Annotated in this window: 51 protein-coding genes (2 of these 51 only partly in view); 14 read left to right on the forward strand and 37 right to left on the reverse strand. The window is 61.5% G+C overall.

Annotated elements, in window-relative coordinates:
• From BM348_RS18085 to BM348_RS18100, 3 genes are all read left to right on the forward strand, one after another.
• Positions 1-172, forward strand: partial view of a hypothetical protein gene (locus tag BM348_RS18085; protein ID WP_092907092.1) — the 3' portion only. It extends 23 nt beyond the left edge of the window; 172 of the gene's 195 nt are visible here — the last part of the coding sequence; its start codon lies beyond the left edge, outside the window; it ends in the stop codon at positions 170-172.
• Between the two features lie 432 nt (positions 173-604).
• Entirely contained in the window at positions 605-1,435 is an 831-nt protein-coding gene (locus tag BM348_RS18095) for a bile acid:sodium symporter family protein (RefSeq protein WP_092907094.1), read from the forward strand.
• Between the two features lie 107 nt (positions 1,436-1,542).
• A complete protein-coding gene (locus BM348_RS18100) occupies positions 1,543-3,468 on the forward strand; it encodes a DEAD/DEAH box helicase (RefSeq protein WP_394328111.1) in 1,926 nt (641 codons plus the stop codon).
• A gap of 55 nt (positions 3,469-3,523) precedes the next feature.
• Here the strand turns inward: BM348_RS18100 and BM348_RS18105 are convergent, their stop codons facing one another.
• The 3 genes from BM348_RS18105 to BM348_RS18110 all read right to left on the reverse strand — a co-directional run bounded on the left by BM348_RS18105 (position 3,524) and on the right by BM348_RS18110 (position 5,500).
• Positions 3,524-3,871: a hypothetical protein gene (locus BM348_RS18105; protein ID WP_092907096.1), complete on the reverse strand. Its 348-nt coding sequence runs from the start codon at positions 3,869-3,871 to the stop codon at positions 3,524-3,526.
• Positions 3,872-4,087: 216 nt separating this feature from the next.
• The gene (locus tag BM348_RS20800) at positions 4,088-4,327 is read right to left on the reverse strand and encodes a hypothetical protein (RefSeq protein WP_139231231.1); all 240 of its coding nucleotides are present in this window, start codon (positions 4,325-4,327) and stop codon (positions 4,088-4,090) included.
• Positions 4,328-4,573: 246 nt separating this feature from the next.
• The gene (locus BM348_RS18110; protein WP_092907098.1) at positions 4,574-5,500 is read right to left on the reverse strand and encodes a dihydrodipicolinate synthase family protein; all 927 of its coding nucleotides are present in this window, start codon (positions 5,498-5,500) and stop codon (positions 4,574-4,576) included.
• A 210-nt stretch (positions 5,501-5,710) separates the two neighbouring features.
• Between BM348_RS18110 and BM348_RS18115 the strand changes: the two genes are divergently transcribed.
• The gene (locus BM348_RS18115) at positions 5,711-6,136 is read left to right on the forward strand and encodes a CBS domain-containing protein (RefSeq protein ID WP_092907100.1); all 426 of its coding nucleotides are present in this window, start codon (positions 5,711-5,713) and stop codon (positions 6,134-6,136) included.
• A 55-nt stretch (positions 6,137-6,191) separates the two neighbouring features.
• On the opposite strand, the gene BM348_RS18120 is transcribed toward BM348_RS18115, so the two are convergent.
• The gene (locus tag BM348_RS18120) at positions 6,192-6,755 is read right to left on the reverse strand and encodes a type 1 glutamine amidotransferase domain-containing protein (protein WP_092907102.1); all 564 of its coding nucleotides are present in this window, start codon (positions 6,753-6,755) and stop codon (positions 6,192-6,194) included.
• 88 nt (positions 6,756-6,843) lie between these two features.
• Positions 6,844-7,368: a winged helix-turn-helix transcriptional regulator gene (locus BM348_RS18125; RefSeq protein ID WP_092907104.1), complete on the reverse strand. Its 525-nt coding sequence runs from the start codon at positions 7,366-7,368 to the stop codon at positions 6,844-6,846.
• A gap of 221 nt (positions 7,369-7,589) precedes the next feature.
• Between BM348_RS18125 and BM348_RS18130 the strand changes: the two genes are divergently transcribed.
• On the forward strand, positions 7,590-7,931 hold the full coding sequence (locus tag BM348_RS18130; RefSeq protein WP_092907106.1) for a DUF7471 family protein: 342 nt from the start codon (positions 7,590-7,592) through the stop codon (positions 7,929-7,931).
• A 62-nt stretch (positions 7,932-7,993) separates the two neighbouring features.
• On the opposite strand, the gene BM348_RS18135 is transcribed toward BM348_RS18130, so the two are convergent.
• Both BM348_RS18135 and BM348_RS21520 read right to left on the reverse strand, forming a co-directional pair.
• Positions 7,994-8,365: a low molecular weight phosphatase family protein gene (locus tag BM348_RS18135; RefSeq protein WP_245779530.1), complete on the reverse strand. Its 372-nt coding sequence runs from the start codon at positions 8,363-8,365 to the stop codon at positions 7,994-7,996.
• A gap of 595 nt (positions 8,366-8,960) precedes the next feature.
• Positions 8,961-9,125 carry a hypothetical protein gene (locus BM348_RS21520; RefSeq protein ID WP_175507245.1) on the reverse strand — a complete coding sequence of 55 codons (165 nt, stop codon included), beginning with the start codon at positions 9,123-9,125 and terminating at the stop codon, positions 8,961-8,963.
• 1,153 nt (positions 9,126-10,278) lie between these two features.
• On the opposite strand from BM348_RS21520, the gene BM348_RS18140 reads away from it, so the two are divergent.
• Positions 10,279-11,169: a ParA family protein gene (locus BM348_RS18140; protein ID WP_092907110.1), complete on the forward strand. Its 891-nt coding sequence runs from the start codon at positions 10,279-10,281 to the stop codon at positions 11,167-11,169.
• Complete coding sequence (locus tag BM348_RS18145; protein WP_092907112.1) at positions 11,166-11,633, forward strand: hypothetical protein; 468 nt, start codon at positions 11,166-11,168, stop codon at positions 11,631-11,633. Before BM348_RS18140 ends, BM348_RS18145 begins: the two co-directional genes overlap by 4 nt.
• A gap of 188 nt (positions 11,634-11,821) precedes the next feature.
• Here the strand turns inward: BM348_RS18145 and BM348_RS18150 are convergent, their stop codons facing one another.
• From BM348_RS18150 to BM348_RS18160, 3 genes are read right to left on the reverse strand one after another with little or no spacing between them, the layout of a single operon-like run.
• Complete coding sequence (locus tag BM348_RS18150; RefSeq protein ID WP_092907114.1) at positions 11,822-12,685, reverse strand: metallophosphoesterase; 864 nt, start codon at positions 12,683-12,685, stop codon at positions 11,822-11,824.
• A 30-nt stretch (positions 12,686-12,715) separates the two neighbouring features.
• On the reverse strand, positions 12,716-14,539 hold the full coding sequence (locus tag BM348_RS18155; protein WP_092907116.1) for a hypothetical protein: 1,824 nt from the start codon (positions 14,537-14,539) through the stop codon (positions 12,716-12,718).
• Positions 14,536-15,810 (reverse strand): Single-stranded DNA binding protein, encoded by a 1,275-nt coding sequence (locus BM348_RS18160; protein WP_092907118.1) that lies wholly within the window; start codon positions 15,808-15,810, stop codon positions 14,536-14,538. The genes BM348_RS18155 and BM348_RS18160 overlap by 4 nt, the downstream gene beginning before the upstream one ends.
• A gap of 211 nt (positions 15,811-16,021) precedes the next feature.
• Here BM348_RS18160 and BM348_RS18165 point away from each other — a divergent pair, with 211 nt between their 5' ends.
• On the forward strand, positions 16,022-18,679 hold the full coding sequence (locus BM348_RS18165; protein ID WP_092907120.1) for a heavy metal translocating P-type ATPase: 2,658 nt from the start codon (positions 16,022-16,024) through the stop codon (positions 18,677-18,679).
• Positions 18,680-19,094: 415 nt separating this feature from the next.
• On the opposite strand, the gene BM348_RS18170 is transcribed toward BM348_RS18165, so the two are convergent.
• The 9 genes from BM348_RS18170 to BM348_RS18210 all read right to left on the reverse strand — a co-directional run bounded on the left by BM348_RS18170 (position 19,095) and on the right by BM348_RS18210 (position 29,492).
• Positions 19,095-21,191, reverse strand: a complete 2,097-nt coding sequence (locus BM348_RS18170; RefSeq protein WP_092907122.1) for a dipeptide ABC transporter ATP-binding protein — start codon at positions 21,189-21,191, stop codon at positions 19,095-19,097.
• Entirely contained in the window at positions 21,188-22,108 is a 921-nt protein-coding gene (locus tag BM348_RS18175; RefSeq protein WP_092907124.1) for an ABC transporter permease, read from the reverse strand. Before BM348_RS18175 ends, BM348_RS18170 begins: the two co-directional genes overlap by 4 nt.
• Complete coding sequence (locus BM348_RS18180) at positions 22,105-23,100, reverse strand: ABC transporter permease (protein WP_092907126.1); 996 nt, start codon at positions 23,098-23,100, stop codon at positions 22,105-22,107. The genes BM348_RS18175 and BM348_RS18180 overlap by 4 nt, the downstream gene beginning before the upstream one ends.
• 178 nt (positions 23,101-23,278) lie before the next feature.
• Complete coding sequence (locus BM348_RS18185; protein ID WP_092907128.1) at positions 23,279-25,189, reverse strand: ABC transporter substrate-binding protein; 1,911 nt, start codon at positions 25,187-25,189, stop codon at positions 23,279-23,281.
• A gap of 103 nt (positions 25,190-25,292) precedes the next feature.
• A complete protein-coding gene (locus BM348_RS18190) occupies positions 25,293-25,943 on the reverse strand; it encodes a helix-turn-helix domain-containing protein (protein WP_092907250.1) in 651 nt (216 codons plus the stop codon).
• 105 nt (positions 25,944-26,048) lie between these two features.
• The gene (locus BM348_RS18195) at positions 26,049-26,471 is read right to left on the reverse strand and encodes a sterol desaturase (protein WP_092907130.1); all 423 of its coding nucleotides are present in this window, start codon (positions 26,469-26,471) and stop codon (positions 26,049-26,051) included.
• A gap of 174 nt (positions 26,472-26,645) precedes the next feature.
• Positions 26,646-27,917: an amidohydrolase gene (locus tag BM348_RS18200; RefSeq protein ID WP_092907132.1), complete on the reverse strand. Its 1,272-nt coding sequence runs from the start codon at positions 27,915-27,917 to the stop codon at positions 26,646-26,648.
• Positions 27,918-28,020: 103 nt separating this feature from the next.
• A complete protein-coding gene (locus tag BM348_RS18205; protein WP_092907134.1) occupies positions 28,021-28,740 on the reverse strand; it encodes a hypothetical protein in 720 nt (239 codons plus the stop codon).
• 2 nt (positions 28,741-28,742) lie between these two features.
• Positions 28,743-29,492 (reverse strand): DUF5058 family protein, encoded by a 750-nt coding sequence (locus BM348_RS18210; protein WP_245779531.1) that lies wholly within the window; start codon positions 29,490-29,492, stop codon positions 28,743-28,745.
• Between the two features lie 183 nt (positions 29,493-29,675).
• Between BM348_RS18210 and BM348_RS18215 the strand changes: the two genes are divergently transcribed.
• On the forward strand, positions 29,676-30,326 hold the full coding sequence (locus BM348_RS18215) for a trimeric intracellular cation channel family protein (RefSeq protein WP_092907136.1): 651 nt from the start codon (positions 29,676-29,678) through the stop codon (positions 30,324-30,326).
• A gap of 119 nt (positions 30,327-30,445) precedes the next feature.
• Here the strand turns inward: BM348_RS18215 and gcvPB are convergent, their stop codons facing one another.
• The 6 genes from gcvPB to BM348_RS18245 form a co-directional block, all read right to left on the reverse strand.
• Entirely contained in the window at positions 30,446-31,876 is a 1,431-nt protein-coding gene (gcvPB, locus tag BM348_RS18220; protein WP_092907138.1) for an aminomethyl-transferring glycine dehydrogenase subunit GcvPB, read from the reverse strand.
• Positions 31,876-33,237 carry an aminomethyl-transferring glycine dehydrogenase subunit GcvPA gene (gene gcvPA / locus BM348_RS18225; RefSeq protein WP_092907140.1) on the reverse strand — a complete coding sequence of 454 codons (1,362 nt, stop codon included), beginning with the start codon at positions 33,235-33,237 and terminating at the stop codon, positions 31,876-31,878. The genes gcvPB and gcvPA overlap by 1 nt, the downstream gene beginning before the upstream one ends.
• The gene (gene gcvH / locus BM348_RS18230; RefSeq protein ID WP_092907142.1) at positions 33,234-33,611 is read right to left on the reverse strand and encodes a glycine cleavage system protein GcvH; all 378 of its coding nucleotides are present in this window, start codon (positions 33,609-33,611) and stop codon (positions 33,234-33,236) included. The genes gcvPA and gcvH overlap by 4 nt, the downstream gene beginning before the upstream one ends.
• 3 nt (positions 33,612-33,614) lie before the next feature.
• Positions 33,615-34,715 carry a glycine cleavage system aminomethyltransferase GcvT gene (gene gcvT, locus BM348_RS18235; RefSeq protein ID WP_092907144.1) on the reverse strand — a complete coding sequence of 367 codons (1,101 nt, stop codon included), beginning with the start codon at positions 34,713-34,715 and terminating at the stop codon, positions 33,615-33,617.
• A 60-nt stretch (positions 34,716-34,775) separates the two neighbouring features.
• Positions 34,776-35,990, reverse strand: a complete 1,215-nt coding sequence (gene ilvA / locus BM348_RS18240; RefSeq protein WP_092907146.1) for a threonine ammonia-lyase — start codon at positions 35,988-35,990, stop codon at positions 34,776-34,778.
• Positions 35,991-36,628: 638 nt separating this feature from the next.
• Entirely contained in the window at positions 36,629-37,408 is a 780-nt protein-coding gene (locus BM348_RS18245; protein WP_092907148.1) for an IclR family transcriptional regulator, read from the reverse strand.
• A gap of 565 nt (positions 37,409-37,973) precedes the next feature.
• On the opposite strand from BM348_RS18245, the gene BM348_RS18250 reads away from it, so the two are divergent.
• Positions 37,974-38,786, forward strand: coding sequence for an aldo/keto reductase (locus BM348_RS18250; RefSeq protein ID WP_092907150.1), 813 nt, complete (start codon positions 37,974-37,976; stop codon positions 38,784-38,786).
• 148 nt (positions 38,787-38,934) lie between these two features.
• Here BM348_RS18250 and BM348_RS18255 read toward each other — a convergent pair whose 3' ends face one another.
• The gene (locus BM348_RS18255; protein ID WP_092907152.1) at positions 38,935-40,023 is read right to left on the reverse strand and encodes a Gfo/Idh/MocA family protein; all 1,089 of its coding nucleotides are present in this window, start codon (positions 40,021-40,023) and stop codon (positions 38,935-38,937) included.
• Positions 40,024-40,314: 291 nt separating this feature from the next.
• Between BM348_RS18255 and BM348_RS18260 the strand changes: the two genes are divergently transcribed.
• The gene (locus tag BM348_RS18260) at positions 40,315-41,424 is read left to right on the forward strand and encodes a Gfo/Idh/MocA family protein (protein ID WP_092907154.1); all 1,110 of its coding nucleotides are present in this window, start codon (positions 40,315-40,317) and stop codon (positions 41,422-41,424) included.
• A 183-nt stretch (positions 41,425-41,607) separates the two neighbouring features.
• On the opposite strand, the gene BM348_RS18265 is transcribed toward BM348_RS18260, so the two are convergent.
• From BM348_RS18265 to BM348_RS18295, 6 genes are all read right to left on the reverse strand, one after another.
• Positions 41,608-42,411, reverse strand: coding sequence for a sugar phosphate isomerase/epimerase family protein (locus tag BM348_RS18265; RefSeq protein WP_092907156.1), 804 nt, complete (start codon positions 42,409-42,411; stop codon positions 41,608-41,610).
• Between the two features lie 97 nt (positions 42,412-42,508).
• On the reverse strand, positions 42,509-43,663 hold the full coding sequence (gene iolM / locus BM348_RS18270; RefSeq protein WP_092907158.1) for a scyllo-inosose 3-dehydrogenase: 1,155 nt from the start codon (positions 43,661-43,663) through the stop codon (positions 42,509-42,511).
• A gap of 104 nt (positions 43,664-43,767) precedes the next feature.
• Positions 43,768-45,510, reverse strand: a complete 1,743-nt coding sequence (locus BM348_RS18275; protein WP_092907160.1) for a thiamine pyrophosphate-binding protein — start codon at positions 45,508-45,510, stop codon at positions 43,768-43,770.
• Between the two features lie 193 nt (positions 45,511-45,703).
• Positions 45,704-46,723: an LLM class flavin-dependent oxidoreductase gene (locus tag BM348_RS18280; protein WP_092907255.1), complete on the reverse strand. Its 1,020-nt coding sequence runs from the start codon at positions 46,721-46,723 to the stop codon at positions 45,704-45,706.
• A gap of 147 nt (positions 46,724-46,870) precedes the next feature.
• On the reverse strand, positions 46,871-48,109 hold the full coding sequence (locus tag BM348_RS18285; RefSeq protein ID WP_092907162.1) for a mandelate racemase/muconate lactonizing enzyme family protein: 1,239 nt from the start codon (positions 48,107-48,109) through the stop codon (positions 46,871-46,873).
• 485 nt (positions 48,110-48,594) lie between these two features.
• Positions 48,595-50,094: a CoA-acylating methylmalonate-semialdehyde dehydrogenase gene (locus BM348_RS18295; protein WP_092907166.1), complete on the reverse strand. Its 1,500-nt coding sequence runs from the start codon at positions 50,092-50,094 to the stop codon at positions 48,595-48,597.
• A gap of 168 nt (positions 50,095-50,262) precedes the next feature.
• Between BM348_RS18295 and BM348_RS18300 the strand changes: the two genes are divergently transcribed.
• The 3 genes from BM348_RS18300 (at position 50,263) to BM348_RS18310 (ending at position 53,283) form a co-directional block, all read left to right on the forward strand.
• Positions 50,263-51,030, forward strand: coding sequence for an IclR family transcriptional regulator (locus BM348_RS18300; protein WP_092907168.1), 768 nt, complete (start codon positions 50,263-50,265; stop codon positions 51,028-51,030).
• Positions 51,031-51,307: 277 nt separating this feature from the next.
• The gene (locus BM348_RS18305; protein WP_092907170.1) at positions 51,308-52,330 is read left to right on the forward strand and encodes a C-terminal binding protein; all 1,023 of its coding nucleotides are present in this window, start codon (positions 51,308-51,310) and stop codon (positions 52,328-52,330) included.
• A gap of 122 nt (positions 52,331-52,452) precedes the next feature.
• Positions 52,453-53,283 carry a sugar phosphate isomerase/epimerase family protein gene (locus BM348_RS18310; RefSeq protein ID WP_092907172.1) on the forward strand — a complete coding sequence of 277 codons (831 nt, stop codon included), beginning with the start codon at positions 52,453-52,455 and terminating at the stop codon, positions 53,281-53,283.
• Between the two features lie 128 nt (positions 53,284-53,411).
• Here BM348_RS18310 and BM348_RS18315 read toward each other — a convergent pair whose 3' ends face one another.
• The 5 genes from BM348_RS18315 to BM348_RS18335 form a co-directional block, all read right to left on the reverse strand.
• Positions 53,412-54,341, reverse strand: coding sequence for a DMT family transporter (locus BM348_RS18315; protein ID WP_092907174.1), 930 nt, complete (start codon positions 54,339-54,341; stop codon positions 53,412-53,414).
• Positions 54,342-54,602: 261 nt separating this feature from the next.
• Positions 54,603-55,037 (reverse strand): universal stress protein, encoded by a 435-nt coding sequence (locus BM348_RS18320; protein ID WP_092907176.1) that lies wholly within the window; start codon positions 55,035-55,037, stop codon positions 54,603-54,605.
• A 184-nt stretch (positions 55,038-55,221) separates the two neighbouring features.
• Positions 55,222-56,379 (reverse strand): ABC transporter ATP-binding protein, encoded by a 1,158-nt coding sequence (locus BM348_RS18325; protein ID WP_092907178.1) that lies wholly within the window; start codon positions 56,377-56,379, stop codon positions 55,222-55,224.
• A gap of 54 nt (positions 56,380-56,433) precedes the next feature.
• Positions 56,434-57,342, reverse strand: a complete 909-nt coding sequence (locus BM348_RS18330; RefSeq protein ID WP_092907180.1) for a carbohydrate ABC transporter permease — start codon at positions 57,340-57,342, stop codon at positions 56,434-56,436.
• Between the two features lie 2 nt (positions 57,343-57,344).
• On the reverse strand, positions 57,345-57,553 hold the final stretch of the coding sequence (locus BM348_RS18335) for a carbohydrate ABC transporter permease (protein WP_092907182.1). The gene runs 736 nt beyond the window's last position; only the last 209 of its 945 coding nucleotides appear in the window; its start codon lies beyond the right edge, outside the window — the gene reads right to left on this strand; the stop codon is at positions 57,345-57,347.

Here is a 57,553-nt window from a genome sequence, read left to right on the forward strand (position 1 = left end):
AAGCGAGTACATCGGAACGCTCTCGGCCGACACACGGAGCACGAACACCGACCAGATTCGCGACGCGGACGTCGTCGATCACCCCGTTTTGATCTCCGCCGGCGACGGTTCGGTGCCGAATCGGACGACCCTCGAGTTCACCTACGACCTCGGACCCGACGTGCTCACCTGAGACGAGTTCTCGCCCGCGATCGGCGACGGAAACCTCGCCGTCTGTACGCTGGACCTCTCCAGAAACGAACCCGTCACGAGACAGTTTCGCCGCAATCTCGAATCGTATCTCACCTCGAAAGCGTTCGATCCGGAGCCGGCGCTCTCGACGGGCGTCTTCGAGAGCCTGTTCGACGCCGGTTCGGACGACGACCGGAGCTACGGCGACGACGCCGGCGCGTGGGTCGACACCGAGTGGTTCGGGACTGACACGAATCCGTCCTCGGACTGGGGTGGTACTCGAGTTGGGCCCGTTCTCGAGTCGGTCACACCCTCGAGTCAGCCCTATCTCTCGAGTCAGTCCCGTCCGAGATCACATATGTGACTTCAGTGACGCGATGGGAGTTGAACCGGGAGCCTTACGTGTCCGTTCACCCGATTCTCGAATAAGCGAATGCCAGCGTGGACGCTTCAGGCCGCCATCGACCCGCTCACGATATTCTTCGTGCTCACCACGATGCTCTCGGTGGGGCTCGATCTGACGTTCGACGAGATTTTCGCGTCGTTGAAGCAGCGGCGGCTCCTCTCGAGGGCACTCCTCGCGAACCTCGTACTCGTGCCGCTGTTAGCGGCGGGACTCGTCCGCGCCGTTCCGATGGAGACCGGTTACGTGGTCGGGATCCTGTTGATCGCCATCGCGCCGGGAGCGCCGTTCGGACCGAAATTCGCCGAGATTTCGAAGAGCGACATCGCGTTCGCGAGCGGTCTGATGGCCGTTCTCGGCATACTTTCGGTCGTCACGATACCGATTTCTGTCACGGCGCTCATGCCGGGTGACGTGGCGGTCGATCCGATCGCGATCGCTCGCATGATACTGCTCGCCCAGCTCGTCCCGCTCGTGGTCGGTCTGGTGATACAGGCGCGCTATCGACCGTTCGCTACGCGGCTCTCCGCGCCGCTCCAGCGGCTCTCGACGTACTCTCTGGTCCTGTTGATCGGCCTGTTAGTCGCGACCAATTTCGACGGATTGGTGGGGCTGGCCGGGACCGGATCGATAGCGATTTCGACGCTCGTCGTCGGCGGTTCGCTGCTGGTCGGGTACGGCTTCGGCGGTCCGGCGCGACCGACTCGCGAAGTGCTCGCGACGACGACCGCCGCTCGAAACGCCGCCGTCGCGTTGCTCATCGCGACGACGTTTTCTAGCCAGCGAGTGCTCACAGTGATCGTGGCCTTCAGCCTCGTCAGCGTCGGGATGGCGGGACTCGTCGCGGGCAAGTGGCGATAAGAATGATTTTCGCCTCGCCGCTGCCTGCCCCCGAGCCGACCGCCACAACGGCGCTTTTCCATCCCCGAACGAAATCGGTTTAGTCGTACCGCCGCTACCCTGGGTCAGTGACCGACAATAGTTCCTCGAGTGTCGGCTCCGACGACGGCATCGACGCCGACGAGACGACGGCGCCGGCCGACGACCGGTCGGACGCGAGTCAGCCGGAGACCGAATCCGACGACGAAACCGAGCGCTCGCTCACGCTGGCTGGCTTTCACGACGCCTGCCAACGAGCGGGGCGGCCGGTGCTCACTGCGGGCGGGGTCGCTCGAGCGCTCGAGTACCCCCGCGAAACCGTCGACGAGCAACTCGAGGCCCTCGAAGCCGCGGGCGAGGTCGAATCGCTCTCGGTCTCGACGGACCCCGTCGTCTGGTACCCCAGCGAACTCGAGGATCTGACCGACAGGGAGCGGGTTGTGGTCTTTCCGAAGCGACGCGAGATCGTCGTCGACCGACCCGAACAGTTCACCCGCGCACAGCTCTCGCAGTTCGCCCACCTCGCCGATACGAACGGCGAGAACGGGTACCGATACGAGGTTCGACCGGAGGACGTCTGGCAGGCTCCGCACGATTCGTTCGACGCGCTCGCGCGGACGATGCGACAGGCGCTCGGCCAGCGCTCGGACGAGCTCGAGGACTGGGTCGAGAGCCAGTGGGACCGCGCCAGACAGTTCCGGCTCGTGACCCACGATGACGGCTACACCGTGCTCGAGGCACAGAGCGCGGAGATAATGGGCAACGTCGCTCGACAGAAGCTAGACGAAGAACACGTCCACGCGCCGATCTCCGAGACGGAGGATTGGGTCCGGGAGGGCGCCGAGGCCGCGATCAAACGAGTGCTCTACGAGGCGGGGTATCCGGTGGACGATCAGCGGGAACTGGCGACCGGCGAGGAGCTGTCTATCGAGCTACAGGTGCGCCTTCGAGACTACCAGCAGACGTGGGTCGACCGATTCTCCGAAGCCGGGGAGGGCGTCTTCGTCGGCCCGCCGGGAAGCGGGAAAACCGTCGCGGCGATGGGTGCGATGGCCCACGTCGGCGGCGAGACGCTGATACTGGTCCCCAGTCGCGACCTCGCGAGACAGTGGAACGAGGAACTGCTCGCACAGACCTCCCTCGAGGCCGACCAGATCGGCCAGTACCACGGCGGCCAGAAGAACGTCCGCCCGGTGACGATCGCCACCTACCAGATCGCGGGGATGGACAGACACCGGTCGCTGTTCGACGACCGCGAGTGGGGGCTCGTCGTCTTCGACGAGTGCCAGCACGTTCCGAGCGACGTCTACCGGCGGAGCACGCACCTCCAGTCGCGCCACCGGCTCGGCCTCTCTGCGAGCCCGATTCGAGAGGACGACCGCCAGACCGAGATCTTCACGCTCGTCGGACCGCCCATCGGCACCGACTGGGAGGCGCTGTTCGAGGACGGCTTCGTCGCCGAACCGGAACTCGAGATCCGGTACGTCCCCTGGGGCGACGACGAGCAGGCGAACGCCTACGGCTCGGCCGACGGCCGGGAGAAGTACCGCATCGCGGCGCGAAATCGAGGGAAGGTCGACGACGTTCGATACCTCCTCTCGGCCCACCCCGACTCGAAGGCGCTGGTGTTCGTCGACTACTTAGAACAGGGTCGCGCCATCGCCGAGGCGGTCGACGCACCGTTCCTGAGCGGGGAGACGCCCCACCACGAACGCCGGCGGCTGCTCGAGGAGTTCCGGCGAAACGAACGCGAGTTGCTCGTCGTCTCTCGAGTGGGCGACGAGGGGATCGACCTACCGACGGCCGACCTGGCGATCATCGCCTCCGGACTCGGCGGCTCCCGTCGGCAGGGTACCCAGCGGGCGGGCAGGACGATGCGGCCGGCTGGCGGAGCGCTCGTCTACGTCCTCGCCACGCGAGGCACTCGAGAGGAGGATTTCGCCCGTAAACAGCTCCAGCACCTCGGACGAAAGGGGATGACGGTCCGCGAGCAAAACGTCGATATCGAGGACTGACCGACGCGAGCGGGGACGTCGATCTCCCGTAGACTACCGTCGAACTCACACCGCCCTATCGATCACTACCCTCCGTCTCACGAACGGCGATCGGCGGTTCCGGATCGGATCGGTGTAACTCGAGACGATCGACGGTCAGCACGCCGACGCCGGTCTCGAGTCTGCGCCTCACCAGCGCGGTGTCCTCACCTCGATCACCGACGGCGATCTCGAGATCGGTCCGAAGTTCGACTTCGATGTCGTTCAGTCCGGGTTCGATACCCCGTACCTGCGGTTCGTCGACAGCCTCGACGACCTCGACTCGCTCCAAGACGCCTCGCGCTCCATCGACGAGACTACCGGATGCGTTGATTGGCACTCGAACGACCAGTTCCACTGCGACCGAGTGGACGGTGCGGTCCATACTCCCCCGCCGAGAATCGAACTCGGCGCTCGAGCGACTGCCCGCGTGTTGACCGGCGCTGAAGCGGACTCGCCCGCCCAGCGTACACTACGGGGGAAGACCGCGTAGTTCTGACTGGCCGGACGGACGAGCCACGAGAACGAGGAATCGGCGGCGCGTCGAGCGCGACGAGCGAAAATCCTCGAGGAGACGACATCCATCCGGCCGGCGTCGAACTTACGCGGCGCGGATGGATGCGATGTCGATCGAATTCGACAGCGACTGCATCTCGATCCACCCACGACCAATCGGCCCGAGGCCGATCGCCGGCCCCGGTCCATAGCCCCCACTCGCTATCTGGCGAGTGAGGTCGAGCGGGGCCGCGGTGGTCGTGAGCGAGATCATGGGTGTGTCGATCACGTTCTCTACGCGGTGGCGACAGTACCACGTCGAAACGCGATCAGGTACTCGTATCATGTTCGCCACCCCACATAACCGTTTCTGCAGTGTGTTACTGTCTAACACTACTCGGGAGCGGGCGGGACTCGGTCGTAGCAAAAACGATATCGGAGACCGGCACCGGCATTCCAGCGGAAAACGCATACGTGCCATCGGAACGCGCGGCGAGGTATCGTTCGAAGCGGTCGATGCCGGTGCAAAATTCAAACTCCGACCACAGCAAGGAACCTACGACGGCAGCAGGGAACCCCACTATCGAGCGGGCTACCGTTCGAGACGACCGGACTCTTCGAGATCGGTAATCGTCTCCTCGAGCGCGTTCATCTCCGACTGGTCGAAACCACAAAGCGGACGCCGGATCGGTCCCGGATCGAATCCTCGTAGGTCGAGAGCCGCTTTCACCCCCGCGAGCGTCGGGCCTTGCTCGATAGCCGCTCTAAGTTCGTACAAAACGCGTTGGCGCGTCAGTGCGGACTCGCGATCTCCATCGACGGAGGCGTCGTAAAGGTCGACCACGAGACTCGGGAAGACGTTCGCGATCGCGCTGACCACGCCGGAACAACCGAGTTGGAGACTCGAGAAGACCAGCGCGTCCGACCCGCCGACGAAGGTTCGGGACGGATTTCGGTCGATCGCCTGCCCGAGCCAGACGAGGTCGCCACTCGAGTCCTTGCACCCGACGACCGAATCGATCTCCAGCAGTTCCGAGAGCGTCTCGAGCGAGAGTTCGATGCCGGTTCGACGCGGGATATGATAGAGATAGATCGGGCTCTCGGTGGCCGCTGCGACGGCTCGATAATGCTCTCGAAGGCCGTCGCTCTCAAGGTCATAATAATAGGGGGTGACGACGATAAGGCCATCGGCACCAAGGCGTTCCGCACGAGTCGCGTTTCTGACCGTCTCGCGCGTGCTCGGCGCCCCCACGCCGGCGAAGACGGGCACGTCATCACCGACTTCGTCAGCGACCGCCTCGACGACTCGGGCGCGCTCGTCGGACGAAAGGAGGGCGAACTCGCCGTTCGTTCCCAGAGGAAAAACGCCCTGAGAGCCTGCATCGACGACGAATCTGGCGAGTGCGGCCGTCGTCTCGAGGTCGAGATCCTCGTTTTCGTGAAAGGCCGTCACCGTGGGCGGAATGACGCCGTGGGCCCCGAGTGGATCTGCCTCTCCCGGCGTATTGCGATCGTTCATCGGGATGCCCCCGGCGCAAAGCCATACGTTCGACCGGATGGGTAACGACGTCCTACAACGGGCGATTCGAATCCGGAGGGGCGATCGTGATCCATATCCCTTCTCCGAGATAGCTGTCCCTAAAGTTGCGGCCTGCTAGGGGCGATCGCACCGACGGTTCACACGAAAGGCGGTCTTTGACGGTCGTGTCGGTCGTCGTTCGTCGTGGCGATGCCAGTACGCAAACTCGGACCAGAAGATGTCGCAACGACGGATCGGGAGACCGAACTCGAGGAGATAACGGAGACGTTGGCCGCCGAAGGAATCGGTGCAGTCGTCGTTACCGAAGACGATGCACCAGTCGGTATCATCACGGATCGGGACGCCGCGCTCGCGATTCACGAACACGACGACATCGCCTCGGTGTCGGTCGAGGAAGTCATGACCGAGGAGCCGGCGACGATACACGAGGACGAGGAGTCGATCGAGGTCTCGCGCGCGATCGAAGAGCACAACGTTCGACGGTTCCCCGTCGTCGACGACGACGGCACCCTCACGGGAATCGTCACGCTCGACGACCTCGTCGCGACGATCGGCGAACAACTCGAGAACGTCTCGGAGACGATCGAAGTCCAATCGCCGGAGTACAGCCCGTAGATCGGAAAAACCGAAGGGAGTCGATCGGGTCCGTACGAAGAGAATCGGCCGGTTTCTACGATGATTCCGCTTCGAACTCCTCGACAATCGCGTCGCAGAAGGCAGGCAGATCGTCGGGATCACGACTCGTAATCAGCCCGTCGTCGATCACGACTTCCTCGTCGACCCATTCGCCGCCGGCGTTTTCGATGTCGGTTCGGAGGCTCGGATACGAGGTTACCGTTCTCCCGTCGACGACGTCTGCCTCGACCAGCGTCCAGGGACCGTGACAGATGACGCCGATCGGTTTACCGGCGGCTTCGTGTTCGCGAAGCAGTTCTACCACATCGGCGTTCGATCGGAGGATATCCGCGCCGACCGCGCCGCCGGGGACGATCAGCGCGTCGTACTCCGAAGCCGAGGCTTCCGAAACGGTTTCGTCTACCGCGTACGAGTCGCTGGCCTCGAGGTCGTTGTTGACCGTCCGTGCCTCGCCGGTATCCGTTCCGAGAACCGACACGGTGGCCCCGGCGTCGGAGACCGCTCGCTTCGGTTCCGTGAACTCGATTTCCTCGGTGCCTCGTTCGGCGATCAGAATACCGACGGATGTTCCCTCGAGAGACTGTTGGGTGTCGCTCATCAGTAAGGGAGCCCATCGGCGATCGAATAAAACGCGCGCCTGTGTGTGCAACTTCGAACCGAATCCCCGCCGTTCACAGCGAATACAGTCAGTCGCCGGAAGACGACTCGAGCAACCCGTCGACGAGTCTCGTGAAGCGATCGACGAAGCGGTCGGGGACGGTCGGGGTGACCACCGTCAGTAACGGACCGATCCGGTCGGGATCAGTGAGCCGCAGGGTGACGTGTCGGTGCTGGTCGTACCGTTTTTCGATAACCTCGTGAGCCAGGAGTCGGTCGAGGTGGTGCTCGAGAGTACTCCGGGCAATTCCGAGTGCATCGGTTACCTCCCCGGGAGTAGCCGGCTCGTGTTCGATGAGATAGACGACGATTTCGCGGACCGTCTCGCGACGGAACAGCGCTAACGTTTCGCGCTCCCAGTCGTCGTATTCCGGCGGGTAATAGTGGGTTCGACCGTAGAATTCGCTTCGGATCAGCTGTCCCTCGTCGATCAATCGGCGAACGTGGTACTGGACCTGCCCGGTCGCAAACTCCGACTCTCTGACGAGTTCGTTGAAGTGGATTCCGGCGTTCGCATGAACCTGTCTTCGTATCTGTTGGCGAGTGTTGGACATTGTATTGATCGAGATCGGTGGGATGGCGCAGTTGTTACAGATCCCTATTCAGACAGTATAACCCCTTTCGACCGTTCCTGATAACTAAGAACCGGTGATATCCGTAGGCGCTACTTCCCTCTCGGCGTGACGCACAGAACAGCCCTCGCTTGCGCTGTTTCTCCCAGTCACTGGCACCGAAGCATATAGATAGGGTTCCAACCAATCCGTGATAGAGCCGTATGCTCGTGCTTAGTGCGTTCGACAACGCGTGGCTAAACCCACAGCTAGCGCCGGTTCTCATCGCGATAATTCTCCTCGCGGCCGCCGGAACGGTCGTGCTGTTCGGTGCCGGCCTGCTCGCGTACTCGAGACGCGGAACGACCCGGTACCTACTGATCACGGTCGTCCTCGGACTGCTCGTCGGTCGGTCGGTCGTCGGGCTCGGCACCGTCTTCGGTCTGGTACCGATGACCGTCCACCACCTCGCCGGACACACCATCGATTTCCTCATCGCGGTTACGGTACTCTACGTCGTCTATCAAAGCGGGACAAAAACGGAGAGATACTCCTTCGGAGACTAACAGATTAGGTTGCGGATCGCTCGAGCGTACGGGAAGAGATACACCTGGTGGCGTTCCACGTTTTAGATGGACGTGCTAAGTTCGTCGAAGAGCGCGGTGACTCGACGCTCGATTTCGTCTCGAACGGTTCGTACCCGATCGAGATCACGTCCGTCGGGGTCATCGAGGTCCCAGTCACGAATATCGACCTGAGTTCCAACCGATCCGACATCGAGCGTCGAACAGCCCATCGTCGCGACGTAATCGCAGGAGCGTACCTCCTCGCTCGTAATCTCGCGCGGGGTTCTATCAGAAAGATCGAACCCCGCTTCGTCCATCACTTCGATCACCTCCTCGTGGACGCTGTCGGCGGGATGAGTTCCGCCGGTCAGTATCTCGACGCGGTCCTCAAGGCCACGTCGCGCCCGCTCGCGTTCTGCGAACGCGGTCGACATCTGGGAGCGACCAGCGTTCTGAACGCACACAAAGGCGATACGAGTCGGACCGCTCGACTCAGTGGCGATGGGCACAGTGAATACGCGTTCGCAGTCATCACCTATCAATTGTGGCTTACGACGTCGATACGATCCGCAGAACGAACGGGACTGACAGACTGCGAAACGGTTCTCACCATACAGCCTGTTCCCGTCGTTTCGGACTCCGAAGACGCCTCGTTATCGATGGAGGCAGTTGTTTGAACCGTTCGAAGCCGACGTTTTGGTCGGGTATAGACCATCGCTCGCCCGGACGGCCTCGAGATCAGTTCTTCCCGGACCGACACAACCAGACAAAGATATAGCGTTATAGGATTTATTAATTAGGGAGCAGCGTTGGACGGCTCCTACCCACGATATCCTCGCCAGTAGGCTCACCGGGAGAGGAAGAACCATTTTAAAAGACCCTACGATATTAGAAACTGATGTAAGAAGCGTTGATCAGCGGGGACGGCGTAATCCAAAAGAAGGACGACGGAAAACTGCGGCTACCCGACGTGCTGACGACCGAATCGGGAGGAAACGGCCCTGTTAAAACCCGCAGAGATTCACAGCTTTAGTCTTGCTGTGCTTCTAATTCTTCGACCTGTTGTTTCAACTCTTCTATCTCATCGTCTGTATCTTCTCCCGTATCACGGTTAATGAACGCAATTACACCGAAGAATATGGGTACCGTAACGACCATGATCAGTAAGAGAGTGAACCACACATCAGGGCCCATATATAGGTATTATTCAGACGATCAGTTGATTCTTTCCTATCACTATCAATATCAGTCAATCGGTGAATATGGCAAACCAATAGGGTTCAACAGGCAGAGGAAACCTGTTTGCGCGACCCGAGGCTACTCGAGAAAACGTGTAACTGAGTAATAGCTACCCCACGTAGAGTAGCTACTCGAGCTATCGAACCACAGGTACCTATTGTATCTATCACGACTACCTTCGGGTATGTCTACTCTACAGGCCCAGATCCCCTGAATAATTCTCTACCACTCCCATGGTAGAGACACAACACAGCATCGAGCCAACTACGGACTCGAACAGTGATAGGCAAGACACCAATACCAAGGTACCGACAACTGAGGCGATCGGCCGGAATCTGGGCCAGCGATCCGGCATTTAGTGAATCGATAGATATCTCGACGACAACTCACCTGATTTGTTCGGCCATAACCCCACCAAAATCGAATACGAATCGAGCGATCGGACGACCGCATCCCCACACTTGATGAACGGACCAATAGTTGAGGAAAGCAGCCTCTCTTGCCACACACTCTGCGGGTAGTCACTCGCTCGTCTTCGAGCTGGCTCGTACACAGCGGACCGGATCAGAGCCGCACTAACAACAATAGTTGGGATAGGAAGAATAGTCAGACCAGGTACAATAGATACAGAAGCCACAATGCAATAGGTAGCTGAAACGGGAGCCCAAAATCCGGTAGTCGAGGAGATAACCCCCAAACAGTCAGGAGACATACCTTGAAAAGACGAGGGAAGCACAGTAGAAAAAACAGATTCCGTAGGAAAGAGAGATACACCAGCCAAAATAGAGGCGATAGAGAAGATACACCAGATAGATAGAATAGCTTATGGAGAAGGGGCAGACAGGACAGGTGAGATAGGAAGAATAGGTGAGTTATCCACAATAGGTATGATAGGGGCTATAGGAGAGCTATCTAAAGTCCCTATTGTATCTATTAGACCTACCCCAGCTACTTGACCCATTTTACCTATTCCACCTATTGTTCCTCGAGTAGCTATCTTCGGTATTTTTAAGCCTTTCAACTTCCATGATACTCCTATTCACAACGAAGGCTCGTGAGAGAAACAATAGGTACCTATTGTCCGAGCGAGTACACAACGAAATCACCCATGGAGCCAAATACAGACACACCACAGGCAGTAAGCGTCGTTATTCTCAAAGGTGGCGTCGGAAAATCGACGACGTCGATGAACCTCGCCCGACAGCTCTCGGAGCGCGGTAAAACGTTGTTCGCGGATCTCGATCCGAACGGCCACGCGACTAACGGATTGGGATACGAAAAAGCGTATCAAAGCGAGACGAACCTCGGCGACGTAATTCTCGAGGGGAACGCCACGCCCGGTGATATCATACGGTCGACCGATCACGGGTTCGATCTCCTCCCGTCGTCGAATACGCTCGAGGACGTCGAAAAGGACCTGGCCGGGGCGATGCAAGGCTCGGCCAGAGTCAAATCGAAAATCGTCGACCCGCTACTGGGCGAGGAGTACGACTACGTGGTGTTCGACTGCCCCGCGTACCCCGGCATGCTCAACAACAACGCGCTCGTGGCGACGGGAAACGTCATGATACCGATCGAACCCGGCTCGAGCGCTATCGGCGGATACAAACGGACGATGGAACGGCTCATCGAGCCGGCCCGCGAATACATCGACGTCGACGTGTTGGCGGTGGTGCCGAACAAACTCTCCGATCGGATCGACCAGCAGACCGAAGACCGGGAACTGCTCGAGAACCTGAATACGGCGAGCTACGAGGTTAACGACGGCCAACCGCTGCAGGAAGTCGTTCCATCGTTCGCCCGCATTACGGCTGCGGAGTTCGACCGCATCGACGCCGGTGAGATGCAGGCACCGAAACCCGGAATTCGACATCGATCTGCGCTGTCGCGTTCACTCCAGGAAAACCAACCGTTGCAGGAGTACGACCCGGAGAGCGACCAAATCGAACACTATCGCGAGCTCGCCGATATCGTCGCGAACGGAGGGGTCGACGCATGAGTAACCCGTTCGACGATCTCGATAGCGACGACGACGGGAACGTCGACGGTGGAAACGTTGACGACGGGAACATTGACGCCGGAACCACGGAACAAACGACCAACCCGACCGGTGAACCCGCTACGGAATCCGCTTCGACAACTCAAACGGCGAAACAAGCGACGAAACCCCAAACGACGGGCGAAGAACAGAAGTCACCATCAGCGGAGGCGACGTCGCCCGCAGACGCGGGACCGGGATTCGAATACAGCGACGTTCGCCAGAAGCCGCTGTACGCGCGCGATGAAACGTGGAACGAACTCGAGGACAAACTCGGGATCGAGGTCACACCGGAGCTTCGGCGGATGGAGATTCGGGACGAAGAAACTCGTGAAGTCCATGACGCTATACTCAAAGTCGCGCTAGAGCACATCGACGAGGTCCCTGAGCAGATCCACAGGACGCGAGAGGATTCGCTCGAGTGACGGGCATCCGGGAGAGCGTCTCTCGATCCAAAAGTTGAGGCGCTGATAATTCGGATTTCGATCGACTTCGAAGTCGACGAGCCCATTTTCGAACCGATTGACAACCGTTTGATCGTAGATAGTGCGCACTCGTCTCGCTAATGATCGATGTCTATTACGTCCGTAACCAACACTCCGTATAGCGTCGGTCAGACCTCGCGAAACGGACCGAGACGGGTTCCGTCGAGGAGGAACGCCTCCCCGTCTGCGATACCGTCCGGAAGAAACGGCGCGAGAAACGACTGCCCGGGAACGTTCACCCACGTCCCGCCGACTAGATCGTTGAAGGCGGGTATTCCAACCATTCGAGGCGGTTCGCCAGTATCGAGCCACGAGAGGTCTCGATACTCCTCGCGGGCGGCGAACGGTTTCGGATCGAGTCGGCCGCGGAGCCAGATCGGTTCTACGCGAGCACCGCCGACCTCGTCCTCGAGTCGGATACAGGGATGTTCGTGACCGAAACAGACAACCTCCGCCTCGAGCACGTCGGCTGACGGCCAAGTGTGGCCGTGACAGACGCCGAGCGGACCCAGTCGAACGCCGGTTCCGGCGTGAATATCGAGGCGAGCGGAGTGACTCTCGCTTCCGATAACGTCGACGACGCCTGGGTCGTCGTGCTCGCTCGAGTCGGCCTCGAGCCACGTTTCGATCGCCCCGTCGTGATTGCCCTTGACGAGGGTGACCGACACCGAATCGAGGACCGATTCGAGTAAGACCTCGAGTTCGCCGCGTTCGGCGCCGCCCGGTTCGCCGATGGCGTGCATCAAATCACCGCAGACGACAAGTCGGTCGACCCCAGTTCGTTCGAGCAACTCGAGCAACCGTTCCCGGCGGTCGGGCGCCTGGCTCGGAACGTCGACGCCCCGTTCGTACCGCAGTCCGGCTTCGTAGCCGGCGTGGTAATCCGCGATCACGAGCGCCCGTTCGTCCGGGAGCGTTGCCACCGCTGCCGGAGCTCCCGGAATCGGCTCGAGAATCGGCGCGTCGGAATCGTGCCGGGGTGGTGTGTCCATTCAGAAAAGAGGATTTGCGAGCGGGTCGACTCAGATCGCTTTGAGCGTTTCGTCGTCGGGTTCGTAACACTGACCGCCCATCAGCGCGTCCTGAATCGCGTCCTCGACGGCGTCGGGAGCCGCGCCCGTCTCGTCGACGACGGACGAGACGACCGTCGATCGGTCCGCGCCGTCGCCGTCGTCGAGCCGATTCATCGTTTCGATGACCTGGGCCTGAACGTCGATCGGTTCGTCGGGTTCGGCGGCTTCGTCGACCGATTCTGCCGCCTGCTCCGTGTCGGTCGTGCTCTCGGACTGTGCGTCGGCGTCGGTTTGGTCGTCCTCCGCGAGCGACTCTACAGAGTCCGATCGTGCCGACTCGTCTCCCTCAGATTGTTCGGCCGGTTCTGAGGCGGCTTCTTCCCGTTCGACCGAATCACTGTCGACGTCGATGTCGGCCGATCCGGGTTCGTCGACTTCGGCTCCGGTCGAAAACTCCGTTCCGAACTCGGCCTCGAGTTCTTCGCGTTCTTCGTCGTCCATCTCGTACATACCCTCGTCGAATCCGTCGCTATCGAAATCGCCGAGGTCACCGTCCGAAGCGTCGTCAGAATCGGACTCCGTACTGATCTCGGTGCTTGAGGCCTCGCCGTCGGACTCACTAGCGCTTGTGGCTTCGTCGAGTTCGGTCGTAACGTCGCTTTCGACGGTCGTCTGCTCGCCGGTTGAACCGTCACCCGAAGTCTGACTCTCGGCGACAGCCGATCTCCCGTCCGACTCGGTCGCACTCTCGGCATCCGCTGGCACTTCCGTCGCGTCCGCCGTCGGATCGGTACCGTCAGTATCCGTACTCGAATCTCGAGCGGTCTGCGCAGCGGCCGGTTCGTCATCGGTGAGCGTATCGTCGGTCGGTTCGTCACCGATCGGTTCGTGAGTGGCCTGTTCGTCATCGGTCGGCGACGATTCGCCCGAAAGCGTCGCCGTCTCGGGCTCCGATCCGGTCGCCGAACCGACGACCTCGTCCGTAGACTCCTGACCCGACGCCGAGGCCGTCGACACAGCCGGTTCGTCCGCGGGTTCTCTCTCAGCGTCCGGAGAGTCTGCGAGGTGGGTTTCCAGGCTCGAGGCGTCAATATCGACAGTTCCGGCTGCCGCGATTTCCTCGAACGATCGACTGTCGGGCGCCGTCTCGTTCGGTCGGGCGTCGAACTCGGCCGCGTCCTCCCGGTCCCCGGCGATGACCTCGAGGGCCGCAACCGATCGATCGCGGAGTCCCTCGAGATAGGTCGGCGTGGTTCCGTAGTGACCCTGTGCGAGCGAGATGCCCTGTGCGAGCGGGTCGTCGACACCAGCTTCGACGAGGGCATCGCGGAGGCCGGATCCGCGGGCGTCGATACCCGACGCCGCGGCGTACGCGTCGATCCGTTCGATCGTCTGTTCAGCCGCGCTCGCGACCCAGCGGTCGCGCGTCTCGGCGTCGACCGTGGCGATGCTCTCCGGGCGGACCGACGTGTAGACCCGTTCCGAGTCCTCGGGCTGGAAGGTCCGCGCTTTCCCCGTGATCGCGACGAACTCGGGCGGGTCGAGCTGTTCTAACGCGGCGAGTTCGTCTGGCTGATACTGACCAGCATAGACGACGAACGCGCCCGTGGGGTCGACGACGCGAGCCCGGAGCATCTCATCGTTGACCGGCGAGACTTCCGTGAGCGTCCCGACGACGAACAGGCGGTTGAGCCGCGCGCCCGTCGGCGTGATGACGTAGTTCGGTGCGCGCTCCTCGTCGCTCTCGGCGTGCGAGAGCGTCGCGTCGTCGTACTCGGTCGCGAACAGGCGGTAGGCGATCTCCCTGTTCGGTCGCGGGGATTCGGCGCTCATGCTCTCACCTCCGCGAGAACGTCGGTCGCACGGGTCGCCGGATCCGCGTCGCTCTCCTCAAAGCGCTCGGCGTCGAGGTTTGCGCCGTACTCGTCAACCGACAGATGACCGCGGATGGAGTACTCCCGGCCGACGATCTTCTCCCGGATCGTATCCGCGACGACCTCCTGATCCATGGCCTCGCGGGCCTGCTCGAGGGCGTCCTCGAGGGTCCCCTCGTAGACCTGTTCGGTCAGTTCGTCGTCGAGGATGACGGTGACTGCGCCCGTCCCGTCGTCGAGGATCGCCTTGACGCGCAGATCGTCGACGCCCTCGACGGAGCCGTGCGTTCGGCACTGTCCCTTCTGGACGACGCGGTTACACTCCGGACAGCGCTGAATCAATCCGGACCCGTCGCGGACGGCGAGGACGTTCCCCACCAGTTCGACGTCGTAGACGCCGCCGGTCGCGACGGCCTCGCCGACCCCCATCGTGGTCGTGTCGGTCCCGACCTCGACGTCGGTCTCGAGCGTCGAGACGACCGAAAACTCCGAGACGTTGACCTCCGGAACGCCGCGGAACTCGCGGACGTACGCGTTCTCGATACGAACCGAGACGCCGGGTTCGATCGCGGGATCGGGGTCCCAGCAGGTGAAGGGGAGGCGTCCCGATTCGTCGCCCAGGACGCCGCTGAGTATTTCAGTTTCGCCGTCGCGGCCGTCAATCGTCCGCCGCTCGGACTCGAGGATTTGCACGTCGACCGTCACCGCTCGGTCGCCGGTTTCTACGTCTGCAATCGACGCTTCGCCCCCGATTTCGAAGGGGACTTCGAGCGATTCCTCTACGAACGAAAGGGACGTACTCTCGCCGAGGTTGAGTTCGGGTTCGCCGTCCCACTCTCTGACACTGGCGTTGCCCGCGGTGATCGCATCGCCCGCTGAGAGGCCGAAGTCCTCCCAGGCGGTGTAGTCGATCGCTCCCGTTTCGTCCGCCAGTCGCCCCTCGACGATGACGTGATCGTCGCCCTGATATCGGATCGAGCGTTCGCCCGCGGTCAGGACGACGGCGGTGACCGTGACGTTGCCATCGTCGGTCGTGATGTTGCCGATATCTTTCGACGACGGCGTTCCGCCGCCACCGCCGGTATCGTCGCCGTACTTTCGTCGAAGGCTCTGTTTTGCCTCGTCGATCGGAACGCTGTACTCCACCAGGTTCTGCAGGTCCGCTTTGACCTCCTCTTTGTCAATACCGAGATCGGAGGCGAGATCCTCGGCATGGTTATCGAGTTCCATCACCGGATGCTTCGAGTGGGGGGCTAAAAAGCGTTCCCGCAATAGAGTGAAAGTGAACGGGCGACGAATCGGGATCATGCGGCGACCTCCGAGACCGCTCGTCAATCAGCGCGGGTTAATAATATATTGGGAGTTTTCTAGTAAGGATTTGTGGTAAAACGCCGTTTTATAGCAGATGGATTAATAAGGTTGTGACCACTATCGAGTAGTAATGACCCCGCCGGACGAGTATTCCCACGACGCAGGTGGCGAGAAAGCGCCAGCGTCCTGTGATCGCACGGACTCGTCGGACAGCGAGAGCGACTCGAGTGAGTCGGGAAAGTCCCATCAGGACGGTCCCACCAGTGAGGGTTCGAGTCCAGTAGAAACGAGTGACGTCGCGCAGTTTTCGGTGCCGGAGATGGACTGTCCCTCCTGTGCCGGAAAGGTCACCAAGAGCGTCGAAACGGAAGACGGAATCGAGACGGTCGATCCGCAGGTGACAACGGGAAGGCTCACCGTCTCCTACGACGGCGAGCAAACGAGTTCCGCCGCCATCGCCGAGCGGATAGAGAAGGCTGGGTACACGGTCGAGAGCGGTAACGCGGAGACCGCGAGGTTCACCGTCCCCGAAATGGACTGTCCCTCGTGTGCGGGAAAGATCGAAACCGCGCTCGAGCGCGTCGATGCGGTCGCGGAGTACGAAACCCAGCCGACGACCGGAACCGTCACCGTCACGCACGATTCCTCGAGCGCCGCGGAGACCGCGGTCGTCGATGCGATCGAAAGCGCCGGCTACGAGGTGACGAGCGCGACGAGCGGCGAATCGGCTGACGATGACGCCGAAAACGACCGCGAATCGATCTGGACGAGTTCGCGGGCGATCAAGACGTGGGTGAGCGGCGCATTCGTCGCCGTCGGGTTGCTCTTCGAGTTCGTCCTGACCGGACAGAACGGGCAGATCGGAACGGTGTTCGGCACGAACCTGTTCGTCGCGGACGCGCTCTTTCTCGTCGCAGTCGCTACCGGCGGCCAGGAGATCCTCCGAAACGGGTACTACTCGGCGCGGAATCTGAACCTCGACATCGACTTCCTGATGTCGGTGGCCATCCTCGGCGCGCTCGTCGCGAGCCTCGCGTTCGACGAGGCGCTTTACTTCGAGGCGGCCACCCTCGCATTCCTCTTCAGCGTCGCCGAACTGCTCGAGCGGTACTCGATGGATCGGGCCCGGAACTCGCTCCGCGAACTGATGGATCTCTCACCCGACGAGGCGACCGTCAAACGCGAGGAGGGGACGGAAACGATCCCCGTCGAAGACGTCGGCGTCGGGGACGTCGTCGTGGTAAAGCCCGGCGAAAAAATCCCGATGGACGGGATCATCGTCGACGGCGACAGCGCGGTCAATCAGGCCCCGATCACGGGCGAAAGCGTCCCCGTCGATAAGACGACGGACGACGAGGTGTACGCCGGGACGATCAACGAAGAGGGGTACCTCGAGGTCGAGGTCACCTCCGCCGCCGGCGACAACACGCTGTCTCGCATCGTGGAGATGGTCGAAGACGCCCAGTCGAACAAGACCGAACGCGAGCAGTTCGTCGAGCGCTTTTCGAAGTATTACACGCCAGTCGTCGTCGCGTTCGCGATTCTGACGACGATCGGAAGTCCGTTCGTCCTCGGAACCACGTGGTCGACCGCGGTCGTCTACGGGTTGACCCTGCTGGTCTTGGCCTGTCCGTGCGCGTTCGTCATCTCGACGCCCGTTTCGGTGGTGTCGGGAATCACGAGCGCGGCAAAGAACGGCGTCCTCATCAAGGGCGGGAACTACCTCGAGGCGATGGGAGCGGTCGACGTCGTCGCATTCGACAAGACGGGGACGCTGACGAAAGGCGAACTCACCGTCACCGACGTCGTCCCGTTGAACGGGAACACCGAGGAGGACGTCCTCCGGTGTGCGCAGGGGCTCGAGCGGCGGAGCGAACACCCGATCGGCGAGGCGATCGTCGCCGAGGCCGGAAGTGCGGGAGTCCCAGAGCGCGAAGTCGACAACTTCGAGAGCATCACCGGGAAGGGTGTCCGCGCGACGCTCGACGGCACCTCCCACTTCGCCGGGAAGCCTGGACTGTTTACGGAACGGGGCTTCGATCTGTCCCACGTTCACGCGACGACCGACGGCGGCGTCGTCACGCGGACGGCACGAGCGATCTGCGATCGGAACAACTGTCTCGATCTGCTCGAGGACACCGTCCCGAAACTCCAGTCAGAGGGGAAAACCGTCGTCCTCGTCGGGACCGAAGACGAACTCGAGGGCGTCATCGCAGTCGCCGACGAAATCCGCCCGGAAGCGAAAGATGCGATCGACCGCCTTGAGCGGCTCGGAGTGTCTCGGACGGTGATGCTCACGGGTGACAACGAACGCACCGCCCGCGCGATCGCAGAGCAGGTCGGCGTCGACGAGTTCCAGGCCGAGCTTCTCCCGGAGGAGAAGGTGGCGGCAATCGAGGACCTCGTCGACGAGTACGACGGCGTTGCGATGACCGGCGACGGCATCAACGACGCGCCCGCGCTCGCCACGGCGAGCGTCGGTGTTGCGATGGGAGCCGCCGGAACCGATACCGCCTTAGAGACCGCGGACATCGCGTTGATGGGTGACGACCTCGCGAAGCTTCCGTACCTCTACGAACTCGCCAACGACGCCAACGGCGTTATCCGACAGAACATCTGGGCCAGTCTCGCCGTGAAAGCCGGGCTCGCAATCGGGGTCCCGTTCAGCTACGTTCCCATCTGGCTCGCCGTCCTCGCTGGCGACGCCGGGATGACGACCGCGGTCACCGGAAACGCGATGCGACTGTCCGGGATCGAACCGAAGGCGGACGCTGAGACGGAGAGTTGAACCGCTCGAGCGAATCCGGAAATAGATCGCTCGAATGAGACGCGTTGGATAGCAATAGTCGGTTACACGTCGAGTCACGTACGCTCCGGACGGATCTGAACTTTTAGGCCATCTCGAGAATCGCAGCGCTTGAGTCGCTGGATCTTTCTTTGAGTTGGTGGAGAATAGTGAGTTGAAAGTTTTAATGTTTTCTCTCTTAGTGGAGATAGCTGGGAGCGGATATTCGGTATGACCGGGTTTCTCGAGCCCTCGATAGTGGCTGTGACAACCAGGTTCTTGCGCTCTCAAAAAGAGTCGCGGACACGAGAAAACAAACGGAGGGCGCTCTACCAGTTGCCCTCAAGTTCAAGAAGAGCCTCGAAAGAGCAAACAGCGCGTCAACGGACTCCCGCGAGTTCACTCGAGCGGCGATCGATCACCCATCGAGGTCGTGCTCGCCGACCGCTATATCGTCGTTCGAAGCCGACGAATCAGTCGCGATCGATTCCGTCTCGTCCGTCGGGAAGTAACACGCTGCACGGTGTGTCTCGTCTCCCGTCGCGTCGATTCCCGGTTCGCTCTCTCGGCACGACTCCTTGGCTTTCGGACACCGCGGGGCGAACGCACAGCCGGACGGGAGATCGACCGGGTCCGGTGGCTCGCCCTCGAGCAAAACTCGTGTTCGATCCGCCGTTGGATCCTTTTCCGGCGCAGCAGACAACAGCGACGCGGTGTATGGATGCTTGGGTTGGGTCGCGAGACTGTCGATCTCTCCCTCTTCGATGACGCGCCCGAGGTACATGATCGCGAGCCGATCTGACACTTGCGTCAGGCTCGCCAGGTCGTGGGAGATGTAGATGATCCCGATATCCTCGGTGTCGGCCAGTTCTCGGAGCAAGTTCAACAGGTTGACTTTAAGAGACACGTCCAGCATCGAGGCGGGTTCGTCACAGATCAGGAAGTCCGGATCCAGAACGAGCGCCTTCGCGACTGCGACGCGCTGGCGCTGGCCGCCGGAGAGTTCGTGTGGATACTGGTCGAGGAACTCGTCGGCGGGTGTGAGCCCCACCGTCTCCAACGTTTCGACGATCGCGCGTTCTTTCTGGTCGGTTCGATAGTCGTGGATCGAAAGCGGTTCACCGACGAGTTGGCGAACGGTGTGGCGAGGGTTCAGCGAATCGAACGGATCCTGGAAGATGATCTGGACGTTTCGCCGGAACTCCTGTAGATTCCCGTCCTGATAGTACTCGTAGGACTCGCCATCGAACGTTAGTTCACCACCGGTCGGGTCCTCGAGTAAGGCGATTGTTTCGCCGAGCGTGGACTTCCCGCAGCCGCTCTCGCCAGCGACGCCGAGGACTTCGGATCGACGGACCGAGATCGAGATGCCGTCGACGGCCTTGACGTACTCGGGGTCAGTTCCGCGAATTTTGTCGAGCAGCGATTGGCTCTGTCCGTAGTGTTTCTCCAGCTCGTCGGTCTCGAGAATTACCTCGCCGCGGTCCGAATCGGTTGCGGTAGTTTCGGGGAGATCCCACGTCTCAGGTTCGGTAGCCGTCCGTCGCATCTGTGCGGCCTCCTTGACGCGGTGACAGGCCGACCGGTGATTTCGATTCGGCAGATCGACTGGGTCCGGGTGCGATTCGCGACACGCATCCGTTTCGAACGGACAGCGGTCTCGAAACACACAGGCGTTCGGTTCCTGGTTTAGATTCGGTGGCGAGCCGGGGATCGAAACAGGATCGACGTCATCTGTCTCGATTTCGGGGAACGAGTTTTTCAACCCCATCGTGTAGGGGTTAGTCGGATCGACCAGCACGTTTTCGACGCTGCCCTGTTCCATTACCTTGCCGCCGTAGAGAATCGATAGCTCGTCGCAGGTTTCGGCGATGACACCGATCTCGTGCGTGATCAACAACAGCGAGCTATCCATTCGCTCTTGAATCTCGAGGATCTTGTCGATGATCTTGTCCTGAACGATGACGTCTAACCCGGTCGTCGGTTCGTCCGCGATGATCAGGTCGGGTTCTAGCGCGAGCGCCATCGCGATGGTGACCCGCTGGCGCATCCCGCCGGAGAACTCGTGTGGATAATCGTCGGTCCGATCGGGATCCAGGCCCACGATTTCGAACAGTTCGCGGACGCGATCCTGTGCTTTCGCATCCGTGACGTTTCGGTGCGTGTGGATCGCCTGTGCGATCTGGTCGCCGGTCGGCATCACCGGATCGAGCGAGTCCATCGCGCTCTGTGGGATGTAGGCGATGTCCTCCCAGAGGATATCGCGGAGTTCGCCATTGGAAAGCGAAGTGAGATCCGTTCCATCGAACTCGATCGTTCCGTGCTCGACCGTTCCATTGCCTGGGAGCAATCCAAGCAACGCCTCCGCGACCGTGGACTTTCCGGAGCCGGACTCGCCGGCGAGACCGTAGTTGATCCCCTCCTCAATCGCAAAGGAGACGTCGTTGACGGCGTGGACTGGTTCGTCGTCGGTCTCGTACGTGACTTTGAGGTCTTCGACTTGGAGTAGCGTCATTGGTCTGTCTGAATTTCTGGATTGATGACTTCCTCGTAGGCGCGGCCGATGAGGAACACCGAGGTAGTTATCGCGGCGATACCGATCGCGGGCGGCAACACCCACCACCACGCGACGCGCATGTTGCCCGAGGCGAACACCTGTCGAAGCATCCGACCCCAGCTCGTCATCGTCGGGTCACCGAACCCGAGGAAGGCGAGACTCGCCTGCGCAGCGATCGCCCAGGCGACCCCGTAAGCGGTGTACAGGAATCCGATTGGCAACACGTTCGGCGCAACGTGGTAGACCATCGTCCGAAGATTGCTCGCACCGCTAGCTCGAGCCGATTTGACGAACGTGCGTTCACGAACCGAGAGCACCTCCGAACGGACGACTCGAGCCGGCATTTTCCAGAGGAACGCAGCGATGATAGCCGTTATCAGCCAGATGTTTGGCGTCATGAACGTGAGCAACAGCAACGCCATCGGCATGAACGGCAGCGAGAAGGTGAGGTCCGTCAAGCGCATCAACACTTCGTCGACCCACCCGCCGTAGTACCCGCTGACGACGCCGACCGTAAACCCGAGTGCGCCGGTCCCGAACCCGCCGAACAGACCGACGATGAGCGTCGGCCGTGCGCCGGCGAGGAACTGACTCAGTACGTCCTTTCCGTAGGAGGTCGTCCCGAAAAACGCCTCAGCGCTCGGGGCCGAGAGTCGAAGGACGGACCCGCCGTCACCGCGGACGGTGTGTGCGATCGGTTCATGTGGAGCCAGAAGCGGCCCGAATAGCCCGAGGAACACGAACGTGGAAACGATGATCATGCTCGCGAACGCGAGCGGATCCCGTCGCAGGAACGCGAACTGATTCCGGAGGGTCGTCCACAGGGCGTCGATTCGGCTGTACACCGCTGCTTTTGGCGTCGTTTCGGTACTCACGCAGACTCACCCCCGTTAGCCGAGATGGTCGGATCGAAGTACGCGTAGAGAACGTCCGCGACGAGGTTCGCGATGATAACAGCCAGCGCCATGATGAACACTGCGGCCTGTACGAGCGGGTAGTCCTGTTGCTGGATAGCTAACACCAGTTCCCGGCCGATACCGGGCCAGCTAAAGACCACCTCGAGCAGGATCAGTCCCTGGAATATCATCCCCAGTCGGAGCGTGAAGTACGTCAAGATGGGGAGCATCGAGTTCCGGCCCGCTCGAGCCAGTTGTTGGGTCTCCGTGAGTCCCTTCGCCCGATGAAGCTTGAGGAACTCGGAACCTCGCTTCTCGACGACCCCGTTGCGAGCTAACAACAGGAAATCGCCGCTGTAGTAGAGGACGGCGATGGCGAAGGGGAGCATGTAGTGATGCAAGAAGTCGAGCGAGACGAACGTCTCGAAATAGCCCTCGGGAGTCGCCCGAATCGAACGCATTCCGAGCGCCGGGACGATCTCCAGATTGTACGCGAAGACGATAATGAAGAATATCGCCGTGATGAACACCGGCGTCGAGCGTAACAGCGTCGTCGAAACGATACTTGCCTTTTCGAAGCGGCTACCGCGATTCCAGCCGGCGTACATGCCCGTCAGGGAACTGAGGACTGCCGTCGTCACCAGTGCCGGCACGAGCAGGATGAGCGAGTTGATCAACCGCGGCTCGAGGACCGTCCAAACCGGCTGACTGCGCAGGATCGAGTAGCCAAAGTTGAATGTCAGTAGGCTCGTGAGATAGCTGACGTACTGGCTCCACATCGGCTCGTCGAGACCGTACGTCGAGCGGATTTCAGTAATCTGTTCCTGATTGAGGTTGCCAGAGGTGACCAGAGCCTCGAAGGGACTTCCCGGTAGCAGCCGCAGAACGACGAATATCACCGAGACGGCGACGAGTGTCAGCAATATCGAAATTGCCAGACGCTTGAGGAGGAACCGCTGGAATTTCGTCATCGATCTCCCTCCATCGCGTTAATTGGAATCGCGACGGCCGAATCATGCGCAGCAATTCGTACAGCAGAGGCCGGTTCAGTATCGGGGGAGACCCGTGTCAGGTCGGGCGCGTGATTCGCGCCGAGACGGTTCCGCTGCCATTGGCATTGTCGTAGTGTCGTCTGCTCCATCGTCGAGTTCATGAGAAATCCGCCTGTTCGAGTTCTTCCCTGCGCTTGTAGGTGTTTTCGGGCTGAATACGATCGACGAACGCGCCCCACGCCTCACCGTTAGGATAGCGGAGGTTGTCGTTGCCGTCCCAGGTGTACCCCGCCCGCTCGAGGATGTGCCGCGCCTCCTCGATGTCGGTTGTGTATTCTGTCGTCTCCGGGTTGTGCCACTGGGTGAGCGGCGAGATCGGGTTCTCGCCCGGCGGGACCGTCGCTTCTCCCTGCAAGAAGTCGTCGATGAACGCCTGTGAGTCGATCGACTTCGCCAACGCCACGCGAAACTCCTTGTCGCGGACGAGCGGACATGAGAACATGAGCTTCCCGTCGAGCGGGGCGTAACTTCCGGCTGAAACCTGTTCGATCCCGTTTTCGTTCGCCGCGCGCTCGGCCTGCAGCGTCGACAGGTTCGTTCCGATCGCGTGAATCGACCCGCTCTGGAGCGAACCGATCAGGGCGTCGACGTTGCTGACGTTGATCCAGATGACCCGATCGACGCCGGGCCCGCGTTCGACTTGATCGCCGAGCGCATCGGCCCGCCAGTCGTCGTCGAACATCCAGTGGTCGTCGTTACGCGAGGCGGAAAATCGTGTACCTTGCTCCCATGTTTCGAACTCGAAAGGGCCAGTTCCGACGGGTTCATCCGGGTTGTGCTGGGACGGGTTGTCGACGTCCTCCCACCGGTGTTTCGGGAGGATAACGCTCCGGACGACTCGCTGGGTCATAAACGCCGCATCAGGGTTCGACAGGTTGAACCGCACCTCGAGATCACCGAGCACCTCGACCGATTCGATCGGATCGTAGAACGGGACCTGACTCGAGGACGCGTATTCCTGATAGAGATCGACTGTAAACGCCACGTCCTCGGCGGTGAACGCTTCGCCGTCGTGCCATTCGACGCCCTCGCGGAGTTCGAGTTCGACCGTCGTTTCGTCGACGAATCCGCCGTCAGTCGCGAGCGCGGGAACCACATCGAGATCCGGCGTTGCGTCGAACAGGCCGTCGTAGATGAACGTGAGACGTTTCGCCTCTGCACCGCCTGCAGCCCACGGCAAGTTCAGCGAGTTCATCGACGTCGAAACGCCCTTGACGTAGGTCCGGTTATCCGTCTCGGGTTGGAGGTTGACCTCCGTCCAGACGAACGAGTCCATCGTCGGACCGTTACCGGGCGTCTCCACGTAGCCGCTCCACATCTCCGTGTTCACCGCCGTGACGATGTTCGGAAAGAGCGTGATCAACGCGCCGACGTCCTCGGCGAATAGCTCCTGTGCCCGATCGACGAGTTCCTCTCGTTCGTCCCGATCAGTCGTCCGAGCCTGTTCGATGAGTATTTCCTGAAGTTCGGGGTGATAGTAGTTGTCGTAGTTCGAGAGCGATCCCTTCGTCCGGCGCATCAATAGCGGATTCGGATCGAGCCCTCGCTGCGGATCAGGTCCATGGGTGCTCATCGAGATTACCGCCTCGAGTCCCTTCGTCGACCAGCTTTGGGCGTAGAGCTGATTCATCGGCCGGTCGTTGAGCTGCACTGCGATTCCCAGGTCGTTGAGCCTTCGTTGTACCATGAATGCGTGTTCGCGCATCCACGGGTCGTCCTCACTCGAGAACTCGACCGGAAGCGGGTCGAGTACCGCACCCCCAGTCGCGCTGTACTCGAGTGGCGGGGAATCAGCGTCGATCGTTTCCCAATCCCGCCAATACTGAGTCTCGACAGTTTTTGGTACGCCGTCTGGTATATCTGGCTCGAGACTCTGGCCACGGCTGTCAGTACAACCGGCGAAGGTACCGGCACCGACTACGGACGCGGCCGTGGCGAGGTAGCTGCGTCTCGTGAGTCGGTTGGGTTGATCCCGAGCCGAACCTTCATGGTTTTTTCTCAGCGTCATCCACCCCCATGTTATGAGGTGACTAGAATCGTATTATCCCCTATTGGGATCGATGAGGATCATTTATTAAATGGGGGCAGATATTTTGGTCGCTGATCGGCCGTTAGTTCCGTGGACCATAGATGAGTTCGAGGAGGGTTCGTTCCGCGGTTCGGAGTCGCTCGCTCACCGTCGATTGTGCGATGTCGAGTTCGGCGGCGAGGTCCGTCGCGGATGTTTCTCGAGGAATGTCGAAGTAGCCATTGTCGTAAGCCGTCTCGAGGACTGCCAGTTGCTCGTCGGTAAGCTTCGAGACGAGAACCTCCGTCAGTCGGCCACTGTCGAGCGGTTCACCCGGCTCCTCGTTTTGCGTGACAGAGAGCAGTTCGAACTCGCCAAGTGTGTCCTGAATCTCGTCTGCCAGCGACCGGAACTGATCCCAGTCCCGGGCGGTAACGACGACCTCGAAGACGCCGTTTTGCAACACGATTCGGTTCGGGATCGCTTCCTGTCGCAACACGAGGCTCAAGATAAACGGATACGATTCGTTCGCCAAGATGGTGAGTCGCCTGATCTCGAGGTCGTCCGACTCGGTCGGAACTTCGCTGCTGTAGAACAACGACACGCCGGAGATCTCCTCGAGGACTCGCTCCGGCGTAAACGGATCGTTCGATGCAACTGTCAGTGACTCGATCCACGTTCCGTCCTCGACGTAGAACGCGTTGTCCAGTTCGATACTTCGAATGTTGCCCAGCGCCCGGCAAAGCTTAGCCAGCACACCAGTCGTCGCGGTCGTAAACTCAACGCGTAGGATCGGTACCCCTCCGTACGGAGAGAGGAAAACCCAGCCACATATACTTCACGCTGTTCGGCCGCTCACTCAATCCCCCTCGGACGAGTATGCTCTCTCGGATGCCGCGGAAGCGCCAGCGGAATCCCCATCGATCCGTTCCAGTACGGCGAGCGTGCCAGTCGCGTACGCGACGAATCCAGCCCCGGTGATCAAGAATCCGAGTCCGAGGCGCAGTTCGTCGGAAACATCTAACAACGGGCTGACACCGATGAGCGCAGCCAGCGTAACGAGTCCGACACTGAGCCCCGTCCAGCGTTTGTCGTTCCAGGTCTCTCCGGTCGCGTACGCCGGGTAGCGATTGCCAATGTGGAGGGTGAGTTTGAGCCCACAGACCCAGCAAAGCCCCGTGACGAGCGCGAGACTGGGATATCGGCCGATCCAGTACAGACCGATGGACACTGCACATCCAACGAGAAGGGCGACGAGCGTGTCTCGAGCGGTTCGTTGCATACGTTACCTAATGCTATACTACCGGAAAAATATTTGTGAACGGTTTATCAGTAATGGACGGACCACCGTCTATCATCGCATCTCGGTATTGACCTCGCTGGCGGACCGGTTCAAGAATCGGCAACGGAATCAGCGTTCTCGAGGCATCGATACGACGGACGACGAGTCCGTATTCTAGTCGCTATCGAGCAAAGACAACGCGGTTCGTGAGAGCACTGAAACGCCGATCGGGAGACACTCCTCGTCGACGTCGAACGTCGGCGTGTGATGACCGCCCGGATTGCTCGCACCGATACCGACGTACGTGGCTTTGCCGCCGTTTTCGGCGACGGTCTTCATCAGATACGTGGCGTCTTCGCTCGCATCGAGCGTCCCGCTGCGACGGGGAGACTCGACCGCCTCGAGTTCGGTCGCGCTTTCGTATACGGCATCGACCATCTCTTCGTCACAGTCTTGCCGTATCGATTGTCCGATGACTCGGACGTCCATCTCACAGCCGTGCATCTCCGCGGCGTGCTCGAGGCAATCGTACACGGATTCTTTCATATACTCCATCAGCTCGGTCGACCCGCCCCGTACTTCCGCTTTCGCGGTCGCCGAGTCGGCGATGACGTTCGCCGCGTTCTCCGATCGGATCTCGCCGATATTCACTCGAGTCGTCCCATCACCGTGGCGGGGAATCGCGTACATGTTGTTCGCCGCGGTGATCAAGGCTTGCACAGCGTTGTGGCCGTCGTGTGGTGCGGTACCGGCGTGTGCCGACGTTCCGTCGAAGGAAATGTCAAACCGGCAGAGTGCGAGCGCTTCGTCGAGTCCGGCGACGACTTCGCCGGCCGGCAGGTCGAGTCCGACGTGGGTACCCATCAGATAGTCAATATCAGAGAGATGATCGGTGTTTGCCATCGCCTTTCCACCGCCAAGGAGTTCTTCGGAAGGTTGGAAGAAAACTTTGAAAGTACCACTGAAATCGCTCTCCGAGACCTCCTTGAGAACCCCAAGTCCAATTGTTATGTGCGCATCATGGCCACAAGCGTGCATAAATCCGTCATTAGTTGACTGGAAGTCGTTTGCGCTCGGAAAATGGCTCGCATCAGTGGATTCAGTTATCGGGAGGGCATCGATATCCACCCGGAGACCGACGCAGGGACCGTCGCCGTTGTCGACGACCGCGGCCGCGCCGGTATTGCCACCGGCTATCTTCTCGAACACGTCGGGCCGGTCGATATCGTTCCGAGCGCGCTCCAGCCACGTGGCTAACTCCCGTTCGTCCGGAACGCCGAGTCTCTCGTTCGGGTCGATAGCGTCGGGACCAACGTGGATTTCGTCCGCACCGATTCGCTCGATCTCGTCGACGATTTTCGCGGTCGTCCAGAACTCGCACCAGCCCGGTTCGGGGTGTTCGTGAAACGCGCGTCGCAACTCGACCAGTTCACTCGCCTCTGCCATAGAGTAACATGGCAATACCAACTATTTATAATTTCCCAAGGCGGCGTTACAGAAAGACGGCCGAAATCGAGTTAGACCGCAGAAAGGTGCCGGAACGGGCGTCTCACGAACTCGTCTCGATCATACCGCGTTGCCACATGAGTTTCGCAGCGTAGATCGTGCCGAACACGGAGACGACGATCACGGCGTAGATCGGAAGGCCGGGGAGGAACGCGAAGTATCCGAGATCCATCAACACCGTCATCACCAGCGCGATAGAGAAAGCGACCGCGGCTATCTTCGGGTAGTCCCGTCCGAACTGCGCGAAAATCGCACCGAAGATCGCAGGCACCAGGTAGGACTCGAGGGCGTTCCGGACGAATTCGGGAAGCGCCTCGAACACGGGAACGAGCGCGAGGGCACCGACGGTCAATATCGTGATGTTCACGAAAATCGACCCGGCGATCGCGATGGTCGAGATGATGCTCCCGCGGGGGGTCCCCGCTTCGACATCGGCGCTCTCCTGTGCTGCAGCAGCACACGGTAAGCGGAGGTTCGAGATGTTACCCGACAGGAACGCCATGTACGTCCCGGGAATACCGAGAACCGGATAGTACGAGATGGGTTCAATGAACCAGATGATCCCGAACGTGGTCGCGACGGACACGAATCCGCCGACTATCGCCCCCGTCGGCGGGATAATCTCGAACACGGCGAGCAAGACGAGCGCCGGCCCGAACGAAAAGGCGACGGCGAGCAGACTCGTTATTCGCCCCCATTTGTTGATATATGGGATGAAATCCGATTCGTAGACGCTCTCACCTGAACCCGACGGTGGCGACATCGTCACCACCCCCCTCCGGCGACCATGTGAACACCTATTCCGACGACGAGGCCGACCGCCATCGACGTCCCCAGCGCCCATTCTCTGATCCACTGAACGTCGTTCTCATCAGCTATCTTCAATAGCGACAGCATGACTAACCCTCCGATCGCAAGGGATCCCGTTTCGGGAGCCCCGGCCGTGACTTCCCCGGAGACGAAATACGCGAACGCCCCGAGCATCGCGCCGGAGGTGACGATCGGGAGCAGTTTCTCCCGCCCGCCGACGATTTTCTGTCTCGCCTTCTCCATGTGCGGCGTCCCGACAGCCGCGACGATCAACCACCCGATACCGCCGAGGGTCATCGTCCAGACTGCAGTCGCGAACGCTCTCTCGGTAATTCCCTCGTCGCCAAACCCGAATCCGAGCTGGGAAACCCCCAGTTCCGCGGCCGGGAGTTCGAAGGCGACGGATCCGATGACGGACAGTCGCATCCAGGCAACTGGCCCGCCGACGACCGCGATAAGTGCGAGCATCGCCGCGAGCACTGCTATTGCAGGGCCGACCGCCGAAATGACCCCAGTTTTCAGCCCGGTTTTGAGCTGCTCGTCAGATAACCCCATCTTTTTCCCGTTTTTCCACGACCGTCGAAGGAACAGCCCCGCTTGCACTAACACCATCGAGACCACTGGAATCGCCGAGATCCAGAGCCAGTTGCTGTTGGCCACATCCATGTAAGCCGGTGCCGCGGCTGTGTTGAGATACCATCCCATGGTAATCAATAGCTACTACCGAGAACATATATATCTGATGTATACAGAACGCGAATACGAACTGAGTTATCCGCTTGACCGTATTGAGAAGGCAGATGGTCAAAACCAGCGGAACCGGCACAACGGAGTACGATTTCGCGAATCGGAACGTTAAATATGTCGAGTCCGCAGTGTGCAGTCATCATGGGAGGACTACTCGAGCAACTGCTCGGCGACCCGTTTACCGTGATGAACGCCGTCGGGCTGATCGCGTTCGCTCTCGTGGGCGCAACGAAAGCGATCCGCGAGCGATTCGATATCTTCGGCGTTACCGTCGTGGGGCTCGCAACAGCCTTCGCAGGTGGGGCGACCCGGGACATTTTGGTCGACCGAGTCCCCCTTGCGCTTCGTTCGCTGGGGGAGGTTAGTCTCGGTGTGTTCGGTGTCGCCCTCGCGATCGGGCTCAGTATGGCCCTCGAGTCGCCCGACGATCACCCCTTTACCGTAGTGGCGGACGCGGTCGGACTCGCCGCGTTTACCACCGCCGGGGCCATCGTCGCGGCGGACAGCGGCCTGCCGGGTTTCGGAGTGGTCGTCATCGCGACCATCAACGCCGTCGGCGGGGGTGCGATTGCAGATATCCTGTTGGACCGAACGCCGTTTATCATGATCGACGACTTCTACGCGAGCTGTGCGGTACTCGGCGGAACGACCTACTGGCTACTCGATACCGCAGGGATTGGTGGCGGAGCAGCGGCGCTGTGTGCCACAGTCACCGTCGGAACGAGGCTGGCCGCCGTCTACTGTCAGTGGGCGCTTCCGACCCCCCACAACGGTAACGAACAGTTCGAGTAACGGTTCGCGACGAACTCGAGTCGGAGAGAAACTCAGATACTGGACTCCGCCGACCGTGTCCCGCTGGTTTCCCGGAAGGTTCGAGGCGACAAGTGACGATGGTGATCGGGCGAACCGCGTTACTCCGTGTCCGAGAGCGCGTGCCAGGACAGGCGCGGCGTCCGTGCGGCACTCGTCTGATCGATGTACCGCGCGCTGGTTCGCTCGGGTGCGGATTCGAGTGCGTCCTCGTCGTCGGCGACGGCGTCGAACGCGGCGGCGAGCCGATCGAGCGATCGCTTGCTCTCGGCCTCGGTCGGCTCGGTCATCAGCGCTTCCGGAACGATCTCCGGCCACTTCGTCGTCGGCGGGTGGACGCCGAAATCGAGCATGCACTTTGCGAAGTCGGCGGCGTCGAGGTCGCCGGCGCTCGCGACGAACTCGTGATGGAAGGGGCCGAAGGGCACCTCGAGGTCGATCTGGCTGGCGAGGTAGTTCGCATTGAGCACCGCCTTCGCGCTCGCGTCCTCGAGACCCTCGTCACCGAGCCGGCGGATGTACGCGTGGGTCTTGAGCAGCACCAGCCAGTTGCCCATCGCGCCGTGGACCTTGCCGATCGACTCCGACGGCTCGAACAGTTCGTAGCCGTCCGAACCCTGACGGACCTGCGGAGACGGCAGGAACGGCGCGAGCTCCTCGGTGACGCCGATCGGACCAGCGCCCGGTCCACCGCCGCCGTGGGGCGTCGCGAACGTCTTGTGGACGTTGTAGTGCATGATGTCGAAGCCCATGTCGCCCGGTCGCGCGTGCCCGAGCAGCGCGTTCAGGTTCGCGCCGTCGTAGTACAGCAGACCGCCGGCGTCGTGAACGATGTCGGCGATCTCCTCGATATCGCGCTCGAACAGCCCGAGCGTGTTCGGGTTCGTCAGCATCAACGCGGCGGTTTCGCTACCGACGGCGCTCGAGAGCGCCTCGAGGTCGACCCGACCGTCGTCGGTGGCCGGTAACTCGACGACGTCGTAGCCCGCCATCGCGGCGCTGGCGAAGTTCGTCCCGTGCGCGCTCGCCGGCACGATGACCTCGGTTCGCTCGTCGCCCTCGCCGTTTCGCTCGTGGTAGGCCGCGGCGACGAGAATGCCCGTGAACTCGCCGGCTGCTCCCGCCGGCGGCTGGAGCGTCACCGCGTCCATCCCGCCGATGCGCCCGAGATAGTCCTGGAGTTCGGCGTAGAGCTGGAGCGTCCCCTGAACGCTCTCCTCGAGGCGGTCCGGATGGACGGCTGCCGACGCCCGCGCCGCGATGTCCTCGGTGAACTTCGGGTTGTACTTCATGGTGCAGGAACCGAGCGGGTAGGGACCGCTGTCGATCCCGTAGTTCATCTGCGAGAGGCGCGTGTAGTGGCGCGCGGCTTCGGGTTCCGAAAGCGCCGGCAGGGATATCGAGTCTCTGGTGAGGTCCTCGGGCAACCCGTCGTACTCGACGTCGACCGTCGTCCGATCCTTCTCGGCGAGTAACGGCTCGTACCCGTCCGATTCCGGATCGTTCCAGACGGCCTGCTGATGGCCGGCCATCAGTCGAGCACCTCCGCTATCGCGACCACAAACGCATCGATCTCGCGCTCGTTCGCGTCGGTCACGCAGATCTGGACCGTCTCCTCGTCGACGGCGTGGACAGCGAAGCCTTCCGCGTAGAGGTCCGAAACGAACTCCGAAGCGGGCGGTTCGACGGTCGCCCTGAACTCGCGGAAGTTGTGGTACTCGGCGGCCGAGGCCTCGATGCCGTCAATCGCATCGATCTGAGCTGCGAGACGCTGCGGGAGTCGATGACAGGATTTCGCGAGTTCGACGAGTCCGTCTGGACCGAGCAGCGTCGCGTGAATCGCGGCTCGCAGCGCGACCCACGCCTGGTTGGTACAGATGTTCGACGTCGCTCGCTCTCGGCGAATGTGTTGTTCTCGAGTCTGGAGCGTCAGCGTGTACGCCCGCTGGCCACGATCGTCCTCGCTGGCGCCGACGAGACGGCCCGGAACCTGCCGGAGATACTCCTCGCGGCAGGCGAACAGGCCGAGTCCCATTCCGTAGGCCGAACCCAGCCCGAGGGTGCTCGCGTCGCCGACCACGACGTCGGCACCGACCGACGCCGGCGTCTGCAACAGCGACAGCGCGACCGGGTCTGAGCCGAGGCAAAACAACACCTCGCTGTCAGCGAGGTGGGTCCCGACCTCCTCGAGAGCGGGCTGGATTCGACCGCTCGTCGTCGGGTTTTCGACGTACGCGAACGCGACGTCGTCGTCGACGGCGGCGGCGATCTCGTCGGGATCGACCACACCACCGTCGGTCGGATACTCCGCGACGACGAGGTCGGCCCCGGAAACGTAGTTTTCGAGGACTGCCCGTCGCTCGTCGAGGAGCGTATCGGGGACGAGTACACGATCACCCGTAACGGCCCTGACGCGCTGGGACAGCGTGGCCGCCTCGCCCAGCGCGGTGGCGGCGTCGTACATCGAGCAGTTCGCGACCTCGAGACCGGTCAGTTCCACGAGCAGCGACTGGTACTCGAACAGCGCCTGCAGGAATCCCTGCGTGATCTCGGGCTGGTACTGCGTGTAGGAGGTCAGAAACTCCGAGCGATCGGCCAGGTGGTCGACGAGCGACGGGACGTAGTGATCGTAGTGGCCGCGCCCGAGGAACTCGGTTACGGAGTCGTTTCGGTCGAGGATCTCCGTCAACCGCCGTCTCACGTCTCGCTCAGATGCGGCGTCGATCCCGAACGAACCGTCGAACCGCACCGATTCCGGAACGTCGAATAGGTCCTCGACCGAGTCCGCGCCCACCGCCTGAAGCATCGCATCGACGTCCGCTTCGGAGTGGGGTGCGAACGGCGTTCCGGACCGACTCGTCGCCGTCGATAGCGTCGTCTCGTGCTGACTCATTTGATCTGGTCCTCGTACTCGTCCGGGCCGAGAAGGTCATCGAGCGAGTCGTCCGTCTCGAGTTCGATCATCCACCCCTCGCCGTACGGGTCCTCGTTGACGAGTTCGGGGCGATCGAGTATCGTCTCGTTGACCGCGGCGATCGTTCCCGAGACGGGCGCGTAAACGTCCGAGATCGCTTTGATGCTCTCTACGACCCCGAACTCCGTCCCTTCCTCTAGTGTCTCGCCGGCGGCGGGAAGTTCGACGAAGACAATGTCACCCAGTTCGTCCTGTGCGAAGTCGGTGATGCCCACTCGAACGACGTCGTCCCGTCGCAGTATCCATTCGTGCGATTCCGCGTACCGCCGTTGTGCTGGTATGTCGAATTCCATCGGTTACGTGTCTCCCTCCTGGGTCCCCAGAAATCGTTGATCGACGATCGTTGCATCCACCACGTTGTCGCGAACCTCGACTCCGACCTCGGTCCCCTCGTCCGCATACGCCGCGTCGACGTAGCCGAGCGCGATGGGAACGCCGAGCGTCGGACTCATCGTGCCGCTGGTCACGGCACCGATCTCCGCCCCGTCGGCGACGATCGAGTAGCCGGCGCGCGCGATCGCCCGCTCGTCCACTCTGAGTCCGACGAGGCGCTCGTCGACGCCCGCGGCCTCGAGTTCCCGAAGCGCGTCCGCGCCGACGAACGGCGTCGAGAAGTCGACGACGAACTCCAGCCCGGCCTCGAGCGGCGTTCGCGGCTCGTCTTCGGGGTCGAAATCCTCGCCGGAAAGGAGGAGACCGGCTTCCAGTCGGAGCGTGTCTCGAGCGCCCAGACCGCACCGCTGGATATCCTCGAACGCGCCCCAGACGGACTCGGCGTCGGTCGCCGGAAACACGATCTCGACGCCGTCCTCACCGGTATACCCGGTTCTGGCGACGAGACAGTCGACACCCTCGATCGCGACGCGGCGCGCGCAAAATCGACCGAGATCCGACACCGAATCGCTCGCGACCGAGGAGACCGCGTCGACCGCTTCGGGGCCCTGTATCGCGATCATTGCGGTTTCGTCGGTTACGTTCTCGACGGTGGCGTCGAGGCCCTCGTCCGCCCCAAAGCGGCGCCATCTGTTCGCCAGTTGCTCGTCGTGACCGGCGTTCGGGACGAAGAGGTAGTCCTCCCGTTCCGGACGGCGGTAGACGACCGTATCGTCCAGTAGGATGCCGTTCTCGTCGAGGACACAGGAGTACTGGGCGTCTCCTGGTTCCAGTTCGTCGACGGCGTTCGTCGTGAGCCGATCCATCAGTTCCGTCGCGTCGGGCCCCCGAACGACGACTTCGCCCATGTGACTCACGTCGAAGCGGCCGGCCGTTTCCCTAACTGCCGTATGCTCCGTACGTATCGAATCGAACGTAACGGGCATCTCCCACCCACCGAAGTCGGTGAAGTCCGCGTCGGCAGCACGATGGGCCGAGTATAAAGGTGGCTTCTGTAACGTCACACTGGAACCATCAGAGACGGCTCACATAAATTTCACTGTTCTGTGATCGAACCGTCGGCGTCAGTTGACTCGCGTGACCGGAAACCCAGCATCCTGAATGGCGGCGACGATCCGTTCGGTCTGTTCGGTCCCGCTCGTCTCGACGCGAAAGTGGAGGTACGCCTCACCGACGTCTAAGTCCTCGACGGACCGCTCGTGGCGAACGTTCCTGACGTTCGCGTTGTGGTCTGCGATCAGCGCGGAGAGCCGTTCCAGTCGCCCCGGTTCGTCGACGATTCGGACCCGGAATCTGACGAGTTGCTTTCGCGCGGTCAACCCGTGGGTGAGGACCGTCTGGAGGTCGGTCATACTAAGATTCCCCCCGGAGAGCACCGGGACGACGAGTTCGTCGCGAACGTCCAGTCGATCGCTTCGCAACGCGGCGATGGTCGTCGCGCTCGCCCCTTCGATCATCTGTTTCGTCCGCTCGAGCGTGAACAGCACGCTGTCGGCTATCTGCGTGTCGGTGACCGTGACGACGTCGTCGACGGAGCGTTCGATGCGCTCGTAGGTGATCTGGGAGAGACTACCGGTCGCGATGCCGTCGGCGATCGTTCGAGTCTTGTCGCAGCTAACCGGTTCGCCCTTCTGCAAGCTCTGGGGCAGTGTCGCCGCTCCAGCGGCTTGGACGCCGACGATCCTGGTGTCAGGCTTTCGTTCGCTGATGACCGTCGCGATGCCGCTTATGAGTCCGCCGCCGCCGACCGGGACGACGATCGTGTCGACGTCGGGGACCTGCTCTACGATCTCGAGGCCGACCGTTCCCTGACCGGCAACGATAGCGGGGTCATCGTACGCGTGGACGAAGACGGAATCCTCGTCGACGAGCGTCTGTGCGTACTCCATCGCGGCGCCGAAGTCGTCGCCATGAAGTTCGACGTCGGCACCGTAGGCCGCCGTCGCGTCGATCTTGGTCTGGGGTGCGCTCCACGGCATCACGACCGTCGAGGAGAGTCCGAGCTCGGTCGCGGCCAGCGCGACGCCCTGAGCGTGATTGCCGGCACTGGCCGCGACCACGCGGGAGACGTCGGGCCCAGATTCGACTATTCGAGATAGCTTCGTGTATGCTCCGCGCGTTTTGAACGAGCCGGTACGCTGTAAGTGCTCCATCTTGAGGCGTATTTCGGCGCCGGTTTTGGCCTCGAGGGACCGACTCGTCTCGACGGGCGTCTCTCGCACGACCGACTCGTCGAACCGTTCGCGGGCTCGCTCTATCGCTGATACTGACAGATTCATTTGTGGGCGTCTCCGAGGCGCGTAGCGACCTCGGCCGTTACACGTCGCCGACCAGTAATAATAGTAGCGCAGGGGTGCGAGAACGATCCATAGCGGCCGTCGCCGCTCCGGAGACGGTTTTTCGATCGAAAATACTCCTGCTCGAGCTGTCCAGAGTCAGAGCGCTGATCGAGTTTCCAATATAGAAAAAGCAAATGAAGGGGAAGAGAGAGGACGGTGTACCGGACCGGGTGAGCGTGATGGAGGGAAACGCTATCTTGTCGGTTCGAACTGTGCACCTGACTACTGTCTCTTGTGCCAAAGCCGGTCGTCTGGGCCTTCGCTGTGACTTCTCTGAGCGCGTCTCGCGACCAGATTATTGAAAAAGCGCACGAGGAACCACCACAGGAACGATCGACACCGAACGCTGTGGAATTATTGCCATATTGGCGAGTTACGACACTAGGACCACTCTCACGGGCCCAGAGGGAGGTTTTCCAATATAGAAACTAATCCATCCCAGTTCCGACGTGAAAGCGCTCCGGAGGTAGCGGTTTACACCAATACGAGTGTAACAATCACGGCGTTTCGATGACGGTATCAGCGCCATCGAGAGATCCTGAACCGATACGACGGCGAGTTAGTTTCCGCCATGTCACTCACGAGTCCCGAACCGTCGCATCGTTCTCATTCGCCAGTTCGCGCTCGAGTTCCGAAACGACGGGCCGAAGAAGTTCGACGAGCTTTTCGTCGGACGGAAGGCGATACGGCGGCCCGGAGATATCGAGCGATCCGAACGCGGTTCCGTCCGGGCCCGTGATAGCCAGCGCCACCGATCGCAACCCCTCAAGGGCTTCCTGGTCGTTCACGGCGTATCCCCGCGAGCGAGTTCGCTTGAGTTCCGCGAAGAGTTCGTCCCGACTGGTGATCGTATTCGGCGTCTGGGCCGGAAGCCCCCACCGATCGAGAATCTCGTGGACGCGGTCGTCCGAGAACTCGGCCAGCATCGCTTTTCCGCTCGCGGAACTGTGCATGTAGAACTGGTGCCCCACCTGAAAACCCGTCACTGAGGGATTGCTGACTTCGTCGAAGAGAACGATACTCCGCCCGTTCTCCGCCACGGCGAAGCTCACTTCCTCGCCGGTCGCGTTAGCCAGTTCGAACGCGTGTTCCTTCGCGAGGTCGTACCGTTCGTCGCGCCGACGGGCCGCTTCCCCAAGATGGAAAAGCTTCAGGCCGAGCTGGTAAGTGTCCCCGACTTTCGTGACGTAGCCGACGTCTCGCAGTGTCTCGAGGTGCGTGTAGACGGTACTCGTCGAGAGCCCGACCTGGTCAGATATCTCGGTGAGCCGACCGCCGTCGAGTTCGTCGATCGCATCGACCACTCGAAGCGATGTCGCCGTCGTTTTTCGCCGGTCGCCGCGTCCATCGGATCCCATGCAATCCGAACGGTCGACGACCCGCTTAAATCCACTTCTTTCGGGCGGGCGACCCGGAACCACGTGATACAGGAATCGACGTCGACTGACTGGATGCATGCAGGGGGAGCGCATCGCCACTGTTTTGGTCGTCTTTCCCCGAGTTTGGGTCTCGCAAACGGATATCGAGGGTAGGAATTCGAAAACCACTCAGTCAAGGATATTTTCTCGGGATTTTGTTACATACATATGTATGTAAACTATTGATCATCTCGAGAAAGCGGTAGAAAGAAGTCGTCCGACGGGCAGATGATGAGCACTACTGCGTTCAGATCGCTATTCGTAACGGTCAAACGGCGAGCTCGAATCAGCGACAGGAGCAAACCCGGCGATAGCTGACAGTAGATGTACAATCGTAGACGGCATCGTTGAGGCCCGATCGAATCGTTGATCGACGACCCGAAACGTCGTTTGGTTCTCTCAAACAGATGGAGGTCTCAGATTTTTCGGACGCGGAACTCGAGTTCATTGAATAAATCTCTCCGATACGAGAAGATATAAAGCCCGATCGATGATATACGTATCCATGCTCGAGAACGATGCACACGGGCTCGGATTCGGGACGTACAGCCTCACGGGCGAAGACGGCATCGATGCCCTCGTCACGGCGCTCGAGGCGGGATATCGCCATCTCGATACCGCTCGTCTGTACGGCAACGAGGCGGAGGTCGGCGAGGCGATCGACCGCGCCGACGTCGACCGCGACGAACTGTTCGTCGCCACGAAGATCGCCCACTTCGAGGAGCCGGAGAAGACGCCCGAATACGTACGAAACGGGGTCGAAGAGAGCCGATCCCGACTCGGAATCGATACCATCGATCTACTCTACCACCACTGGCCCCGCAACAGGGACGATATCGAGACCGTGTTGCCGGTCTTCAACGAACTCGTCGAAACGGAGGCGGTCGAACGCGTCGGTCTGAGCAACTACACGCCGAGCGATCTGGAACTCGCAGACGAACTCCTCGAGCCATCCCCGTACGCGGTTCAGGCGGAGATGCATCCGTATTTACCACAGGAGAAACTCCGCGGAGCGGTTCGGGATCGCGGAGCGTTCTTCGTCGCCTACTCCCCGATCGCACAGGGGGAGGTATTCGAGGACACGACCATTTCGGCCATCGCCGACGAACGCGACACGACCGAAGCCGCCGTCAGCCTGGCCTGGCTCCGCTCGAAAGACGGGGTCGTTCCGATCCCCCGGTCGAAGACGCCCGAACACATCCGGAGCAACCGCGAAGCGCTCGAGCTAGACCTGACCGACGAAGCGATCGAGAGGATCGACGATATCGACCGTCGACTCCGGTGTGAGGATCCCGAGTGGATGCAGTGGGAGGAATAGAGCTAGTGCAATTGAGGGGGACGAACTGATACGATCGACGGCAGTGACGGGTCACAGAACGCGATCGTAAGATCGATCTCGACTCGCGTGTACCAGTTTCGTTCGAATCGGTTGAGAGGAGACTCAACGGGAACGAGACGTCCGTCGGTTATCGGCTGACGCTACCCGACTCGCCGACCTGGTCGTACGTCCGAACGAGGTCGGCGATGAGTTCGACGTCCCGCTTCGATTCCTCCGGCGGCGTCCGCGGAGTAGCCGACCCGTCGATGCACTCGAGGAAGTGTCGGAGTTCGCGCTTGAACGGCTCGTCCGAGGACGGCGTGTGCCGCGTTTCCGTCGTCTTCGCCGTGCCGAGTTTGGTGCGGACGTCCGACGGCGTGTTCTTGATGAACGCGTTCGAAAATTCGATCGACGCCGATCCCTCGGGTGCGTCGACGCGGATCCGTTCGTCGTACCACTTTCGATCGCTCGTTCCGGCCTTCAGCAGGCACCGGCGATCGCCTTCGTAGCGAAGCTGTGCGGTGATGAACTGCCAGTCGCCAAAGATGTCGACATGGTCGATCCGCTCGACCGAACCGAACGCCGATCGCAGCGCGTTGACGTCGTGACAGATGCTCTCGAGGTGGAAGTCGTAGGCCTTCGAGAGCGTCTCGTCGTCGGTTCCGATCGCCCGTTCGACTTGCTTTCGGCGCGTTTCGTTGCTCTCCTCGATGAACGAGTCCGCGAGGTCGGCATAGACGATATCGTAGTTTTCCTCGAGGACAGAGCCGACATCCGGTGGGATGACGGTACTCGTCACGAGATCAATCTCGGAGAGGTCGTCGAGTCCGGACTGGAATCGCTGGAAGCCGGGATCGAACCGTTTCATGTACCCGACCATACAGACCGCGTCCGACTCCTCGGCCGCATCGACGACTCGCTGGGCGTCTGCCGGCGTCACGGCCACCGGCTTCTCGACGAACGTATGCAAGTCCGCCTCGAGTGCGGCGATGGCGACCTCCGCGTGGGTGTGCATCGGCGTCGTGATGACCACGCCGTCGAGCGCGTCGGCCTGAGCTTCGATCAGCGCGGTGCTCTCCGTGTACCGGTTGGGGACGTTGTACCGGTCACCGAACGTCTCGACCACGTTCTTGCCCGGGTCCGCGATTGCGTGAATGTCAGCTTCGGGCAGTTCCGCGAGGTACGGAACGTGCATGATCTGTGCGATAGCGCCGACACCGATAACTCCGAGTTTCATCTCGAGAGGAGGTTGTCCGTCGTCCCACAAATAATTTGCTAACGAGTACCACGCGATGCCGAGCATCGCGGTTGGATCGCGGCTCGAGTCGGGGAGACGACGACCGAGACGCCGCGGACACTATCCCGGTATCTATTTGCCCAATGCGACCAATCCACTCGGTATGCGGTCGCACACTCGTCTCGGGGGGAGACCCGAGACCAAAACAAACGGACGACAGGGTAGAGTACGACCTCGAGTCGAGACGAAATCGGTCGCGGTGACTACAGCACACGGCGGAGGTCGATTCCGATGACGCTGCGCGTCGGGTTCATCGGCTACGGCTTCATGGGACAGGCCCACGCGAACGCGCTGGCCCGCCTCCCGATGTTCTTTCCCGAGGCGCCCGAGACGGAGCGACACGTCCTCTGTGGGCGCAACGAGGAACGCGTCGCCGCTGCCGCCGATCGGTTCGGGTTCTCCCACACGACCGACGACTGGGAGACGCTCGTCCACGAGGTGGACGTCCTCTACAACCTCGGTCCGAACGACCTGCACGCCGAACCGACGATCGCGGCCCTCGAGAACGACGTTCACGTCCTCTGTGAGAAACCGCTCGCGAAGAGCCTCGAGAGCGCAGAGCGGATGGTCGAAGCCGCAGGTGAGAGCGACGCCGTCGCCGCGTGCGCGTTCAACTACCGGTACGTCCCAGCGCTTCGGCTGGCGAAGGAGTTGATCGAGCAGGGTGCACTCGGGCAGATCCGCCACGTTCGCGGAACTTATCTCGTCGACTGGCAGGCCAACCCGGATCATCCGTGGGTCTGGCGCAATAACGCCGATCGGGCAGGGTACGGCCAGGTCGGTGACGTGGGCTCGCACACGATCGATCTCGCTCGCTGGCTCGTCGGGGAGATCACCGACGTCAGCGGACGACTCGCGACGCTGGTCGACGAACGGCCCACATCCGACGGCGAGGGCACGCGACCGGTGACGACCGACGACATCTATCTCGCGACGGCGTCGTTCGAATCGGGTGCGGTCGGCGTCTTCGACGGCTCGAGCGTGGCGTCTGGCCACAAGGCGACCAACGCGATCGAAATTATCGGCTCCGAGGGCGCGGTTCGATTCGACCTCGAGCGGCTCAACGAACTCGAGGTGTACGACGCCGATCGACGGGGCTACGAGCGGATCGTGGTCACCGACGAGGACGATCCGTACGGCCACCGCTGGTGGCCGGCCGGTCACACGATCGGCTGGGAACACACGGTCGTCCACGAGAACTACGAGTTCCTGCGTGCGATCGACGGCGAGAGCGACAATATCGTCTCCTTCGAATCGGCGTTGACGGTACAGCGGATCATCGACGCAATCGTCCAGAGTGACGATCGAGGCGAGCGAGTCGCGCTCGAGACCGAGACCTGATCGTACCGGCAGTACAGACGAACAGGCCGGTCAGGAAAAATCGTCGTCATACCCGAAGACGCGCGCCGTCACGTCAATCGTCGATCACTCGGGTGCCGATCAACACTGACGCGGTCGTCGCTCGGTTCGCGGGAACAAATCCGCTTTCGCAGTCGGTGTGTCTTCCGACCGCCGAGACTACACTTACGCACCCGTCGCGTCGTTCCAGTGATCGATGTTGCGCTTCGCGTGGACGAGCCTGTCGTTGCGCTCGTTCTCGATTTCGATCGTGATCTGTCCGTCGTACCCGATCTGCTCGAGCGCCGCGTCGACGGCCTCGAAGTCGATGACGCCTGCGCCGAGGTCGACGAACGACGTCAGGAACACGAAGAGGCTGTCGTACTGAACGTTGCCCGCCGAGAGGGTATCGACGTGGTCCTGAAAGTCGACAGTGGGGTCGATGTCTTTGAGGTGAACGTAGGCGATGTCGTCTGCGAATCGGGAGATGCCGTCGATGACGTCGCCGTAGGGCTGGTAGTGTGCCGTGTCGTACAGGAGTTCGAGGTTGTCGGGCGCGCGCTCGAGCCAGTGTGCGATTTCGTCGGGACTTTCGACGTGGGACGCGCCGTGGTGGTGGAGGACGGGCGTCACGCCGGCGTCGGCGGCGGCCGTGCAAATTCGATCGAGCCAGTCGTCGAACGTCTCGTTGGTCTCCTGTCCGCGAGGCGGCGGCAGGATTCCCAGGAACCGCGCGTCGAGCTCCGCGGCGATGGCCGCGCCGTCGACCGCCGCCTCGACGTCTTCCTCGTTGTTGAGCCAGCCGGCCATGACACAGTAGATATCGAGACCGTATTCCTCGAGCGACGATTGCAGCGAATCGACGCCCATGTATTCGACTTTCCCGAGACCAATCTCGACGCCGTCGTACCGACAGGCGGCGAAATCACCGAGACCCTCGGACAGTACCTCCGCTGGATCGTACATGATGGTCGTGTATCCTACGCCCATACAGTGTGAGTGAGTGGACGGACAATAAATGGTGTGGTTCGGTGACGAATCACGTGACTGTATGCCAGCGAAACGAGAACGCGCCGTGGCCCGCCTCTTACACTTCGATGAGAACTTTCCCGTCGACACGCTTTGCGGCCTGCTCGATCGCTGCGTCGGCGTCAGAGAGATCGAATGTCGAGGTGATGATCGGTCGGTTATCGAGTTGGCCGGCGGCCATCAGCCGAATCACTCGAGGGTAGATCTGCTGTCCGGTGTGGCCCTCCGATCCGTAGAGTTGGGCACTGCTTCCCTGGAGCTTCCGCAACGCGATATCGGGATCGGAGCCAGCGTTGCTGATGTGGACCACGTTCGCATTCTCGGCGAGCGTTTCCTGGATAGCCGGATAGGTCTGTGCGACCGCGCCGGCCGTTTCGACGTGAACGTCTGCTCCTTCGCCGTTCGTAATCGACGCGACCGTCTCGACCGGATCGCGTTCGATCGGGTTATAGACGTGGTCGTACCCGAGCTCTCGAGCGACCGCGCGTCGTTCGTCGGCGGGTTCGAACGCGATCACTTCGCCCGCGCCCGCGGCTCTCGAGACGTTCATCCCGGTGAGACCGATCGGTCCGGCCCCGTGGTAGACGTGATAGTCGCCCGGCAAAATCCCCTCGGCGCGGGCGAACAGGCCGTGGTACGTGATGGTGCTCGGTTCGATCGTCGCGGCGGCGCGGAGGGCCTCGTCCTCGGTTTCGAACTCGTCTCGAAGCCTCGAGACGTCCCAGCACAGTTTCTCGGGGACGGCCACGTACTCCGCGAACGCGCCGGGAACGGTAAAGCCGACCTGCTCGAAGTTCTCGCAGTGGCCGTTGAACCCCTGTCGACACATGTTACAGCGCCCGCAGTAGTCGGTCACCTCCGCGGTGACGAGTTCGCCGCCCTCGAAGAGCGACACGTCGTCACCGGTCTCGACGACTTCGCCGGCGAACTCGTGACCGGTCACGTTCGGGAGCCGGAGGTACGCGGAGTAGTGGACGTAGCCATCGTCGTCCGTCTCGAGCATCGAAACGTCGCTCCCGCAGATACCCGCGTATCGAACGCGAACGAGCACTTCGTCGTCGTCGGGCGTCGGTCGCTCCCGCTCGGTCACTCGGAGTTCGGGGTCGCGCCAGACCTGCGAGGCGTTCATCGCCTTCTTCGATTCGCGTTCGACCGCAGAAACGTCGTACGATGCTCGTGGCTCCCAGGTTGCATCCACTACAAGCGATTGCATACCATGGCATTTAGCCGCATCCGATATAATAATACCGAAGTCGGGGACCCCGTCGGGTGTGAAACTGAGCTTTGATCCGACGAAACCTGGCGAAACCGGGGAAGTCAGTCGTCCGCTTCGAGGTCGGCGAGATCCCACTCGCCGGTGATGATCGCACCCGAGTCGGCGTCGTCCGGTTTGACGACGGCTTCGACGAACGCCGGCCCGTCGTACTCGATCGCTTCTTCGAGGGTCGAACTGAGGTTTTCGGGTTTGACGACGCGTTCGGCGAATCCGACGCTGAACGCCTCGGCCATCTTGACGAAGTCGACGTCGTCGTCGGTGTCGAACTCCGTGTTGAGCACGCGATCCCAGCCGTACTTGTCGACCTGCAGGTTCCGGATCGACTTCCAACCGTTGTTGTTGACCACGAACCAGGTCACGTCGATGTCGTGTTCGACCGCACAGGCCATTTCCTGATTACACATCAGAAAGCTCCCGTCGCCCTCGATGTCGACGACCGGTCGATCGGGTTCCGCGAGTTTTGCACCGATCGCGGCGGAGACGCCGAAGCCCATCGTCGAAAACCCGCCACAGGAGACGTTCGTCTGCGGATCGTAGACGGGAAACTCCGGGTTCGTGATCTCCTGCGGTTGGCCCGCACTCGAGACGATTATTCCCTCTCTGGGCAGCGCATCCCGAAGGCTCGAGAGCGCGCGCGGGATGCTCATGGGAACGTCGTTCGTGTGACGGCTTTCGACCCGTTCCTGCCAGTCGGCCCACAGGCGCTGGATCTCGTCGTAGTAGTCGTTGCCTTCGGTCGAAACCTCGTCGATGCGGTCGGAGACGCCGTCGTACAGCTGGTCGGTGACGACCTTGGCGTCGCCGAGGATACCGACTTCGACGGGATAGTTCTTGCCGATCTCCGTGTTATCGATGTCGACGTGGATGAGCTTGCTCGGCGGAATCTCGAAGCTGACCCCCTGTTCGAACGACGAGGTGTGGAGGTCGGAGAACCGACAGCCGATCCCGAGGACAACGTCCGCGTTACTCGCGAGTTCGTTGCCCGCCGAAGAGCCGATCCAGCCCGCGTATCCGACGAAGAGGTCGTGATCTTCGGGGATGATCCCCTTCGCCTGGAAGGTCGGAATGACGGGGGCTTTCAGATGCTCGGCGAGCGCCTGCACTTCGTCCCAGGCCTCGCCGAGCATACAGCCGCCGCCGGGGACGATCACGGGCCGATCGGCGTCGGCGAGCAGGTCGGCGGCCTCCGCTATCGAGTCGGGGTCGCCGCCGGGGCGACTGTGCGTGCGCGTCTCCGCGGGGTCAGGAATTTCTACGTCCGCTGCAGCCCCTTGAACGTCCATCGGAACGTCGACGTGGACCGGGCCCGGGCGACCCGTTACGGCGATCTGGAACGCCCGCCGTAACACTCGAGGGAGCCGTTCGACGTCCTGGACGACGAAGCTTCGTTTCGTGACCGGTTCCATGACGCTGGGGAAGTCGCCGGGCTTCTGTCGATCGAGTTCCTGCAAGATCCCCTGTCCGTACTCGTGTGTCTGTGGCGCGCCGGTGAAGATGACCATCGGGATCGAGTCGACGTACGCGGTCGCGGCACCGGTGACGGTATTGGTCGCGCCGGGACCGATCGACGTAAAGACCGCGAGCGGGTCGCCGGACGCGCGGGCGTAGCCGTCCGCGAGGTGGGTCGCCCCCTGTTCGTGTCGCGGCTGAATTACCTCGACGGTCGAATCGTTGAACGCGTCGAGCAGGTTCGTGCTTCCGTGGCCGGGAATCCCGACCAGGTACTCGACGCCCTCCGCTTCCAGATACTTGGCGATGATCTCTCCGCCAGTCAATTTGGGCATACTGCATGGATTGGTACGGTGTGACATAAATATTGGCACTCGCCTCGTGGCTGAAACGCACAGTCACTATCGAGTCGCCGCTCGAGAAGACGGGACAACACCACCGCAGGGGAACGAACGGCAGGGACAGGATAGAAGCGACAGCACCCAGACGAATGGGATGGGACAGGACAGGAGCCAGATCGATCGGCGACTACAACGACGGAATCACCTCGTCGTTCATCACTTCGAACAGCCGTTCGGGCTCCGGGCTGGTGTTCCCGACCGCGATTCGATCGAACCCCATCTCAGCGTACTCCTCGAGCTGGGCCGCGATCGTGGACGGGTCGTCCGCGATGAGGAACTTCTCCTCGACTTCTTCGCGGGTCGCTTTCTCGCCTTCGGCCTCGATCTCCCTCGGGTCGGCCATCGCCCGGTCGAAGACGTTCTGGGTCGTCGCCCACCACGGGCGCGTCGCCGCGAGCGCTCGCTTGTAGTTTGGGTCGTACGACGCCGTCACGAGTAGGGTCGTTTCGATCGCGTCCGGATCATTCCCCTCCTCCTCGGCGTATCGACGGATCGCGGGATAGAGCCGATCCGTGAACTCAGAACCTTTCTTGACTGTGATGAACCCGTCGGCGTACCGGGCCGCGAGACGAGCGGTACTCGGTCCGTTCGCGGCGATGTGGATCTCCGGCGATTCGTCGGACATCGTGTACAGGTTCGCTTCGTCGAGGTCGAAGCGCTCTCCCTGGTACGTGACGAACCCCTCTTCGTCGATCTGATCGCGGACGCCGTCGCCGAGCCACTCGTCGTCGCCCCAGAGGGCACGTATGATTTCGAGCGATTCCTCGAGCCGATCGCGGCGCTCGGGGTACTCGGGCCAGTCGAAGCCGAGCGGCGTCTCGTTCATCGCCTCGCCGGTCGAGAGCCCGAGCAACACGCGATCGTCGTGGAGGTGTTGCAGCGTGGCAAAGGCCTGGGCTATCATCCCGGGGTGATAGTGGCCGGTCGCCGGCGTCACGCACGTTCCGATCGGCCCGTCGAACCGTTCCGTCGCGGCACCGAGCCAGGACCACGCGAATCCCGACTCCGCCTCGGTGTGAAACCAGGGATGGAAGTGATCCGAGGTCCAGACCGTCTCGTAGCCGCCGTCGGTGGCCCGTTCCCCGTACTCCAGCAGCGTCGACGGGTCGTACTGCTCCTGATGCGCCATGTAATCGATTCGAACCATCGTCACGTGACAGTACGGACGACCGTGCATTAGGTTTTATGTTCGAAAATCAACTTCTCGAGCGAAGCAGACGACCCGTGTCGGAGTCGATGACCAACGACCACGGGGACTCAGTGCTAAAACAGTCGAACCGGGTGCGGTGAGGTGTCAGTCTCGAGTCTTTCGATGTTTCTCGACGACATCCCAGTCGAGTTCGATGCCGAGGCCCGGTTCGTCGGGAACGGTAAGCCGCCCGTTCTGGATGAGCGGTTCGTCCCGCGCGACGAGATCGTCCCACCACGGGACTTCGCGGGCGTGATACTCGAGGGCGACGAAGTTCGGCACCGTCGCGCCGACGTGGGCGGTCGCGACGGTCGCGACCGGGCTGCCGATGTTGTGGGGTATCAATGCCTGATAGTAGGCTTCCGCCATGTCCGCGATCTTCTTGGTCTCCGCGATGCCGCCGGTCTTTGGCACGTCGGGCGCGAGGAAGTCGACCGCCTGGTCCTCGATGAGGTCGCGGAATCCGTGACGGCCGTAGCGGTTCTCCCCGGTCAGTAACGTCACGTCGGTCGATCGCTTTAGCTCCCGCATCGCGTCGGTGTTCTCCGGGGGAAGCGGGTCTTCGATCCAGGCGAGATCGTAGGGCTCGATGGCCCGGCACAGCCGTTCGGCCGTTTCGGGACTGAAGTTCCAGTGGAGGTCGACCGCGACTTCGGCGTCGGTGCCGACCTCCTCGGTGACCGCCTCGACGACCGATCGCTTGTGCTCGATCTCCGGCGGATCGAAGTGTCTCGAGAGCGTGTCGATGTCCCGACCGGACGGGACATCGAGGTCGAACTTGACGGCGTCGAAACCGTCCTCGACCGCCAATCGGGCGGCCCGCGCGTACGCCTCCGGCTCGTAGGTCGTCTCCTCCTGGCCCTCCTCGGCCGAGGACACCATCGCCTCCCCCGCGTGACAGTCGGCGTAGACGCGGACTTCCTCTCGCGTCTTCCCGCCGAGGAGCTGGTAGACCGGTTGGTCGAGTATTTTCCCCGCCGCGTCCCAGAGTGCGATTTCGATACCGCTTATGGCGATTGTTCCGACGCCCCACTGCGAGCCCCGACCGGAGAGGCTCTCGCGCATGAGGTTGTAGAGCCGTTCGACGTCGAGCGGGTTCTCGCCGACGAGTACGGGCCGAAGGTAGTCCGTGACGATTTCGTGGACACCCGGCGAGGGGTAGGCCTCGCCGATGCCGGTCACGCCCCGATCGGTTTCGAGCGTGACGATCGTCCACGGGAAGTTACCGTCGATGACGAACGAATCGACGTCCGTGATTTCCGCCGTCGGTCCGTCTCGGTGGGGCGTCTCGTCGAAATCTGTCCACATCGTCGCCGCGAGCGTGGATGCGAAGTCCTCGTACATAGCTGTGAGTTAGGGTGTGTTCCGTCGATCTGCGATCGATCTCGAGCGGTTCGATCCGGTGGGTCGAACCGTTCCGCCGCGCGGCCGTGTTTCCGACCGATCGCTCGACGCGTCGGTCTCCGTGCGGCCGACACGGGCCAGTGCGACTCGCTTCGAACGCCGCGATGGTGCAGCACAGCGTGGGACGTTCGGATCGCAACCGGTGTCAGCGAGTCGCATTACCAAATCGATTGGGGAGACACCTGTTATAACTTCCGGTGGCGACGAATGCCGTGATCGCTTCGGTGGCTCCGCAGTCGCGGTCCGCTGGCGAGAAGAACGACTCGACGGTGTCAGGACGACGGAGGCGATCGATTCGCAGGCGACAAGACGCGGAATTCGCAGGCGACAAGACGTGTGACTCACAGATGCCAAGACGAAGGAGTCACAGACGCCAAGATGCAGGGTTCACAGACGCCGAGACGTGGGAAGGCGAGGCTCGAGGATTAGCTGTACCACCGTTCGATCTGAATGGTCTTCTCGGTGTAGAAGTTGACCGCATCCTCGCCCTGTGCGTGGAGGTCGCCGAAGAACGACGCTTTGCGCCCGCCGAAGTGGAAAAAGCCCATCGGCGCACAGACGCCGACGTTGACGCCGATGTTGCCCGCATCCACTTCGTACCGGTACTGTCGCGCTTCGCTGCCGGACTCAGTGTAGATCGAAGACGCGTTACCGTACTTCGTCGAGTTGACCATCTCGATCGCCGAATCGAGGTCGTCCGCGTCGGCGAGACACAACACTGGACCGAAGATCTCCGTCTGTGCGATCTCCATGTCAGTCGTCACGCCCTCGAGGAGCGTCGGCCCGAGGAAGTGGCCGTCGAGGTCCTCGTCCGGGTGTTCGAAGTCCCGACCGTCGAGGACGAGTTCGGCCCCCTCCTCGAGCGCCTCGTCGATCAGGTCGAGGACTCGCTCCCGCGAGTCGCCCGTGATGAGCGGGCCGACGTCGGTATCTTCGTCGAGCCCGATGCCGACGGTGAGGTTTTCGGCGGCCTCGATCAACCGTTCGCGGAGGTCGTCGTAGACGGTATCGACGCCCACGACGACGTCGTTGGCGAGACAGCGCTGCCCGGCGTTGCCGTACACCGAGCCGATGATGTTCGGAACCGCCTCGTCCACGGCTGCCTGGTCGGTAACGACGGCGTAGTTTTTCGCGCCGCCCTGTGCCTGGACGCGCTTTCCGTGCTCGGCTGCGGTCTCGTAGACGTGCTTTGCGACCGGGGAGCTCCCGACGAACGAGACGCCCTCGATGTCGTCGTGCTCTAGCAGCGCGTTGACGGTATCCGCGCCGCCGTTGACGAGGTTGACGACGCCGTCCGGGAAGCCGACCGCGTCGACGGCCTCGAAGATGAGCTGGGAGCTCAACGGCACCTTCTCGCTGGGCTTGAGGACGAACGTGTTGCCCGTCGCGACCGCGTACGGTAGGAACCACAGCGGGATCATCGCCGGGAAATTAAACGGCGTGATGGCGGTGAAGACGCCGAGGGGTTGGCGGACGGCGTACTCGTCCATATCGGCGGCCACGTCTTCGACGTTCCCGCTGCCCTCGCGCATCATGTTCGGCATCCCGCAGGCTACCTCGACGTTCTCGATGCCGCGCTTAATTTCGCCGCGGGCCTCCCCGACGGTCTTGCCGTGCTCGCGCGACAGCGCCGTTGCAATCTCCTCGAGACGGTTCTCGAGTTCGGTCTTCAGGTCGAAGAGATACTGTACTCGCTCGACGACGGGCGTCTGTCGCCACTCTTCGAACGCCTCGTCTGCCGTCTGGACCGCTTCGTCGACGGTTTCGACGGTCGAGAATTCGACGGTTGCGAGTTCGTCCCCCGTGGCGGGATCGACGACCGGCTGGGAACTGTCACCCTCCGGTGTCGTCCACCGTCCGCCGACGTAGTTGTCGACGTGGTCACGTACATCTACCGAAACTGCTCGCTCTCGTTGCTCGGACATGCGTCTGGTAGCTTGTGGTACGAACACAAATACGTTACGCTCACTCCGGCGTAAATGCTCGAAATCGGTCGATTTCGGTGAGGATAGGCCATCGTTCGTAAGGTTCAAACACCCACATTCGTTTGGGAGACACAAACAATTTAGTGGCTGGGTGTGCTGTGTACTCACATGGCCAAATCGTCGAAGCCGAGAACGATTCAGGCGGTGGGAATCACGCTCGAGATCATCGATTACCTGCACGAGAACGACAGCGCGCGGATTACCGAGATCGCGGACGAACTGAATCGATCGAAAGGAACGATCCACTGTCATCTGGCGACGCTCCTCGAGAAAGAACACGTCGTCAAAGACGACGAGACCTACCGACTCAGCCTCCGGTACCTCGAACTGGGTGAAGGGGTGAAAGAACGGCTCGGTACCTACGAGGTCGTCACGGACGAACTGGCCGATCTGGCCGAGCAGTCCAACGAGTTAGTGCAATTTGCAACGGAGGAACACGGCCGGGCGGTATACCTCTACAAGACCGGCGGCGAACTGGCCGTCCAGACGGCGTCGTCCGTCGGCAAACGGGAGTACCTTCACTGTATCTCCCTCGGAAAGGCGATTCTCGCTCACTACCCGCGAGAGCGCGTCGAGGAGATCGTCGACGAACACGGATTGCCTGGGTACACGCCGCAAACGATCACCAGCCGCGACGAGCTTTTCGAAGAGCTCGAGACGATTCGAGAGCGGGGGTACGCCTTCGACGACGAGGAGAAAATAGAGGGGCTCCGCTGTGTCGCGGCACCCGTAACGGCCGGCGAAGACGACGTGATCGGCGCGGTGAGCGTCTCCGGTCCCTCGAGTCGAATGACCGGCGATCGGTACCGGGAAGAACTGCCCAACATGGTCACTCGCTCCGCGAACGTCATCGAGATCAACGCCAAGTTCTCCTGAGTTCGTTTGCGACGTTCAAACGGACGTATTTCGACCGGTACTCGGTCGATTCGTGGAATCGCGCCCAATAAGCCACCGAGCGACCGACTGAGGTGAGTACTGAGACCGTTTACACAGGTACACGTGTAACTCCGATCGTCGAACACCGCCCACTGCACCGATACCGCCGACAGAATCGCGCCCGGTTTGACGCTCGCAAAACGACGGGTCGAACTCGAGCGGGCGTTCGGCCGGTAGAAATCCTTATGTGACGAGTCGACGTGGGTCAAAGACGCGTATGACTCAACGCATCGGAGACGTGACCGTCGGTATCACCGCAGGCAGCGAGTTCGATCTCGAGATCGAACGATCCGTGTTCGAGGGGACGGACGCGACGCTTCGCCCGGTCGATATCGGGTCGACCGACGATCTCATCGCGGAGCTGGCCGACGTCGACGCGGTGATCGACCGGTTGCTGGCGGCCCCCTACACGGCGTCGGTCGTCGACGCGCTCGAGGCGTGTGACGTGATCGCCCGCTGTGGCATTGGCGTCGACGGAATCGATCTCGAGCGCGCCGCCCAACGTGGAATGTACGTCCTCAACGTTCCGGAGTACTGCCAGTACGAGGTATCGGAACACACGATGATGCTGTTGCTCGCGGTAGAGCGCACACTCCCAACGTACGACACGGCGATGAAAGACGGCGTGTGGGCGCGGGACGTTACGACGCCGTCGGTCCACCGACTACACGGCCAGACGATGGGACTCGTCGGGTTCGGAACGATCGGGCGACTCGTCGCGGAGAGAGCCGACGCGTTCGGGATGGAGGTCGTCGCGTTCGACCCGCACATCGACGCGACGGAGATGGAGCAAGCGGGGGTCAAAGCGGTCGAGTTCGACGAATTACTGGCGGTTTCGGACGCCGTGTCGCTGCATACGCCACTCGTCGAAGACACCGAAGGCATGCTGGACGCGGCCGCGTTCGAACGGATGAAGGAGACGGCGGTGTTGATAAACGTGGCGCGCGGCGGACTCGTGGTCGAGGACGACCTCGTTGCCGCCCTGCAGTCCGGCGATATCGCCGGTGCCGGACTCGACGTGTTCGACGAGGAACCCTCGAGTCGGGGCGATTCGAACCCGCCGTTTTCGAGTCCGCTTCGGGATCTCGAGCGGGTGATCCTCACCCCGCACGTCGCGTGGTTTTCGAGAGAGGCAAACGACGAACGCCGACGAACGGCCGCTCGAGACGTTCGACGCGTCCTCGCCGGGAAGGAGCCGGAAAACGCCGTCGTGGAACCGTCGTCGGTTCGAGAGACCTGATATCGGGTGTCGGTGGCATCGAAGCCGTACACGGCGACAGCGAGCAGGTGGGGCCCCAGACGACTCGTTCGTCGATCAGTTATCCAGAAGGTATTTTGCAGTGTGTTGCGTTGGTGTCTATCATGGGAACTGGCTACACGACCATCATGTACGACGCCGAAGCTATCGACGATGCGCTGGGCGATATCGCCGCCTGTCAGTACGATGGCGTCGAGATCGGAGTCGAGAAGATCCGTGCGAACGGTGTCGAGCCCGTCGATCGATGGCTCAAAGAGTACGACCTGGAGTTATACCTGGCGATGAGCGAGTGGATCGAATCCGAAGCGGCGGTCCAACGGATGATCGACGACATGCCGACCATCGCCGATCTCGGCGCAGAGTTCGTCGGGATACTGCCGCCACAGCGGGCTCGATACGACACCGGAACCGTCGAGGAATGGCTGTCCCGAATCACCAATGCGGCAGTCGACGCCGGGGTGCGTCCGGTCGTCCACCACCACGGTGCGACCGCTATCGAGGGACCGTCGGAGATTCGCCGCTACCTCGAGGCCATCGACGACCTGGAACTCCTGTTCGATACCGCTCACTACTACCCCTACGGGGACAACTATCCCGACGGCGACCTGACCGACGGCATCGAGCGGTTCGCAGACGACATCGCCTACGTTCACCTCAAAGACGTCGACCCGGTCAAGGACTTCGAAGCGAACCGAGACGCGCTCTCCGAGGCCGACTTCCACCTCGACAACGTCATCAACTACTTCCGGTCGTTCACCGATCTCGGGGACGGCATTCTCGAGTTCGACGCGTTCTACGAGGCGCTGACGGAGGCCGGATACGACGGACACTACACGATCGAAATCGAAAATGAGGTAGATAAACCGCTCATCCACGCCAAGGAGAACTACGACTACTGGTCGTCCGTCGAGGCGGCGAACGCTCGTTCACGCTGATAGCGACCGGACGGGATTCTCGAGTTTTGGGACGACCGTTCGAAAATCGACCGAAACGGCCGCTGACTCGAGGTCTCGAGCACTAATCCGGAGACGACTGTTCTACATCGGCCGGGCGATGACCGACATCAGGCCAGTTGCATCAGCGACGCACCGGCGACGATGACCGCGATGCCACTGAGGATTCGCGGCGAGTGAGGCACTCGTCGAACCGAGAGATACGAAATCACGACGATGACGAGCGGATAAACGTTCGAGAGCGGGACAACGGTGATGACGGTTCCGCGTTGGAGCGCACTGAACCATGCGAGCCAGTTGCCTGCAACGAAAACGCCCGCGACGGTAAACGCCACAAGCGCTAGATTGTCGCGAACGCGAACGCGCGAACGGAGATCCCCAGAACCGCCGAACGCGACGACAAACGCCGCAAGGGCCGTCGTTTGACCAACGGCGGTTCCCAATAGCGGATCGTCGACCCGATTCAATCCGATCGAAACGAGAACGAACGACGCACCGAGTATCCCCATCGCGGCGACCGGGAACAGGAGGTCTCGCCCTTCGGCTCGAGCGAATTCGCTGCGAAGGAGGTCATCCGAATCATCACCTCCCGTCCGCGAGACCTGCAATACGATACAGCCGCCGACGATACACGCCAGCCCGATCGCTGAGGTGATGGTGAACGATTCGCCGAGAACCGGCACGGCCAGCAGCGCAGCGATGGCGGGGTTAGCTCCGACAACGGCACCGGCGACTCGAGCGCCGACGCGGTCGATGCCCCGGAAGTATAACAGCCGAAACGCCGCCGGGTTTCCGAGCCCCGCGATGACGAACGGCGCGAGCCGTCTCGCAGTTACGTCGTCGAACGAGAGGCCGCGGATCGCGAGTAACCCCCAGAAAACGACGACGCTGACGAGGATGGTGACGACTGTCGCAGTTAGTGTCGGCGACGTACGCTCTTCGAAATGGCCGTTTTCCAGCCCGTATTCGACGGAAACGGCCTGCAGTGCCGAAAACACTGACGCGAGCAATGCGAGGGCGGCGCTCAGTTCAAGGATCATTATTGGTGAGGCGAGGAGTTGCGCCGACGGCGAGCGATATCGCGCGACGGGCTGATTCTCGATCGAAGCCAGTAGGTCTGTATCGAATATCGGTCTTGTCTCAAAGTAGCATGGTGTGGGGATACTCGAGACCGGCGAACCGACCTCACGGTCAGATTTCGACTCGTTTGCTGTCTGGAATACCGGTTTGTGGGTTCCGAATACCAGTTTGTGGGTTCGGTTGTCCGAAAAGTCCGATAGCACGGACCGCGTGAACTCAGCTCACTCTGAAACGAACGTAACGGGGCAGGTGGCATTGAGAATGACCGTTTGGGCTGTGCTCCCGAAAATCGCCTTGCCGGCTGGACTCCGCGAGCGCCCCTGAATAACCAGCAGATCGGTGTCTGCCGCGTCGGCCAGCGAGACGAGTTCGGGACCGATCTCGCCGACTGCGCCCCGCGCCTCGACGGGGATATCGGCCGCCTCGAGATCGGTCGCGAGTTCCCGAACCGATTCGCTCCGTCGGGCGACGTCGTCCGGCGACGGTTGGCCATCAAAGTCGAGCCCGGCTACCGTTTCCTCGTAGTCCGCTTCGTCGTAGGATCGTCCCAAGACGACGGTCGCCCCCGTCGAGCGCGCGAGGTCGCGAACGGTCTCGAGAAGTGGGGTTCGATCATCGGCGTCCGTGACGGCGACGAAAATCGTATCTATAGCCATGAACTCGTGTGAGTATTGGTACCCATCTACATATATTTTCCCCTTTTGGCGTCCGTCATCGGAGAACGGAAACTTCGGCGACGGAGTCGTCTCACAAAATTCAACGAGTATGGGGTGGGCTGGTCCCAGTCACACCGTGAGAAGTCGAGGTCGTGGCGGGCGGTTCAGACGCCGAGGAAGGCGATCAGTCCGACGTGGACTCTGCCTGTTGTTTGGTCGCTTTCGTTCGCTCGACCTCTCCGTCGTCGATCCGGTCGCCGGAGCGGACATCGAACCCGTGGACGAGCGGGTCGTCTATCGTCAGCCAGATATCCTCCGTACGCACCGCCTCGACGGTACTGGGTGCTTTCACGGTGAGCTCGATGGAGTCTCCATCCTCGTCGCCGACGAGGACGTCGATGATCTGGTTGTCGCCCTGGGGCTCGGTCACCTTGATCTGTCCGCGAATCGCGTTGTCGACGGGCTCCGTGTGCGCCGTGAAGTACTGCGGTCGAACGCCGAGGACGAACTCGTCGTGATCCCGGTATCGTTCTGCCACGCTCGAGGCCAGCCCGTACTCGAATCCGTCGACGCCGTCGGTCGAGCGAACCACGCCGGACTCGTCCATCTCGACGGTGACGAAGTTCATCGACGGCGAGCCGATGAACCCGGCGACGAACCTGTTTTTGGGTTCGTGGTAGACCTCGTCCGGAGAGCCGATCTGCTGGATGTGACCCTCGTTCATCACCACGAGCTTGTCGCCGAGCGACATCGCCTCCTCCTGATCGTGGGTCACGTAAAGCGTCGTGATGTCGAGTTCGCGCTGGAGCACCTTGATTCGACTGCGCATGCTCAGTTTCAGTTTCGCGTCGAGATTGGCCAGCGGCTCGTCCATCAGGAACACCGACGGCCGCCGAATGATCGCGCGACCGAGCGCGACGCGCTGTTGTTGGCCACCGCTGAGATTGGCGATATCTCGATCGAGTAACTCCGGAATCTCGAGCATCTCTGCGACCTCCTGGACGCGTTCGGTGCGATCCGCGCCGTCGATTCCCGCGACCTTGAGCGGGTAGCCGATGTTCTCTCGCACCGTCATGTGCGGGTAGAGGGCGAAGTTCTGGAACACCATCGCCGCGTTCCGGTTTTTTGGGTGCACGTCGGTGACGTCGTAATCGCCGAGCGTGATCGTCCCGCTGGTCGGTTCGGTGAGGCCGGCGAGACAGCGCAGCGTCGTCGTCTTCCCGCATCCGCTGGGCCCCAGCAGGATGGCGAACTCGCCGTCTTCGACGGTGAGGTCGATGTCCTCGACCGCGATCGTATCTCCGTACCGCTTTTCGACTGAATCGTATTCGACGTTAACCATTGGTGTATACCTCCGTGAATCGCGCGTGTGCGTTGTTCGATCGTGTGCTGTGCGTCATTTGCCGACCGCCCCCATGCTGAATCCGCGGACGAGTTCCTGCCGTGCGACAAACGCGAACAGCAAGACTGGGACGAGCGCGATGGTCCCCGCGACGCTGACGTTGATCCACTGGACCGAGTACTTCGTGACGAACGACGAGAGTCCGACCGGGAGCGTCATCGCCGCGACGTCTTGGGTCAGGATGATCGCGAACAGCAACTCGTTCCACGTGATGATCGTGGTGAAGATCGCGGACGCGAGCAACCCGGGCTTGACCAGCGGAAGAACGACTTTGAAGAACGCCCCGATGTGGGTGTGGCCGTCCAACATCGCGGACTCGACGAGGCTGTCCGGCACCTCCTCGAAGAACCCCTTCATCATCCAGACCGCGAACGGGATGTTGAACATCACGTACACGCAGACGAGACCGTAGAGCGTGTTCACGAGCTGGAAGTTTCGGAAGATGACGAACAGCGGGATGATCGTCACGATCGGCGGCATGAACCGTGTCGAGAGGATGTAAAACGGCAAGTGGAAGTCGAGGTTGTACGGGAAATCGAACGTGACGAACCCGTACGCCGCTGCCGCCCCGATCGTCGTCGCGATGATAGTCGTCACGATCGTGACGATGACGCTGTTGAGGACGTATTGAATGAATTCGGGTCGCTGAGCGAACAACTGAACGAAGTTGTTCACCTGGAAATCGGTCGGGATCCACTGTGGCGGGAACGACAACAGCGCCTCTCGAGACTTGAGTGCGCCGGAGACGAGCCAGTACACCGGGAACAGCGTCCAGACGAGGAAGAAACCGAGCACCGCGTAGGTGGCTGCCTTGCTGATCCCCGTCTCCGCTAAACGCTCTTGTAGTCGCTCGGTTCGGGACGGGTCTTTGAACGGAACGTCGGGTTGTTGATCTGTAGCCATGGTTAGAATTCGATGTCCGCGATTTTGACGAAGCTCATCGCCAGGATGAGGACGACGACGAGCAACGAAATCGCCATCGCCGACGCCTGGCCGAAGTTGCTAAACCGGAACGCGGTCCGGTACATTTCCATGCTGATCACGTTCGTTGCGTTGGACGGACCACCGCGTGTCAGGATGTACACCTTCGCGAACACGCGGAGCGCGTCGACGA

Source organism: Halostagnicola kamekurae, from assembly GCF_900116205.1.
Taxonomy (GTDB): domain Archaea; phylum Halobacteriota; class Halobacteria; order Halobacteriales; family Natrialbaceae; genus Halostagnicola; species Halostagnicola kamekurae.

What these genes read in the sequence shown, in the direction of transcription:
- BM348_RS18095 (WP_092907094.1), top strand. Translation starts at nt 605, where the DNA reads ATGCCAGCGTGGACGCTTCAGGCCGCCATCGACCCGCTCACGATATTC.
- BM348_RS18105 (WP_092907096.1), bottom strand. Translation starts at nt 3,871, where the DNA reads ATGGACCGCACCGTCCACTCGGTCGCAGTGGAACTGGTCGTTCGAGTG.
- BM348_RS20800 (WP_139231231.1), bottom strand. Translation starts at nt 4,327, where the DNA reads ATGATACGAGTACCTGATCGCGTTTCGACGTGGTACTGTCGCCACCGC.
- BM348_RS18110 (WP_092907098.1), bottom strand. Translation starts at nt 5,500, where the DNA reads ATGAACGATCGCAATACGCCGGGAGAGGCAGATCCACTCGGGGCCCAC.
- BM348_RS18115 (WP_092907100.1), top strand. Translation starts at nt 5,711, where the DNA reads ATGCCAGTACGCAAACTCGGACCAGAAGATGTCGCAACGACGGATCGG.
- BM348_RS18120 (WP_092907102.1), bottom strand. Translation starts at nt 6,755, where the DNA reads ATGAGCGACACCCAACAGTCTCTCGAGGGAACATCCGTCGGTATTCTG.
- BM348_RS18125 (WP_092907104.1), bottom strand. Translation starts at nt 7,368, where the DNA reads ATGTCCAACACTCGCCAACAGATACGAAGACAGGTTCATGCGAACGCC.
- BM348_RS18130 (WP_092907106.1), top strand. Translation starts at nt 7,590, where the DNA reads ATGCTCGTGCTTAGTGCGTTCGACAACGCGTGGCTAAACCCACAGCTA.
- BM348_RS18135 (WP_245779530.1), bottom strand. Translation starts at nt 8,365, where the DNA reads ATGTCGACCGCGTTCGCAGAACGCGAGCGGGCGCGACGTGGCCTTGAG.
- BM348_RS21520 (WP_175507245.1), bottom strand. Translation starts at nt 9,125, where the DNA reads ATGGGCCCTGATGTGTGGTTCACTCTCTTACTGATCATGGTCGTTACG.
- BM348_RS18140 (WP_092907110.1), top strand. Translation starts at nt 10,279, where the DNA reads ATGGAGCCAAATACAGACACACCACAGGCAGTAAGCGTCGTTATTCTC.
- BM348_RS18145 (WP_092907112.1), top strand. Translation starts at nt 11,166, where the DNA reads ATGAGTAACCCGTTCGACGATCTCGATAGCGACGACGACGGGAACGTC.
- BM348_RS18150 (WP_092907114.1), bottom strand. Translation starts at nt 12,685, where the DNA reads ATGGACACACCACCCCGGCACGATTCCGACGCGCCGATTCTCGAGCCG.
- BM348_RS18155 (WP_092907116.1), bottom strand. Translation starts at nt 14,539, where the DNA reads ATGAGCGCCGAATCCCCGCGACCGAACAGGGAGATCGCCTACCGCCTG.
- BM348_RS18160 (WP_092907118.1), bottom strand. Translation starts at nt 15,810, where the DNA reads ATGGAACTCGATAACCATGCCGAGGATCTCGCCTCCGATCTCGGTATT.
- BM348_RS18165 (WP_092907120.1), top strand. Translation starts at nt 16,022, where the DNA reads ATGACCCCGCCGGACGAGTATTCCCACGACGCAGGTGGCGAGAAAGCG.
- BM348_RS18170 (WP_092907122.1), bottom strand. Translation starts at nt 21,191, where the DNA reads ATGACGCTACTCCAAGTCGAAGACCTCAAAGTCACGTACGAGACCGAC.
- BM348_RS18180 (WP_092907126.1), bottom strand. Translation starts at nt 23,100, where the DNA reads ATGACGAAATTCCAGCGGTTCCTCCTCAAGCGTCTGGCAATTTCGATA.
- BM348_RS18185 (WP_092907128.1), bottom strand. Translation starts at nt 25,189, where the DNA reads ATGACGCTGAGAAAAAACCATGAAGGTTCGGCTCGGGATCAACCCAAC.
- BM348_RS18195 (WP_092907130.1), bottom strand. Translation starts at nt 26,471, where the DNA reads ATGCAACGAACCGCTCGAGACACGCTCGTCGCCCTTCTCGTTGGATGT.
- BM348_RS18200 (WP_092907132.1), bottom strand. Translation starts at nt 27,917, where the DNA reads ATGGCAGAGGCGAGTGAACTGGTCGAGTTGCGACGCGCGTTTCACGAA.
- BM348_RS18205 (WP_092907134.1), bottom strand. Translation starts at nt 28,740, where the DNA reads ATGTCGCCACCGTCGGGTTCAGGTGAGAGCGTCTACGAATCGGATTTC.
- BM348_RS18210 (WP_245779531.1), bottom strand. Translation starts at nt 29,492, where the DNA reads ATGGGATGGTATCTCAACACAGCCGCGGCACCGGCTTACATGGATGTG.
- BM348_RS18215 (WP_092907136.1), top strand. Translation starts at nt 29,676, where the DNA reads ATGGGAGGACTACTCGAGCAACTGCTCGGCGACCCGTTTACCGTGATG.
- gcvPB (WP_092907138.1), bottom strand. Translation starts at nt 31,876, where the DNA reads ATGGCCGGCCATCAGCAGGCCGTCTGGAACGATCCGGAATCGGACGGG.
- gcvPA (WP_092907140.1), bottom strand. Translation starts at nt 33,237, where the DNA reads ATGAGTCAGCACGAGACGACGCTATCGACGGCGACGAGTCGGTCCGGA.
- gcvH (WP_092907142.1), bottom strand. Translation starts at nt 33,611, where the DNA reads ATGGAATTCGACATACCAGCACAACGGCGGTACGCGGAATCGCACGAA.
- ilvA (WP_092907146.1), bottom strand. Translation starts at nt 35,990, where the DNA reads ATGAATCTGTCAGTATCAGCGATAGAGCGAGCCCGCGAACGGTTCGAC.
- BM348_RS18245 (WP_092907148.1), bottom strand. Translation starts at nt 37,408, where the DNA reads ATGGGATCCGATGGACGCGGCGACCGGCGAAAAACGACGGCGACATCG.
- BM348_RS18250 (WP_092907150.1), top strand. Translation starts at nt 37,974, where the DNA reads ATGCTCGAGAACGATGCACACGGGCTCGGATTCGGGACGTACAGCCTC.
- BM348_RS18255 (WP_092907152.1), bottom strand. Translation starts at nt 40,023, where the DNA reads ATGAAACTCGGAGTTATCGGTGTCGGCGCTATCGCACAGATCATGCAC.
- BM348_RS18260 (WP_092907154.1), top strand. Translation starts at nt 40,315, where the DNA reads ATGACGCTGCGCGTCGGGTTCATCGGCTACGGCTTCATGGGACAGGCC.
- BM348_RS18265 (WP_092907156.1), bottom strand. Translation starts at nt 42,411, where the DNA reads ATGGGCGTAGGATACACGACCATCATGTACGATCCAGCGGAGGTACTG.
- iolM (WP_092907158.1), bottom strand. Translation starts at nt 43,663, where the DNA reads ATGCAATCGCTTGTAGTGGATGCAACCTGGGAGCCACGAGCATCGTAC.
- BM348_RS18275 (WP_092907160.1), bottom strand. Translation starts at nt 45,510, where the DNA reads ATGCCCAAATTGACTGGCGGAGAGATCATCGCCAAGTATCTGGAAGCG.
- BM348_RS18280 (WP_092907255.1), bottom strand. Translation starts at nt 46,723, where the DNA reads ATGGTTCGAATCGATTACATGGCGCATCAGGAGCAGTACGACCCGTCG.
- BM348_RS18285 (WP_092907162.1), bottom strand. Translation starts at nt 48,109, where the DNA reads ATGTACGAGGACTTCGCATCCACGCTCGCGGCGACGATGTGGACAGAT.
- BM348_RS18295 (WP_092907166.1), bottom strand. Translation starts at nt 50,094, where the DNA reads ATGTCCGAGCAACGAGAGCGAGCAGTTTCGGTAGATGTACGTGACCAC.
- BM348_RS18300 (WP_092907168.1), top strand. Translation starts at nt 50,263, where the DNA reads ATGGCCAAATCGTCGAAGCCGAGAACGATTCAGGCGGTGGGAATCACG.
- BM348_RS18305 (WP_092907170.1), top strand. Translation starts at nt 51,308, where the DNA reads ATGACTCAACGCATCGGAGACGTGACCGTCGGTATCACCGCAGGCAGC.
- BM348_RS18310 (WP_092907172.1), top strand. Translation starts at nt 52,453, where the DNA reads ATGGGAACTGGCTACACGACCATCATGTACGACGCCGAAGCTATCGAC.
- BM348_RS18315 (WP_092907174.1), bottom strand. Translation starts at nt 54,341, where the DNA reads ATGATCCTTGAACTGAGCGCCGCCCTCGCATTGCTCGCGTCAGTGTTT.
- BM348_RS18320 (WP_092907176.1), bottom strand. Translation starts at nt 55,037, where the DNA reads ATGGCTATAGATACGATTTTCGTCGCCGTCACGGACGCCGATGATCGA.
- BM348_RS18325 (WP_092907178.1), bottom strand. Translation starts at nt 56,379, where the DNA reads ATGGTTAACGTCGAATACGATTCAGTCGAAAAGCGGTACGGAGATACG.
- BM348_RS18330 (WP_092907180.1), bottom strand. Translation starts at nt 57,342, where the DNA reads ATGGCTACAGATCAACAACCCGACGTTCCGTTCAAAGACCCGTCCCGA.